Source organism: Clostridia bacterium, assembly GCA_035628995.1.
GTDB lineage: Bacteria > Bacillota > Clostridia > Lutisporales > Lutisporaceae > BRH-c25.
In genome coordinates, this window is record DASPIR010000012.1 from 1 (window position 1) to 57671 (window position 57671).

A 57671-nucleotide genomic window follows, 5' to 3' on the forward strand; every position below is an offset into this window, starting at 1 on the left:
TGCTATATGTGCTTATATATACGAATAACCAAAGATACTTTAACATATAAAGGTAATTGATAAAAAATCCAATGCATAATCATTCAACCCGAAGAAAAATCTTATTTTTTATAGCCGTTTTTCAGCGGTTTCCCTGGCACCTATTATCTCATAATTAACTATATTTCTATTCTTCGTAACAAATAACAGGTGTTCCATCTTCTATATTGTTAAAAATCTTTTTAGCCAAATACATTGGGACATTTACGCATCCATGGGTTCCGTTTCTCTTATAGATATTTCCGCCAAAAGAATATCTCCAGCTAGCATCATGTATTCCTATATTCCCATTAAAAGGCATCCAATAGGTTACTTCAGCTTCATAATTCGGTCCTCTTAGAGTCGATCCTGTTTGTTTATAATTAAGCATATAGACCCCAACCTTAGTAGCGTTTCCTCTGTTGGGATTGCCTGTTACTATGGGGCCTTGCGTTATAAGCATCCCATCTTTATAAAACCATAAATACTGCCTTGTTATATTGATTTCTACATAAGTATTGCCTATATCATTTTCGCCCCTAGATAAAGCCTTTTGAACATATATAGGTTCTTTTTCAAGCACTTCGCCGCGTTTTATATTTTCTAATAGTGCTTGTGTTTCAGCAGCACAATTCATTTTCCACCCGTAAAAACCGCCCTTAACTTCTACCGTTTTATTTGTAGATGTTTTAATTTTTCTTGCTGCACCAGCTGTATCATACTTTTTGCTCAATTCCTGCACATAGTGCTTAACTGCTTTTTCGTCTGTTACTACTTCCAAATCTTCATCAACACTAAGCCATTGATTTATAGTATTTTGATCCAATATTTCTTTTTCACTTCTAAGTATATAAGTGATTTTTGTTGATACATACTTATTTAATAAATTTTTAGTTACAAGAGTTTTATCAGAACTTAATGTGTACTTCGGATTTTCGTAGCAACGGCTTTTATTCAAATCCAATTTTGTTTGTCCTTTTAACACACTCATTTTTATAGCTTCATATAACCTATCTTTATGAATCTTATTCCCATATACCTCTCCAATCGCTTCATAATAGCCATTTGCATACTTAAAGCTTACATTTTGGGGTTCTATAATATCTTTGTTTAAACAATTTAATTCACTTATTCTATTTTCCAAATTCTCTTTATTATAAACAAACAGATCTTTTACATAATATCTTTGTTCCTTTAATAATGAACTTAGCCATTTAAACGAACTTTGCATTTTATCAATTTTATAAATACTGTTTTTTCTATTGTATTGCATTCCTATTTCTTGTCCTATGATTTCTTCTATTTCTCCATTTCTTTCTATTAACTGTAATCTATAATCCTTAACATAACTTATAAATATATCATCTACTCCGTCATGGGCTTTTAGTGGGACATCTACTCCATTTACTACTGTATTAAAAAAGAAATGATTCACAAAGTATAATGAAATAAGTAAATATATCAGTATTATTGAAGCTGTTAAAATTATTGCATTTTCAACAAACCCGCTTTTAAAAAGCTTTTTTGTATTAATATCCTTCATACCGATTTAAGTCCTTTACCCAAAATACAATCTATTTAAACATAATAACTAATTTATACTATGTTTGTGCTTTTGGTTTTAAGACTTAGAAATAAAGGTGCCAGGCGCCGAACTTTAGAACTTTTTTGATTACCCCACCTTGTAAGTTCTTTATTCGACATCTGGTACCTAATCATTTGTGTTATAGTTAATTACAAAAGGCTAAGGAGATGATATGCCTTGACAAAAAAAGCAGCGCTGCTGGTTGTTGATATGCAAAGTATCATCCTGCGCTGTGCTTGAGTATTTCATATAGATGACCGTGCTGATTGTCAAAATGTTTTTTTGTACCTTAAATTTGCATAATTTATAAGTGCCAGGGAAAGCTCCGAAAAACTCCATATCAAAAAAATAAAACTAACGATTCGAAAATACAAGACTCAAAAATTCGTTCTATGGGACTTATTTATATCAGGTAATGATTTACCATTCCCAATAAACGTGATATTTTCAAACATTGCGAGTTTTTCGGAGGTTTCCCTGGCACCTATTTATGAAATAGTAGACCCCTGGCTATAAGCAATTGTAGAGAGTTCCATTCCATTCAAAATGTTAACAGCCCAGAAGCATTGATATATCACGCTTCTGGGCTGTTTTCGCATTTACTTGTGGTACGGTTTTGCGTAACAGCAGTAAATGCCAAACTAGGATGTATCTATTGCATCTTAAGTATATTTACTCAGTGTAGATCGTATTAGTATTTATACTGATACTGTTTGTTGCTGCGTTCCACTCCACACCAAAGTTCATCGCCTTTCCAAAATCGCGAAGCTTGAAGTAATTGTTTCCGCCTATTGTATATGCGGTAAACTGAATTTCCTTACCGTTTAAATATATCTTAGAGCTAGTTTGAACTGCTTCCTTAGCTGCAGCACCTGAACCTGCCTTTAATTCTCCCCCTATCGGGGTATATGACATCCCCGTTGTCAGCTTTATTGCATTGTTTACTCCATCCCAGGCTACAGCAAACTGCTTTTTTGTTCCGTTGACTGCGTAGGCAAGATCCCGAAGTTTAAAATAGTTGCTTCCGTTTATTGTATACGCTTCAAATGATGTTGCTTCACCATTGACCAAAACTTTTGAATTGTTCGGTATAACTGTAGGTTTTGGTTCTGAGATCTTCTGTGGGTATGAAATTATACCCCAAACCTCACCCATACGAACCCATGCTACACCATCACTAAAACTATAAACGCCATCATAGATGTAAGGAATCACAACTTTACCCGTTTTATCTATAAAACCGGTTTTACCGTCTTTAAGTACTGCTGCCAGGCCTTCTTTAAAATCATATCCATAATCATACATGCAAAGAGCTATGACTTTACCCGTTTTATCTATATAACCAGTTTTCCGATCTATTTCTACGCGTGCTATACCTTCTCTAAAACTATTAACAGCATCATAGCTAATAGGAATAACGACTTTGCCTGTTTTGTCGATATAACCCTTCATACCGTCTTTTACTACTTCTATCAAGCCTTCTCCAGAGAGATTTGCACCATCATAAATGAATGGAACCACAACTTTACCCGTTTTATCTAGAAGACCAGTTTTACCGTCTTTTTTCACACGCACTAAGCCTTCGCTAAAACTAAAGACCTCATCATAAATTATAGGTATAACAACTTTGCCTGTTTTATCTATAGAACCATATTTATTGTTGTCTTTAACCATTGCCAAACCTTCAGTAAAGGAACCTGCCTCTTCATAATCAAGTGGTATAACAACTTTACCTGTTTTATTTATATACCCCCACTTACCGCCGCTCCAACCCCTTTTACCTTTTTCAAACACCTTTGCTAAATCTTCACTAAAGAAACTTGCATCATCATAATCAAATGGTATGATTACTCTGCCTGTCTTATCGATGTAACCCCATTTACCGTCTTTTTTAACCTGTGATAACCCTGAGAGAGATAAAACCGGTTTACCATTTGAAGTATATGTTGCTTTATCTACATCATCAAAAATAAAAGGTATAACAACTTGACCTATTTTGTTTATATAACCCCATTTGTTGTCATTTTTAACCCTTGCCAAACCTTCAACAAAATCACAGCCACCATCATAAATGAATGGAATCGCCATTTTGCCTGATTTATCTATATAACCTACATTATAGTCTTTTTTTACTAACGCTAAGCCTTCACTAAAATTTCCTGCTTCATTAAAAACTGTAGGTATGATAACTTTACCTGTTTTGTCGATATAACCCATCTTGCCGTCTTTTTCTATCAGAGCCAAACCCTCACTAAATATCCCTGTTCCCGAAGGCTGATAGTTATCTCCTAACCAAATAACGTTGTTCTCGTCCAAAGCAAATACATTCATATTCATTGCTAAAACTATCATTACCACTGCCATCAATATGGATGTGCTTCTTCTTAATAATTTTTTCATAAGCCTTATCTCTCCTTAATTAAATATTTAATATCAATATAGATCATTTATACAACAATTTATATACAATCATATGGGAAATTATATTAAGCTTTTAACATGAACAATAAGAATTATTTGCTAACTACTTACTTGTATATTTTACCACTATAGGCTTACACTAACAAGCATTTTAAGCTTAAGGGCCAGGCACGTCCCTAACTATGCACTTGAAATCATATTGCTAAATTAAACCTTCGCATTTACTTATGGTACGGTTCACTCTTAATAATCCTAAATCCCCTATACACCTGCTCCAGCAGTATCACTCGCATAAGCTGGTGTGGGAAGGTCATGGGGGAGAAGGAAAGCTTGTAGTCTGCACGCTTCAGTACTTCATCGCTTAGGCCCAGGGAACCACCTATTGCAAAGGCAATATTGCTTCTGCCCTTTATGCCCAGGTCATTGATGAAGTTCGCCAGACCTTCGGAAGACAGCTGTTTGCCCTGTATGGCAAGGGCTATTACGTAGGTGTCTTCCTTTACATATCTTAGTATGCCTTGTCCTTCTTTTTGAATGATAATAAGCTCCTGGGCGGGGCTTAGGTTCTCGGGAGCCTTCTCGTCGGTTACTTCTACTATTTCTAGTTTGCAATATTTTGAAAGCCGTGTTGAGTATTCCTCCACGGCTTCCTTGAAATATCTTTCTTTAAGTTTTCCAACTGTTATAATCGTTATGTTCATTACCTGTATTCCTCCGGCATCTCTGCAAGTTTTATATCTACAGAGTATTCCGTGCTATTCTTTATGTATCTTATTGTGATGGTATCACCGGGGTTTAAGCTGTAAAGTATGCTTTTGAACTTTACAAGGGTGTTCACTTCTTCACCATTGATATGGGTTATAACATCCCCTACCTTGAGTCCTGCCTCAGCTGCAGGAGTGCGCTCATTGACGTTGTATACATATATCCCCTTCTGTATCTCTATGTCTGTGGCGTAATAGCCAAGCATTTCGCTGTCCAGTGGGGTGATTCCCATATATGTAGCTACGAACTTACCATCTCTTATCAGCTTTTGGGTTATCGGCTTCGTAATATTTATCGGTATTGCAAAACCCAAACCCTCTGCCGATGCTTTTATTGTGTTTATCCCTATTATCTGTCCTCTGCCGTTTATCAAGGGTCCGCCGCTGTTTCCGGGGTTGATGGCGGCATCTGTCTGTATCAGGTCCTCCATTACGGAGCCCTCCTCAACCATTATGCTCCTGTTGAGCCCGGATACTATGCCTTGGGTGACAGTTCTTTCAAAACGCATACCCAGAGGATTTCCTATTGCAATAGTGGTCTCGCCTACTATAAGTGCATCAGAGTCTCCAAGCTCTGCAGCCGGCAAATCTGTTGCATCTACCTTGACAACTGCCAAATCTAGCAGAGTGTCCTTCCACAGCACCTTTCCGTCAAGCTCTCTTCCATCCTTAAAAAACACTGTAAGCTCTTCAGGATGTTCACCTACTACATGGGCATTGGTAAGTATGTATCCGTTTGGGTTTATTATAACTCCCGACCCTACACCTTCGTAGGACCGCTTCCCATAGAAAAGATCCCTCTCTACCGTTACAGTACTGATCCTTACTACTGTAGGTGTAACCTTTTGTGCTACTGCTGCCGCTACATTCAAATTCTCAGAAGGTGTTATTACCATCTGCTGACCTACCTGAGCATTGCCGCCCTGCTGTATAGGTGCCAGTCTATTATCCAAATATGAGGGCACTATTGCTGCGACAATAACTCCACCAATTACGGCACCAACAAGTGCAGTAGCAAAACATGAAAGTCCCGATGGTCTTTTATAGCTTCTGTGCGGGTCTTGCTCTTTGACCAAAGGCACATCTATAGTTTCAATAATGTTTTGTGCTGTGCTGTTGCTTTGTTCTGCTTCCCGAACTTCCTGTATTTCCTGATCAGCCTCTTCTTGCTGCTCTTTTGTCTTGTCATCATAATTGTCCAAAAACATCATCCTCCATAGGTAAAATGATTATATACAGATTATTCCCTCTGACATTAGCATATCCACCTAATGGTTACAAATGCATTAATCTTTATTCTGTTCAATATAATAGCACCGGCTAACGGAGCTCCTTGGTGCAAGCTCCAGCTTAATATCCTGGTTAACCTTTACTTTTTTCTCTTCCAGTATACTCTTTACTGTCTCATAGGCAAGCTCAGGAAAATTGTTTTCCTTGCTCAAATGACCTAACAGCACTTCGCGTACTCCAGTCTGCAGCAGCTCATATACTGCATTCCCTGCTGCTTCGTTTGAAAGATGGCCTTCATCGCTTAATATTCTTCTCTTTAAAAAATAAGGATATCTTCCTGCCTTAAGCATTTCTACATCATGGTTGGCTTCCAGCATAACCATATCTGAGCCGCTGATATTCTCTCTTACTGTATCGCTGAAATAACCTAGGTCAGTGGCTATGCTTATCTTTCTGCTGCCTTCATAGAAGCAGTAGCCTACAGGGTCTGCCGCATCATGGGGAATACTGAAGGTTTTAATGTCAATTCCTGCAATCTCCAGCTCTTCTCCTACTGCAATATGTCTGATATTCTCAGGCTTTACTGCTCCTATTAAAGAGGCCATGCTGTCCCATGTATTTATGTTGGCATAAATAGGAATTCCGAGCTTCCTTGATATTATACCGACGCTCTTTATATGGTCTGAATGCTCATGGGTGACCACTACGGCTTTTATCGCGCTGGTGCATACTCCTATGTTTTTTAAATTGTTCAGTATTTCCTTACCGCTTACACCACAGTCCACCAGCACTCCACTGTCATCGTTGCCTACATAAACACAATTGCCGCTGCTCCCGCTCGAAAGCGAGCATAGTCTTATCCCCATTTTTCCTCCAACGCAGATTGCACCTGATGCCAACTAGCGCTCCACTCTCGTGATATCTGCTCCTACGCTTTTTAATTTATCTACGAGGTTCTCATAGCCTCTATCTATATGTCTTAAATTACTTATCTCTGTCTCGCCTTCAGCTGCCAATCCTGCTATGACCATTGCCGCTCCTGCCCTCAGGTCTGTCGCACAAACTGGAGATCCCGAAAGCTTATGTATTCCCTCGATGATGGCAACGCGACCTTCAACCTTGATATTCGCGCCCATCCTTTTTAGCTCATCCACATGCTTGAACCTGCCCTCCCATATACTCTCAGTGATAATTCCCGTACCTTCAGCTATGGAAAGCAATACGCTCATAGGCTGCTGCAAGTCAGTAGGAAAGCCTGGATAGGGTATTGTCTTAATGTTGATGGCCTTTGGCCTTGCTACCGTCCTCACTCTTATGGAGTCTTCGTTCTCATCTATTTCTATGCCCATCTCTCTGAGCTTTGCAGATACCGATTCAAGATGTGTCGGGATTACATTCTTTATAAGGACATCTCCCTGAGTAGCAGCTGCTGCAATCATATATGTGCCAGCTTCCATCATGTCAGGTATAATTGCATGCTCACAGCCGCCCAAATGCTCGACTCCCTTTATCTTTATGACATCGGTGCCTGCTCCCTTTATATTAGCCCCCATTGCATTCAATAGGTTGGCTATATCAACTATGTATGGCTCCTTGGCCGCATTCTCGATTGTAGTAATGCCTGTGGCCTTGCATGCCGCCAGTATTATGTTTATAGTTGCACCTACACTTACCACGTCCATATATATCTGTGCGCCTATAAGCTCCGTTGCTCTGGCTTTTATTATCCCATGCTCAATCTTTATCTTAGCGCCCAAAGCCTCAAAGCCCTTTATGTGCTGGTCTATAGGCCTTATTCCTATGTCGCAGCCTCCCGGAAATGGTACTTCGGCCTTCTTAAACTTGCCAAGAAACGCTCCTATGAAGTAGTAAGATGCTCTCATCTTCTTGGCTATTTCGAAATCTACCTTATAGCCCTTCATACTAGTGCTGTCAATCTCAAGCTCTCCAGGATTACCCACATTCACCTTTGCGCCAACCTGCAGCAAGAGCTCCTTGAGATATTTTACATCATCTATGTCAGGCAGATTCTTTATAAAACATTTCGAATCTGATAATATCGCTGCCGGAATGATTCCTACTGCAGAATTTTTTGCTCCGCTTATGCACAATTCACCGTGAAGCTTTTTATTTCCCTTGATTATCAGTTTTTCTTCCAAAGCATAAACCCCTTTTACTTAGTATTGTAAATAAATAAGTTAAAACCTACTTTAAATCATTGCCTTTATATAGGCTGGCTATAACATTCTAATTATATCATTGTTTTATAAATTTGATAATATAGCAAAAAAAGGCTATTTTCTAGCCTTTTCCACACTTTCTACCTTTTCATTATACGCATTTATATAAATCATATCCTTGTCTGTCGTTATCTTCCATACCGGAAAGGCTGTTCCTTCCACTACTTTGGAAGTATCCACCTGACCACTTGCACCAGTACCGAAATAGTATCCCTGCTGGACCTCCCATACTTCAATGCTCTGAGCCGCAATGTCCGCCTTATACTTCGTCAAGGATAACAAAGCAATTTCCGGTGAAATCACATTTGCTTTCCTGCTCGCCTGCTTTACAGTATCAAACCATGTAATCCTTGCTCTTTGCACACCAGCATCATTTACATAAAATTCCATGACACTATTGTATATAACAGCTCCCTTGAAGGACTGACCATAAACAAACCTTTTATACCCCTCAAGGTCCTCTACCTGCCTGATATCAGCATTATCCTTCAATCCAAGCCTATCTAAAAACTCTTTTATGTGATTGCTGCAAGTCTTCTGGTCAATGGCCGCTGATGGCTTGATGCTGCTGTCTATGAAGACAAGCTCTCTGCTGTCCTTGATACTGATCTCCAAACTATCCCCTGAGAGCTTCACAGTGCTGCCATCTATTGATTCCTTCACCTTTATCTCAGGCAAAAAAATCCTCTTAGCGATATCTTCCTTGTTAAAGAGCTGGTACTTCACAGTTATTGAAGGCATCTCCAACTTTTTGAGCGGAACCTGGCCTTTTACTTTTATATCCCTTTCAGCCAGATAATTGGTGATTTGTTTTACACTTTCATCATCCACATAGCCAATACTGCCAGTGTTTGCCCCAATAATCATATATGCAAGGAAGATGTTAATTGCCAGAAAAACAGTTATCAAGATTGTTTTTGCTTTTGACCAATCCATTCAAAAATCCCTCTCTCATATGTTTTGCACTAAACACTTTAAACTGAATTCAGAATGTGCAAAACATTTTCCTTGATTAAGGCTTCGTCGCCGGAGGGACAAAGCCCATATGTTGCGAAAAGTACATAATCAATAAAACAAAAGCAAATGCTTCTACTGCTTTTGTAAATGATAAATCTTAATCACAACATATATGGGTGTCATAGAATTTATTTATCCAGTATTACCCCTATCTCTGCGTTTATAATATAACGCTGGTTCAATACTGTACCCGTTTCTGTTCTTTTTACTGTAACCTCTGCGACCCATACGGGTATGTAGTTAATATTATCTTTACTATAGTTTTCATAGTAAGCAAGGTACATATCTTTTACTTTAATGATTTTTTCACCACTTTGCACTTCTACTTTTTCGTCAAGGATTATATCCAGCACATCTCTGAATTCCATAACCTGCTTATACTCCAGCTCATCATTAAACTCCCTTACCACCCTTTTATAGCGTCTGACTTCATCGCCGACAATTTCCACTTCTATTGTATCGCTGCTCAAACCTGAATCCAATATTATCGGCAGTCCTTCATAGGTGTACCTGTATCGGATAATATAGCGGTCTCCATTCATGGTCTTTATTATATCAGATATATAGCTGTTTTTCGGAAACTCCATCGGAAACTCCAAATGCTTGCTTACAAAATCCGTACTTATATCAATTGCACTGCTTACATTAATGGGACTGCTTACAGTAGACTGCAAATTATAGTTTACATATTCCAGCATACCATTTGTATATAGCTTTACCACTTGGTCCTCTCTGTCGGTATAGACCAGCGTACCATCAATGTTTTTTATTATGCTTAATGAAGATATTTCATCATTGAAAAAAGCCGCTATACTGTCTGGTATCCCTTCCTTTGCCTCCAGCTCCTTTACACCGGACAAAACCGGCAATCCCTTTTCTCCAATCTTTGTGGGAACTACTGCGTTCTTGCCGTAAAACTTTGACTGGAACCTGTCAAGAAAGAGACATGATACTGTCGGCTGTTTTTCTAGGTTTGAAATTATAAAGTTCAAATTGTTCTGAATCCCGCTTGCACTCAATTCAAAAAGAACATTCTGCGCATTATCCTGCAGATACACCTTGTTTAGGCTCTGGGAGACAATTATCCCATCTATATCCTTCACTCCGATATCAGCAGCGTTGCTGATATTCATTAGCTTATATACTGCCTCTATTTTAAGCGGCATATTAAAAATAAAGCTTACTCCCCTTGTAGCCCTTATTTTGCTCAATTCCTCCTGTGGGAGCTTTTTCACAGCTTCCTTGCTGCTTGTCAGTATGGCTGTTCGAATTATTCTCTTGGTTTCTTTGAATATTCTGTTATATATTTCGTTATTTGCTTCATTGTCATATAGCAGTGTGCTTCTTTTCCCAAAGCTTACTACAAGCTTTGGGGGCTTCAAGAGATCAGACTTGTCATACTCGGCATTAAAATCAGGCTTTATTGATTTATTTCCAGGCATAATAAAAATACCCTCAATGGAAGTGTAAAACCATATTCGGGTAGTCAATATAAAACTCAATATAACTAAAAATAATAAGACTATTGATTTAAATCGTTCACGGTTCAATATAATCACCTATATGATACATTATAGTCGCAGAAAATATTTTATAAGGATTTATTTTACTTTCCGCGATGTATACTAAGGAAACAAAAGTGCGAAATACAATTTCGTATTTTGTATTATAGCCGGTTTCATCACAAACTTGTTCTATTTATTTACGTTTACACTGTTTGTTATGTCTTCTACAAATTTGTTGAGAGTATCTCCGTTGACTTCTTCACTAGCCTGCTTCTCCCAGAATCGCTCTACTTCGAATGCCTTCTCAGTTGTGTTTCCCTCTTTGTCTTTTATAAAAAGCACTATTCTGTTTTTCCCAAGGCTTAAAGTCACTGGTTCTGCAAAAATACCGGATGATCCTACAGTAAATTCTTTAGACTGTTGTAAAATCCAGCTTCCTTTCACTCCAGAGCTCTCCAAGGATTTCTTCTTGGCTAAAATGCTCTTTTCGTCTTCTTTTTTAAACCAGTAAAGGTTCATACTAACTTCTGTATCTTCCTTGGCCATAGCAGAAATAACATACTCGCTTTCAAAGGTTTTTGATTCCTCTTTATCTGAAAGCAGCTCAAATACCGGAGCATTATCCCGTTTGTACTCCGCCTCCGATTGAGCGTACACTGACGCTCCTGCTGCAAATACTGCTGTTACAACGATTGCTGAAATCAGCAACTTCCTAAACATGACAATTCCCCCTGTGGTTTTTAATCAAATAATAATTTAATCATATTAATCCTTATTATTATTATACAAGAAATTTATTACAGTATTATTACAGTCTAATTAAGCTTATTTTACATTACGGGAATATATATGAAATGCTTTAAGCAAAACTCCTGTATATAATAGTACTATGCACAAGGGAAATTTATTATCACTTCTGTACCTTTTCCATATTCGCTCTCTATTCTGATTGAGCCTCTATGTGCTTCTACAATATTCTTAGCTATTGAAAGTCCCAACCCGGTGCCTCCCATTGCTCTTGAACGGGCTTTGTCAACCCTATAGAACCTTTCAAACAGTCTTGGAATATCATCCTTGGGGATACCCATGCCTGTATCTGCTATTTTTATCTCTACATTATCCTCAAGCTTGTCTGCGGTCACTTTAATACTGCCATTTTCAGGAGTATATTTTATCGCGTTGCTTATAATATTTATTATTACTTGCTCAATTCTATCCTTGTCGCCGTTTATCTCACACAGCTCACCAAGAGCTTCAAAAGACAAAACCTGGTTTTTCTGCTTGGCTGACATTTCCAGCTTGACAACACAATCACTGACTATATTCAATACATTCTGCTTTTTCATATTCCATTCCATCTTGTCATAATCAAGTTTGGAAAGCTGCAGCAGGTCTTTTACCAGCCTTGTCATTCTATCCGACTCACTGTTTATGACTTGTAGGAAATTTGCTGTGTACTCCGTGTTTTCCAATGCCCCGTCCAGAAGAGTTTCAGTATAGCTCTTGATTGTTGTAAGAGGAGTTCTCAGCTCGTGGGATACATTCGCCACAAACTCCTTGCGCATCTTATCCAGCTTTTCCTGCTCGGTAACATCCTGGAGTACAAGCATAGCACCTTCAGTTTCGTTGTGCTCGTTCATTATAGGCACTGCACTGATTTTTACTATCAGGTTATTGATGCTCAATATATTAAAATTCTTTTCACTATCATTCAGAAGCTCATTGAAGGTCATACCAAGCTTCAGCTCCTGAGCCAAATCATCAAACTTCCTATTGTACAGAGCTTCCTTTTCGATGTTGAATATACTGTAAGCAGCCGGGTTTGCGTGAATTACTGTTCCTGCTGCATTTACTGCTATAATACCATCAGTCATATTGGTCAAAATTGCATCAACCTTATTCTTCTCTCTGTACATTTCATCAATGGTACTCTTAAGCCTTACTGTGAGATAGTTGAACGTTTCAGTCAACTGACCTACCTCATCTCGGGACTTTACAGCAATTATCTGTCCAAAATCTCCTTTAGCAAGCTTCTCTGCCTTAGAGGTTACTTCCTTTATAGGTCCTGTAAAGGTCTTTGCGAGTAGGTTGCCCAAAAGCGCTGTTATGCAGAGAGCCCAAATAGTCGCATTTGTAAGTATGTTCCTGATGCTCTTCACATTCTCTTCAACACTGGACAAATCCGCACTGATATATATTGCGCCTATGACATCATTATTTGAAGAGATTATTGGCACAGCAATACTCTTGTGATATTTGTTGTTGTCATCCACCCACTCTTGTTCTTTTGCTTCGTCTATAGCTTCCTCCACTATCCATAAGCCAAGAAGGTCATATTCGGTTGTACCCCCGTAATTCGGCTGACTGGCTATGAAGTCTCCGTTTTCATATACATATACGGCCCTTACCTGCTTTCCCTGCCCTACAAACCAATTGGATACAACTTCTTGAATGTTAGGCGCTCCCACTGTCTTGTCCTTTAGGTTGTCAGCCAGATAATAACCCCTGGCTATTATAGTCTCTGTCATGCTGCCAATCTGATCTTTCTTAATAGCCTCGGTTATATAAACGCCTACAATAGCCATTGCAAGCCATACCAGCAGAAAGGATATTATTACAAGCTTCCATTGGATGCTTTTAAACATTTAACTAAATCCTCCTGAAGTAATAGCCTACGCCTCTTTTTGTCTGCACGTACTTCGCATTGCTGGGGTCATCCTCTACTTTCTCTCTTAATCGTCTTACTGTTACGTCAACAGTTCTGACATCCCCGTAGTATTCATAGCCCCAGACCTCTTCCAACAGTGTCTCCCTTGAGAATACCTGTTCAGCATGAAGTGCAAGATACTTTAATAACTCAAATTCTCTTAGGGTAAGCTCTAATATAGTATCCCCCTTGCGCACCTCGTACCTGTTAAGGTCAATTACAAGATTTCCGGATTTTACAACTTGACCGCTGCCTTCCATCCCGGAATTCAAGAAGTTTGCCCTTCTTATATTGGCTTTTACTCTCGCCATAAGCTCTCTGACACTGAAGGGCTTTGTCATATAGTCATCTGCCCCCAGCTCCAGCCCAAGCACCTTGTCTACTTCTTCTTCCTTGGCTGTAAGCATTATTATCGGAGTGCTTACATTCTCTCTAAGCTTCTTGCAAACAGTAAAACCATCCATTATTGGAAGCATAATGTCAAGTACTATCAGGTCAGGCTTGTGCTCGTAAGTCATATCCACAGCCTGCTGCCCGTCCTCAGCTACAAAAACTTTGTAGCCTTCCTTTTCGAGGTTGAATTTTATGATGTCTGCTATTGGTCTTTCATCATCTACCACAAGGATTCTTCTATTGTCCATTAAATACACCACCCCAAAATTATTAATATATCTATAACTCTTGAGTTATACAAAATGCGAAAAGAAATGTGTCATACATATTTTACTACTTATGCATCTATTACGCAACTGATCAGGCTGTGGCAGACATTCGTCAAGTCAAGCAATACCATAGACCCAAAGTCCGCATTCTAAATTAAGGACTCTAGTCCTATTAATATAAGGCCTGCTTCTTATACTAATTTTTGTCGAAATAGGTTAGAATTAGGGTATCTCAACAAAATAGTTTTATATCCCCCCGGATATAGGAAACAGATTAGTTTATTTGTTTTCTTTTTTTTATCCTCTCCATGCCGCCGAATCAATATACTTATCCAATTTGACCCGATATATCTTATTGAAAGCAGCATCTAAAGTGTTTCCTTTTTTCAATTCATCAAGCATGTTTATCATCTTTTCCCTTCCTTGGGTCTCAATAAGCTTCCTGACTATATCATAGGACTGCTTGTAGGATTGGGTTTCATCTAGATTCATAAAGCCGTTCCTGAGCTCATTGCTTGAAAAGTACCTCTCATAATTGAAGTCTTCAGCCCATTCTGTTCCATACACAGCATACTCTTCATAAATGGCAAGTCCTTCTGTAAGCCAAAGCTCTACGTTTCCTCCACTTTTATCGTCAATTACCCTGTGAACATATTCATGAAGTATAGGTCCATTCTCTTCAAACTGCTTTGCGGCAATTTGCATTTGGTTCAAATACCCCTTCGGTGACAAAACATGTATTATACCCATATTATAGAGTCCCATGACAGCTTGTCCCCTTACAGATTCCTGATAATCCCACATGCTTTGCTGGTCACTGTATACAAACACTATGGTTTTACTTTTTGGGTAATCATCATAATGTAATCCTTCCACTTTGTAGCTCTTTTCAAATATCCTCCCGATGTCTCTTACTACATCTTCGTCTTTATCTGTATACTTGATTATAAAATTCTCCGTTTCATATATATTAAACTCCGGTGTCAATTCACTGCTCTTTACCTGGGCAAATACCTTGAGAGCCTTATAACCCTGCATTCTTGCCGCTATAAAACCTCTGTCATTTGTGAAAAAAAATAGTACTGAAACTAATGCTAGTACTATTGCGAGCCTCATTATTCTTTTTTTCATATATCTAATTCCTCTCTAACAAGAATCCTTGGGATTCCCGAAACTAAAGACAACTAGATATATTATACTATGAGTTTATGTAAACTTCATTGGTATATTTTGAAACCGAGGTCGCCTTAATGGCAGCCGCTGCAGCCTCCGCAGCTTCCACTGCTGCAGCCTCCTCCACCTTTTCCCGAGCCGCCAGCGTTGCATTTCCCTTCAAAAAGCTGCTGTACTTCCTTGCTTCCGCATTTTGGGCACCTAATATTTTCCCTGTTTGATTGTTTCACGATTTCATCAAATTTCTCGCCGCACTTATTGCATTTAAAATCTATTAAAGCCATATCAAAACCTCCTTTTTTTACAGAACGACGAGGGCGTCGTTCTGTACTGCGGGCGAACACTGTTCGCCCCTACCCCCGCACCTCGAACCTCGAACCTCGCACCATGCCCATCAGGAATACCTTATAGAAATATTTATATAACATTCACCAATTTTTTTCAATAGCATATTATGAAATAAGGCTTTTGCGCAATACATTTTCTATACTGGGGGATAGCTATGAAATCCATCAAGGAACTAATAAAAAGCACTCCTTTTTCTTCATATTTCAAAAAAGTTGATCCGGCAATAAACAGGTTTATTTCTATTAAGAAAGTTAAAACTATACCTGTAATTATAACCTTTAGAAAAACCCTTGAAAAGCAGACCGAGTCCCGATTAAAAAGAATGGGCTTCAAGGTAAAATATCATCTTCCCTTTTTAAACGCCGTCACAGGCAGGATTAATATCAGCAGCTTCGATTCTATTTGTAGTATTATCGAAATCAAAAAAATTTATTTTGACGGCACCGCACGCCTTATGGGCAGTACTGACCACACAGTGAGCGAAAAGGATAAAAGTGAAGCAGCCTCCTTTCATCTAAGTGGGAAAGGCATAACTGCAGCTTTTATTGATTCGGGCATATATCCTCATCCTGATTTTGTAAGGCCACGAAACAGAATCGTAGAATTTAAGGATTATATAAATGAAATTGATGAGCCCTATGATGATAATGGCCATGGCACCGCATGTATAGGGGCGGCTTTTGGAGCCTCAGCGGACGGCAAATTCAAAACAGCAGCTTACAACTCAAATATTGTCTGCGCAAAAACCTTCAACAGCCTTGGGTATGGTTTTTTTTCCGATATACTGACTGCGATGCAATGGATTTTTAGCATTAAGGAAAAACATAATATAAGAGTTGTTGTGCTTCCCTTCGGAGTCTGCAGTTTCCACAAATCCTTTGACATTTTGAGCCTGGCGGCAGAAGCTCTCTGGAAGAATGGCTTATTTGTCTGCACCTGCACCGGAAACCTTGGTCCAAATGAAGTCAGCATAACCTCTCCCGGAATTTGCGGTTCAAGCTTCACAACCGGAGCTTGTGAAACAACCGGACCTTCTCCCAAAGTTGCCCTTTTCAGCGGCTGCGGCCCGGTAGAGGGTAAGTTTGACAAGCCGGATGCCGTAATGCCCGGATATAAAGTAGCTACACTCAATGCAGATATCAACTATATACCCCGGAACAAATCCCATTCCCAGTCAAACCTTCAAAGCCAGCACTATACCGAGGTAAGCGGGACTTCCGTTGCAGCAAGTATGACTGCAGCTGCTGCTGTGCTCCTATGTCAGAAAAAGCCCAATCTCTCCCCAGAAGATCTGAGAGGTGCTCTAAAAAGATTCTGCACTTCAATAAATGAGCTTAAAACCGCCCAAGGGTTAGGAATGATAGACATGAAAAAGCTTGAGGAGTTCGAATGATTCCTCAAGCTTTTTGAGTTACTTCAAATAATTTAATGGATTGGTCACAGCCCCGTTTTTCCGGATTTCAAAGTGCAGGTGGGGTCCGGTACTGTTGCCGCTGTTTCCTACCGCTCCTATTTTCTCACCCTTATAAACCTTCTGTCCGACCTTTACATTATATTTACTAAGATGTCCATAGTAGGACACATAGTTGGCGCCGTGGTCAATCTTTATCAGCTTGCCGTAGCCTCCCTCATAGCCAACCCAGGTAACTACTCCTCCGTCAGAGGCTTTTACAGCAGAACCGTAGGAAGCTGCTATATCTATCCCAGTATGCCTTCTGCCCCATCTCATTCCATATCTTGACGAAATGCTTCCTCTGGCTGGATATGAGAAAGTTCCCGTACCCTTCTTAGGTGGAGGAATCTTAGTTCCTTTTACAATTACTTGCGTCTTGGGTTCTTTAGTGATTTTCTCACTTATAACTGTTCTACCGGTTTCAATGCCATTTACCTTTGTAACATCAGCGACGACTTGCTTTTCGCCATATACGCCTTTAACCTTAATACTGGTCTCATCCTTATATTGTGAATTACTGAACTCAACCTTTTGCTCAAACTCCGCTTTTTCTATCGAAGTGATGGTTTGGATTGTTTTTACACTAATAAGCGGCTTCGGGACAATAAGGTTTATTACTTGGCCTATTTTAACCTTTTCCGGATTGACTTCAGGATTAGCCTTCTGCAAATCTTCAAGGGACATATTGTACCTTTTGGAAATAGACCAGAAGCTCTCACCCGACTCAATCTTATGGGTCCGCATTTCATTTGTCCCTTTTATGATGAAGTTGACTATCTCATCTTTCTCAGATAGTTTTGATGCCTCTATAAATTCATTCTTCAGTTCTACCTTTTCAGCAAAACTGATTTCCTTCATTTTCGATTTGTCTGCCCCGATCAGGCTCTTGTCCTGCACTTCCTTCAGCATGCCCTCGGCTTGTTCCTTTGTCTTAAAAGCTGCTATTACATTGCCGTCCACATATACGCTGCAGGCCTGTACTTGGAATTTGAGATTTTTGCTCAAAGTCTCAATAAGAGCAGTATCCTTAAGAATCTCTTTACCTGATGCTCTCGCCTTCTCAAAAGTTACCTCGCTGGTGAAGCTTATTTCGGAATTTTCACTCTCCTGATATTTCTGCTTCAAGGCTTGTAATGCGCTTTCAACAACCTTCTGGCTTCTGACCTTGCCGATGGTGTTTCCATTCACTTTAACAGTGTATGCACTTCCTGAAAACACAACAAATATTGAGGTGAATACTAGCAATGCAATTATACTGCAGACTATGCCAAATCTCTTTCTATCTACAATCCGCTTTGTAAATTTATATTTATTTGATGAACCAGCACCAAAACTTACAATCTTCTTACGGCAATTTTTAATTAAATCCTTTGCATTTGCAATTCCACGAGAAAGCTTGTTTCTACATAGCGCTACCGCTTCATGTAACTTGCTTCCCTCCATCCATTCGCCTCCTTTAGTTGAGATTAGAACCTATTCAAATATATAGTACATGAGTACTATTTTACAACAAAAATAATCATAGTTCAAATAATTATGTCTACCTCCAAATTCTGACACATAGTATACAACCTCCCATACTTATTAATATTCAAAATTGTTTTTTTTATACCATTTATTTTGTACAAGCAGTTAACCATAAACGACTTATTTTGATAGATAAATTAGCAGTCTTTCATCCTATTTCCCGAGTTTACATGCTTATATTACATTTTTCCGCAATTTAAATTTTAAAGCCATGTGTTATTTTTTTCATATATTGGCAATATTTAAGTTAGTTTATACCATCTATTAGCTCAAAACCTAAGTAAAACAAAGCTGCTTTGAATTATGTAAAGCTAATGGATTAAAAAGATATACTTTCCACATACTTTTGAAAATGTCATTTGTGGTATAATTATGATATGTTGGTACTATTATTAGACATGCTCAAATACTGCCATGTCCCCTACGGGCAAAGCGTTGCCCTAAGGCATAGTTAAGCGGAGCTTACCTAAAAGGACAAGTCAAGGAAAATGTTTTTAACAAAACATATAGGAGTGCATTAATATGAATATATTCAAAATAAAATCAAATAACGAAGACTTGGGGCAAACCCTTGTGGAAAACCTTTTCATAAGCCATTACATGCCTTCTGCTCCAGCAAACCATGTAAAGGTCTACCTTTTGGGACTCAAATATTCCCAAAGCTATGTAAACAATATGCTTTCCAATGAGACTGTCGCAAAGACCCTTGGGATTTCCTGCGACGAGGTTAATGATGCATGGGGATATTGGACGGAGCAGGGTATCGTAAAGCTGTATCCATATACAAACGCAGGGTCTGATGGAGGCTTTACTGTGGAATACCTCAGTATCAAGGAAATTGTATTAAATATAAAGGAAAAGAAAGAAATCTCCGGCAAGTATAGTCCGGAGCGCATTATAGCCGCCAGGGGCAATCAGAGTGTGAGAGAGATGTTTGACTGCTTCCGCAAGCTGTTTGGAAGGGAACTGTCACCCAATGAGCTTTTCGTCTTTCTTGATTGGATGGACGACTACAACTTTCCTTCTGATGTTATTATGCTTCTGGTGGAGGACTGCATATCCAGGGATAAGAAAGACATGCCATACCTTAAGCAGGTTGCAAAGAACTGGTTCGATGCGGGCATTGACTCTTTGGAAAAGGCTGTCCAGTACAATTCACGACATAAGGAAAAGTGGCAAAAATACAGTAAAGTGCGTAGCTTCTTAAGGCTTGGCCGGCAGCCAACCTCAGCAGAGGAAGAAATGCTGCAGAAGTGGTTCTATACCTTTGAATACAGCGATGATATCATACTTAAAGCATGTGAGCTTACCGCAAAGACCTTGAAGCCTTCGTTTTATTATATCGATAAGATATTGACCGAATGGCGTGAGAAGGGCCTTTCTACTATACAAGAGGTTGAAGCATACCAGGTAAAGACTCCGAAGGAAGACAAGAAGACATCAAAGAATCAGAAACCCTCCTTTAATAATTTTACGAATCGTACTTATGATTCAAAAGCCTTAGAGGAAGCATGGCTAAAAAAAAGCAGGGGTGAATTAAGTGAATAATAGCCAAGATATCTTAAAGCAATATGAATTAATACAGAAAAAAAATAAAGAAGAGACAGAACAGCGCAAACTCACCCTTTACAGTAAGCTGCCACGTCTTAAACAAATTGAAGATGAATTGGTAAGAGTAAGTATAGACATAACGCGCGCCATACTTAATGAATCTCAAATTGCTGAAGCTCTTCTAGAACAGCTTAGAAAAAAGCAATTGGATTTAAAAGTAGAGAAAGCTGAAATACTCTCTGCCAATAAGTATCCTATTGACTATTTGGATCCCATATATCTATGTAAAGCGTGCAAGGATACGGGCTTTATCAGCTTTAATAAATGCAAATGCTATAGGCAGAAAGAAATATACTTGAATTATGAACAATCAAATTTAGTATCTACACTCAATAAAGAGAACTTTGAACAGTTCCGTTGGGACTATTATTCCAACGAGCCTGATGAGAGCGGCAGATCCCCTTTAAAAAACATGCAGGAAATATACAGAATGTGTATCGACTTTGTTGAGGGCTTTGATAAGCATGATACAAACTTGTTTTTTATTGGCAGCCCGGGACTTGGAAAGACATTCCTCTGCAACTCCATAGCCAAGGACCTGCTGGATAAGGGAAAAAGTGTTCTTTATAAGACAGTACCCGATTTAATTGATGCAATGAGAAAATATAAGTTTGACTTTGACAATGAAGAAAACAATATGCCTTATTTACATGAGATATATAATTGCGACCTTCTGATAATGGATGATTTGGGTACTGAGCTTTCCACACAGTTCTCCAATCAAGTTATCTACAATATATTGAATAAGCGAATAATCAGCAGCAAGAAGATGGTTATATCCACAAACTTAAGTGTTCCTGATTTTCAAAGCACATATTCCGAAAGGATAGTGTCAAGAATTATTGGTAATTTTGAAGCATGTAAGTTTATGGGGAAAGACATAAGACTTAAAATGAAAGGTATCTAACAGCAGCAAAACTTGTTATTCCAGCTAAATCAAAATTTGCTTGAATAACAAGTTTTGTTTTTTATTATCCTATGATATAGAAATGAAAATAGCTTATATGTAAGGAGGTTCGACCTTGGAAATTAAAAATGTAAATGATAGCATTGTATTTAACGACAAAACCTTTACAAAACGTGTACTTTTTGCAACAAATGATGTGCTGAGCTTTGTGCTTAATATGAAAAGAGGCCACGTACTGCCTGTACATAAGCATGAAAATACTTCTCTGGTTATGATAGTGCTCTCCGGAGGCGGAGAAATACAAATAAACGATGAAGTTGAAAAGCTGACAAAGGGCTCTGTAGTATATGCAAAAGGCGAGGATGACTTCAGCATCCCATCAGTTACAGAGGATATGACTGTTTATGTAACCATAAGCCCCAACCCAACGAATCAATTGTATTCAAAGGAAATAGGTTAGTGCTTAAATCAAAAAAACAAGAACCGCACTTAACTCTCAAAGTTAGTGCGGTTTTATTATCTAAAAAATAAATGGAGCTGGTGATGGGACTCGAACCCGCGACCTGCTGATTACAAGTCAGCTGCTCTACCAATTGAGCTACACCAGCATTAAAAAAATGGCGACCCAGAACGGGCTCGAACCGTCGACCTCCAGCGTGACAGGCTGGCATTCTAACCAACTGAACTACTGGGCCATGTTTTTTTCTCAATCAGCAATATCTATTATATATAAAACCTGGCTGATTGTCAAATGGGTAATTTTGTAGTTTTACACTTTGTTTCCCTTTGTGCTTTGGGGTTTTGCTGTTTTTCCTCCGTAGCCTCCAAGGTACTCCGCAAATGCTACGTACTACATTAAGGAATTTTGGTCTTTTTTTCTCCGCTGCTTCGCGGGCTTAAGTTGCTCCGCATATGCTACGCATCAAACTAAGGAATGTTAGCCTTTGTTCCTCCACTGCGTTACGGAAAAATTGGTGGGGACAATAGGGCTCGAACCTATGACCCTCTGCTTGTAAGGCAGATGCTCTCCCAGCTGAGCTATGCCCCCGTAAATGTGGTGACCCATAGGGGATTCGAACCCCTGTAGCCGCCGTGAAAGGGCGGTGTCTTAACCGCTTGACCAATGGGCCAATTTTAATGGTGACTCACCGGAGGATCGAACTCCGGACACCATGATTAAAAGTCATGTGCTCTACCAACTGAGCTAGTGAGTCAAGATGTGAGCAATTTCTGCGGCTCACATTTATACATTCTACAATGTTACAGTCATTTTGTCAACACACTTTTTATATTTTCAATAATCTTCCAAGAATCACTCTAAAACTCATCTATTACTATTGTCTGATTCCTTTTTGGTCCCACTGAAAGGAGAGATATCTTCGTTCCACACAGCTCTTCTATTCTTTCCAAATATCTTAAGACGCTTGTTGGCAGCTTGTTGTATTCGGTTATTCCGCTTATATCTCCCCAGCCTGCAAACTCTTCATATATCGGCTCACACTTTTCAAGATCCTCCAGGCTTGCAGGGAAATCTCTGATTATATTGCCATCCAGCTTGTAGCTCACGCACATTTTAATAGTAGGAATATCTGAAAGTGTATCCAATTTTGTAACTGCTATACCTGTCAGTCCGCTTATCCTTGCAGCATACCTGACTATTACGGCATCGAACCAACCGCATCTTCTTGGCCTTCCTGTGACTGTACCGAATTCATTGCCTTTGGCTCTTATATGCTCTCCCATCTCATCAGAAAGCTCTGTGGGGAAAGGACCCTTCCCAACTCTAGTTGTATATGCCTTTACCACACCTACGGCCTTGTTTATGAGAGCCGGACCAACGCCCGCACCTATGCAGACTCCTCCGGCAACCGGATGCGAGGAAGTAACGTAAGGATATGTTCCAAAGTCCAGATCCAGCAGTGTACCCTGTGCACCTTCAAAGAGCACGTTTTTATCTGCCTTAATGGCATTATAGACCAGCACTGAAGTATCTACTACGAAAGGTCTGATCTGTTCCGCATAGTCCAAATATTTAGCGAGCATTTCATCATAGGAATATCCGTCAAAATCAAATATCTTTTTGAGATATGCATTCTTGCTCTCAAGATTGCTCTTCAGCTTTTCTGCGAAAACATCCTTTTTCAACAAATCGCATATCCTGATGCCTATTCGCTCCGTTTTATCCATATAGCAAGGGCCTATTCCTTTTTTTGTGGTCCCTATATCATTTATTCCCCTTTTAAGCTCCGAAAGCTCATCAATCTTTTTATGATAGGGGAATATGACATGTGCTCTATCACTGATTCTAAGATTTGAGGTCTTGATACCCCTTTTCTCCAACCCTTTTATTTCTCCCAGAAATGCTTCAGGGTCCAGAACAACTCCATTGCCTATTATGCACTGCTTATCAGGATACAGTATTCCTGATGGAATAAGCTGCAGCTTGTATACCTCATTACCAACTTCTACTGTATGTCCTGCATTATTTCCGCCTTGGTATCTTACAACCACATCAGCCTTTTCTGCAAGGTAATCAGTAAGTTTTCCTTTTCCTTCGTCCCCCCATTGGGCTCCCACTATTACCAACGATGACATATATAACACCTCTTTTAATTATTTTCTCTTGTTTTATTAATGCTTGCTGTATTCTTCTCCAAGCAGCCTAGCAACATACACGCCACTTGCTGATGCTTGAGACAAGGAATGTGTCACTCCTGAGCTGTCGCCTAAAATATATAGTCCTTTTATCGATGTCTCAAGATTATTATCCACTTCTACCTGAGAATTATAGAACTTCACTTCAACACCATACAATAAAGTGTCTTCATTTGCTGTACCGGGAGCAATCTTATCCAAAGCATAGATCATCTCTATTATATCATCCAACTGTCTTTTAGGAATGACAAGACTCAAATCTCCATATGTAGCATTTAAAGTAGGACTCAAAAAACTTTTCTCCATTCTTCTGTCGCTGGACCTACGTCCCTTTACCAGGTCCCCAAAGCGCTGCACCAGCACTCCACCGCCCAACATATTGCTCAGCCTTGCTATGGACTCCCCATACTCATTGCTGTTCTTAAAAGGTTCTGTGAACCTGTTGGAAACAAGCAGTGCAAAATTTGTATTCTCTGTATGGTACTTAGGGTCTGAGTAACTATGACCGTTTACTGTCACAATTCCATTGGTGTTTTCTGTAACAACCTCTCCATGTGGGTTCATACAGAAGGTCCTAACCAAGTCATTGTATTTCTCTGTTCTATATACAATCTTACTTTCATATACCTGGCTTGTTATATGTTCAAATATTGATGCAGGAAGCTCGACACGCACTCCAATGTCAACCCGGTTGCTTTCTGTCTTTATACCTAGCTTCTCACTTATCTTAGATATCCACTTCGAGCCTGAGCGACCTGTGGCAAGAATCAGCCGATGACTGGAGTACTCTTCCTTATCAGTTGCAACAGAGAACACCTCTCCTCGCTTTTCAATATCCACCACTTCAGTATTGAATATTATGTCTATCTTATCCTTAAGATAATCATATAGATTGTTCAGTATAACCCTGTTCCTGTCTGTACCCAAATGCCGCACCTTGGCATCAAGCAGGTGGAGGTCAAACCGTAATGCTTTTGTTCTTAGTTCATTGTTTTCTGTAGAATAAAGCCTGGCTTCAGCACCGCCCATTTTGCAGTTCACTTCGTCCACATAGTACATCAGATCTAAAGCTTCGTCCCTGCCAACATACTTGTAAAGATCCCCGCCAAAGTTATTGGTTATGTTATATTTTCCATCAGACATGCCTCCGGCTCCGCCAAAACCGTTCATAATACTGCATGTTGGGCAGTGTATGCATGACTTGATTTTTATATTATCTATAGGACATACTCTTTTTATGAGCATATTTCCTTTTTCAAGCATAGCGACCTTTATCTCCGGGTTGTATTGCATCAGCTCATATGCAGCAAATATTCCACTTGCACCAGCTCCGACTATTATTACATCATATTTCATATAGACTGTGGCCTCCTTTACTCAGACAATATGTAAAAAACAGTGTTTTCTATAATATGGAACACATTTTTACCCAAATTTCATCCTAACAGAATATGCATTTTAAGTCAATACAACACAGCTTTATTAAATATTTCACTAACTTTCGCAGTGCAATTATCTTCATTATTATATGGAGTTTGTGCAATAAATATGGAGTATGCAAACACTTTTTTGTGTTTGCTGGGCAGAATATGTAAACTGTTGACATTTTTCTCAATATTATTAAAAAAAGAAACAATCGTAAGAATCATAAGTTTCCGAATATTCTGATTCACACTATCCACATTATCCACAGAGATATGCACATATGTTCGATTGGCTGTACAAACCCACTTGTATCAATATTTATACTACTATGTATATTTATTTGGTTAGCTTTATGTTAATCCTTAAAATGCGTTATGCACAGTATCCACAGGTTATGCACAGGTAAAAGCAATGTGCATGTTATCAAAAAACAAGAAGCCTTCTACAAAATACTACGAAAGCTCCGATATAACTACAAAAATTTTAATATTATGTAAATTAACTGTTGGCTATGTATTTCTCTTTATTCACAAACTTTGTGAACTGTCCAAGCCAAACCAGCTCAACGTTTCCTGTAGGACCGTTTCTCTGCTTGGCTATAATAACCTCGCCTATGTTCTTTTTATCAGAGTCAGGATGGTAGTAGTCATCCCTATAAAGGAACATGACCACATCGGCGTCCTGCTCTATGGCTCCGGACTCTCTAAGATCCGAAAGTATCGGTCTGTGGTCTGCTCTCATTTCCGGAGCACGGGAAAGCTGAGAAAGTGCAACTACCGGTACGTTGATTTCCCTGGCAAGCGCCTTTAGTGATCTAGATATTTCAGATATTTCCTGCTGTCTGTTGTCAGAGCTGCTTTTGCCCTGCATCAGCTGAAGATAGTCTATTACTATAAGCCCTAGGTTATGTTCCAGCTTGAGCCTCCTGCATTTTGCCCTCATTTCAGTTATTGATATAGCCGGAGTGTCATCTATGAAAATTGGAGCTTCCGAAAGTGGTCCCATCGATCTTGCAAGCTTTACCCATTCATCCTCATTAATATCACCTGTCCTCAGGCGATGCGCATCAATAAGAGCTTCTGCACAAAGCAGTCTCTGGGTAAGCTGCTCCTTTGACATTTCAAGGCTGAATATTGCAGTTGTAATTTTCTCCCTCACTGCGGCATGCTGGACAATATTCATCATAAAAGAGGATTTGCCCATGGAAGGTCTTGCAGCAATCAGCACCAGATCTGATTTCTGAAGTCCTGAAAGCATACCGTCCAAATCATTGAATCCGGTTGGCACCCCTGTGAGCTTTCCCTTGTTGAGATACAGCTGTTCTATCATGTCGAAATTTACATTCAATATGTTCTTTACATGGGTAAAGCCCTGAGTTGACCTATTTAACGAAATGTTAAATATGCCCTTTTCCGCGCCATCTATTATTTCTCCGATATCCTCCGAGGCCTGATAGCTCTTGGAAATTATCTCATTTGATGATTTAATAAGCCTTCGGAGCAACGACTTGTCCTCGATAATTTTAGCATAATTTTTGACATTATGAGTAGATGGAACAGCATCCATAAGGTTGGTCAGAAAAGTTATTCCTCCGACTGCATCCAGTGTGTTCCTGGTCTTGAGCTTTTCGGTAAGTGTGATGAGATCTACCGGCTCACCTCTGTCATATATATCCACTATCGCTTCAAATATCTCTTTGTGGGCTTCCCTGTAAAAGTCCTCGCCGCCAATCAGCTCTGTTGCGGTAGATATGGCTTCCTTATCAAGGAGCATGGATCCCAAAACAGACTGTTCGGCCTCTATACTGTTGGGAGGTATTCTTTGTATCATATCGCTCAATATCATCAACTCCTCGGAATTACTATTCCTCAAACATAAATCTGATCATTTCTTGAATATTGCCTGCAGTAATTATATTTATACCATCTATCCCCTTGGCCTCATCCTTGTTCTCCTCAGGGATAATAACATTCTTAAAGCCCGCCCTTTTAGCTCCGTATATCTTTTCCACAATGCCCCCAACTGCCTTGATAGAGCCTCTTATGGATATTTCCCCGGTAATACAAGTGTCCTGCCGTGCCGGACGTTCCAATACCGCCGAATACACAAGACAGGTCATTGCCGCTCCTGCCGAAGGTCCGTCGACTTTCCCGCCGCCTACGCAATTCACATGTATGTCGAATTTATTCATATTCCTGCCGGTTATATTTCTTACAACTGAAAGGGCATTGAAAAGAGAGTCTTTGGTCATGCTTCCTGCTGTTTCATTGAACCTTATACTGCCTGTCTCATCTTCTCTTGTAAAACACACCGCTTCAAACTCAATAACACTGCCAAGAAAACCATTTACGCCAAGACCGTTTATGCGCCCAACTTCTTTTGTACTTCTTGCCTTTTTCTTATTTACAGGTACGAATCTGCCTTTGCTTATTACATCCTGAATGCAATCAGTGGATATCTCGATATTCTTATCTTCCCCGCTGTCACATATCCTGCTGCTGTAGCAGTCTGCCAAAATATTAACTGCCCTTCTGGCTTCATAGGTGTAACTGCTTATAAGCTCCGCTCCCTCATCACTTATACCTGCACCAAGCTTATTTGCCGCATTTTTCACTATCTCACTTATATCAGGGCCGTTGAGTGGATTAAAGAAAACCTCTGTGCAGCGTGACCGTAGAGCCGGGTTTATATCTTCAGGAGATCTGGTAGTTGCTCCTATGAGTACAAAGTCAGCCGGAGCTCCTTCCTCAAACAAAAGCTTTATATAAAGCGGTATATTCTCATTATTAATATCATAATAGGAAGAATCAAACTTAACCTTCTTATCCTCAAGCACCTTGAGCAGCTTGTTCTGGAACATCACGTCCAATTCACCTATCTCGTCTATAAAGAGCACTCCTCCATGGGCTTCTGTGACCAAGCCTGGTTTGGGCTCAGGAACACCCATCTCAGCAAGCTCCTTATTAGCACCTTGAAAAATAGGGTCGTGCACTGATCCTAATAAAGGGTTTATTGACTCTCTTGGATCCCACCTTAGTGTCGTAGCATCAACCTCAACAAATTTGGCATTCTTATCAAAGGGAGTGTATTTCCTGCCCTTGGCAATATCCAGGGCAAGACGTGCGGCAGTGGTTTTTCCGACCCCTGGAGGCCCATACAATATCACATGCTGTGGAAAGGGCGAGGCTATCTTGGATATTAACGCAGTAACAGAGTTTTGCTGCCCTATTATTTCCTCTTGTTTTTTGGGACGCATCACGTCCATTATTGATTTTGAAAGCTTTATTAGCTTCATTCGCTCCAAGTCCGCATATTTTTTGAGGGTAGAAGCATTTTCAATACCTGTATGCTTTTTGATTACCTGAAGCTTCATTTCATTCAGGTATTCTTTTTCCCTTGTCTCCATACGTAACAATACTTCTTTTTTTATACCGTCTTCTATATACCTCTTGGCAGCAACATCTGAAAGCTTGTCCTTAATATCTTCGATTAAAAACTCCAGCCTATCCTCCGCGATTTCTTCGGTTTTCATTTTGCCAGATACTATTTCATGCAATACATAAACCTTTTCTTTGTTATCCATAACGCTGTCTAGTTTTCTAGTTTTTTCACTAGAATAAAGTTTTTTCGTGAAATCAACAAGCACGTCAATTGATACATCTTTGCTGCGAATACTGCTATGATTATGACCCAACTTTAATACCCCTTCCTAAGATATCCTATTCTTCAATTACCTTCACATTTACCTTGGCAGAAACCTCTGGATACACCTTGATTTCAACCTGGTAAGTACCTAACGTCTTGATAGCATCGTGAAGCACCACTTTCTTCTTGTCTACTACTATCTTTTGCTGTGATTTTATTGCATCAGCCACATCCTTGCCTGTAATAGAACCAAATAATTTACCGTTTTCACCGGCTTTTGTCTTGAAGCTGATTTCTATTTTGCTTAGTCTATCGGCAAGTTCCTTAGCGGCTTTCAGTTCCATATCCTTCTTATTCTTTTCAGAGCTTTTCTTATCCTCTATTTCTTTGAGCCTACCTGATGTAGCCTCTACCGCAAGCTTTCTAGGGAATAGAAAGTTCCTCGCATATCCATCGCTGGCATTAACCAATTCTCCCTTTTTACCCAAATCCTTAACATCCTGTAAAAGTACAACCTTCATTTATCTTTCACCTTCCTTAAGATATTCCTCTACCGCATTTTTCAATAAGCTTATGGCCTCTCCCATAGTGAAGCCGGAAAGCTGTGCACCGGCTACAGTAAGATGGCCGCCACCACCAAGCTTTTCCAATACTACCTGCACGTTGATATCCCCCAGGGACCTTCCGCTTATGAAAATATCCTCGTCTATGCAAGATAGCACAAAAGAAGCATTTATGCCTTTGATATTCAGCAGCTCATCAGCAGCCTGCGCAGCGACCAGTGCTGGATTCTTTGCATCCTCAGGTATAGTGGAAATAGCAATATTGCTCTTGAACATCTGTGCAGCCTTGACCACCTCAGCCCTTGTAAGGAAAGTCGCCATGTCATCCTGGAAAAGCTGCCTTGTCAACGTAGTATCCGCCCCGATCTTTCTAAGATAGGATGCGGCTTCGAAGGTCCTTACCCCCGTCTGGAATGAGAAATTCTTGGTATCTATAAATATTCCTGCAAGTAACGCTTCCGCTTCAATTTGCTTTACCTTGGGCTTTTCAAACATATATTGAAGTATCTCTGTAACCAACTCGCTTGTAGAAGATGCATAAGGCTCTATATAGGTGATAACTGCATCCTCGATGAACTCAGTGCCTCTTCTGTGGTGATCTATGATTGCAATTTTCTCAGCCTTGTCTACAAGCAGTTTTTGCTCCGTAAAAGCAGGCCTATGCACATCTACAACCACCAAGAGAGTATTTTTCCCACATTTCTGAAGGGCTTCCTGAGGGCTTATGAATACATCCCGGTATTCCTCATCCTCCTGCAGCTCTGCCCATAGATTTGCAATTCCGGCATTCACTTTACTAAGCACTATGTTTACTTCCTTGTTGAGCCCCTTGCAGCACCTATATATGCCCAAGGCAGCACCCATACAGTCAAGGTCAGGCATTTCGTGGCCCATAATAAGCACATCATCAGACTGCTCCATAAGCTGTCTCAATGCATAAGCTATAACCCTGGCCTTTACCCTTGTCCTCTTTTCAACTGCCTTTGTCTTGCCTCCATAGAACGAAAGCTTTTCATTATCTTTAACAACAGCCTGATCTCCACCCCTGCCTAAGGCGATATCCATGGCACTCCTGCAGAACTTCTGAAGCTCCGCATGTGTCTTGCCGTTTACTCCTACGCCTATACTGAGAGTGACTGGTATCCTGTTGCCGGAATTAATCTCTCTGATATTGTCCAGTATATCAAACCGCTTATCCTCAACAGCAGTCAGCTGCTTGTTGCTGAAGTGAAGCATATATTCTCCGTTTGAGTACTTCTGTATGGATGCATTGTTTTGCGCCGCCCATGCATTTATTCTCCTGTCCACTTCTGCCACCAGAGCGGGTTTTGAGGCTTCCTCAGTCTCTTTAAGCACTTCTTCGATGTTATCCATCTGCAGAACAGCAACCACTGATTTTTCATCATTGTATTTGTTCCTAAGGCTGATAAAATCTGTTTTGTCAACAAGATACATTATTATGATGTTCTTTTCCTCATTGTTCTCATTCAGGTTTATTAGGTTGCAGTATATATCATAGTATCTTTCTTTTATGTTTATATTTTTGAATTCTTCCATCCCGTTCTTAAGTATCCTGCCAATGTCTACTCCGCTTAAATAAGTGGAGAGCTTCTTATCGAGTATGTATTCTCCTTGAAATATATTCGAAAATAGCATATTGTACCAATTTATTATCCCCTGATCATCAATAATAACCAGCGGGAAGGGCAGGTTCAGAATGGCATTTTTTGTTGCAGTATCTACGTTCTCTGATAAGTTCTCTATATATAATCGGAGCTCTTCTTTTTTTCTGTTTGCTGCTTGGAGGTTGTGATAAATAAGATATCCTAAAAGCAGTGCACCTGCCACGGCTAGCAGCACGTTATAATAGCCTACTATAACAACCGCTATGGCAATTATCCAAAGAGATATGCCTACATCAGGCCCCCACAAATTGGAAATTTTACGTAGTTTCATCTCACACCTCCCGGATCTTTAGACTCCAGCTTTCTAAAGTTGAGCACCAAATCTAATATGCCAATAAATCCAATAAACTGCATAAAGGCGAGTGCAATAATAACAACGATTGTAGTTCTTAGGGCTTTGGGAATACCTTGTCTGTCCCCATAAACCTTTGAGTAGTACACAAGTACAGATACCCCGATAGCTGAAAAAATCAACATCAATACTGTTGTAATATTCAAAGCAATTGCAGTAAACCCGGGAACCTTGAAATATGAGGCCACCCCTGCAAGTACTGCCATTCCAAGCAGAATTAATGAATATGGCTCTTTCAGCCTCCATTTTGAGAATTCCTCTATATCTGGTATTATATGCCCTATCCTTTTAAGTATCATCCTTGTAAGCTTATAATCTATTAATGCAAATACCATGCCCGATACAACCAACGCAGAGGGAAAAATCAGCTTCATCATTCCTACAGTTTGGCTGAAATAGTCGCTCTTATACTTCAAATCCTTCTCAGCCATACCAAACTGCCTGTAAAGCTTCAAAGACATTTCCAGCGACTGTTTAAAGGTTGTGTCTAAGCTGGCAAGAAACTTAAATGCATCAATTCCTGATGCTTTTAATGAAAGCAAGAACTCCCCTACCATGGTAAATGACAGTACTACGCCGCACAAAAATACAACTGCGTATGGGTTTACCCTTTTATTTATCATATAACCCATCAGTATTCCCGGAAGACCGAAGCCTACCAGGAGTCCCACCCCCACCAGGGGATGCGTCAATAAGGATACGATGAGTCCTGCTGACATGGCAGATAATATGCTTGCCTTCAGACCGTTCCTATAACCTACTATTATTACCGGTACAGGCCAAAGCATTGCTAATATTCCAAGATACTGCATGTAATAATATAATATCCCTAAAAGTGCAGTAACACCTGCAAAAATAGCGCCTTCCGCCAGTGCCTTTGTTTGTATTCTATTCATCCTGCACCTCTAGCTCTTCTTCTTCAGGTATTCACCAAGATCAGATAGATCCCCGTACCATTTTTCTGTCTCATGATCTTCCAGCATGCCTATTCTTATCTTTTCCAGTATTCTCGAGTCAATCAGAGAATATGATATGCCTAGTCTTTTGCCTAGCAGATATGTAACCAGCACAAGGTTTGCAAGTATATCCTGCATGACATCCTGCCCCACCTTGGTACCCTTTAGAAGGTTCTGATATAATGATGCGACGGCAGTCAACAATTCGCTTTTTAAAAACTCAATTACTCTAATGTTTTTTGTAATGTCAGTATCCTGGTTCAACAAGTAAATCCCCCCAATACCTTTTGTACATTATATTATTATATCTATTATAGTCTTTGTATTTTGAAAATTTAGTCAAATCCTGCTTGTGAGACTTATTTTATATTACCACAATTAGTCAAGAGAGACAACAAATCAAAATACTCTATATCTCTTGGGACGACTAGTCTTATCGACCATATAACCGATGTTCTTCATTTAGCCTAATCCAGTTCTATAATTCGACAAAATTCTTGCAATACCTTCTGAAAAAGCCCTTTTAAATATTGGAATTAGCGGGTTTCAATGGTGCATGTACTAGTATTCCACTCTGACATCCTGAAATAACATCAATAAAAAAAAACCCGGAGGTTTTAGATACCTCCGAGTATTACTAACATTAATCTGTAGTAAATGGTAAGAAAGCTATATTTCTTGCTCTCTTTATAGCTATTGTAAGCTGTCTCTGGTGCTTTGCACAGTTTCCGGAAATTCTTCTTGGAATTATCTTTCCTCTTTCCGAGATAAATCTTCTAAGCTTGTTCACATCTTTGTAATCTATACTTTCAACTTTATCTATGCAAAAGTTACAAACTTTTTTCTTTGGCTTTCTCATCTTTCCGCCTGGTCTTTCGGATCTTTCACCGCCACCACGTCTATTCATCTATTTCCCTCCTATCTGTTAAAATGGAAGATCGTCCTCTTCCTCTGCAGGGTGGAAATCACCGTAATCTCCTGATCCGCCTTCATTTCCCTGCCCTTTAGCATCGGAACCTCTATCTAAGAAATCAACTTCATCTGCTATTACTTCTGTGGCATAATGCCTTTTACCGTCCTGATCATCCCAGCTTCTTGTCTGCAATCTTCCTGAAACAGCAACAAGCCTGCCCTTTTTTATGAACTTTCCGCAGTTCTCTGCGGATTTTCCAAATACAATTATCGGAATAAAGTCTGCTGTGGGTTGACCATCCTTTTTAAAGGTTCTGTCAACTGCGATAGTAAATTTAGCGATTGCTGTTTGATTATCTGCTGTATACCTGACTTCAGGGTCCTTTGTTAACCTACCTACAAGAGCGACTCTGTTCAACATAATCACACCGCCTAAATTATTTCTTCTTAATTACTCTTCTATTCTTATTATCATGTGTCTTAGAATGTCTTCTGTAATACCGAATACTCTATCGAGTTCCTTCGGAATAACCTGCGCTGCTTTGTATTTCATATATACATAAAAGCCTTCTCCGATATCGTCTATTAGATAAGCAAGCTTTCTTTTGCCCCAATCATCTATAGTTTCGATTTCGCCGTTTGATTCAATAATTGCCTTGAACTTTTCCTGAAGAGCTTTTACACCTTCTTCATCAACGGTCGGTTTAACTATGTATATAGTTTCGTACCTATTCATAAAATTCACCTCCTCCCCACGGACTGACGGCCCTATCTAAATATGATAGAGCGAGGATATTAACGCAATTATAGATTATAGCACGTTATTAAACTTTTTTCAACTATCTTGTATATTATTTTCTTCAGGAGCTGCGCTTTTTATAACTTTTTTTACAGACTTTTCAAACTTGGGTCTGGGAAGCATAACTATTCTACTGCAGCCTAGACATTTTATTTTAAAGTCCGCTCCCACTCTTATAACCTCCCACTGACTACTGCCGCATGGGTGCTGTTTTTTTGTTTCTACAATATCTCCTAGATTGAACTCCTTGGGGTAGTACATGTGCATCCCTCGCTTTAAACTTCTTTTTTATCGATTATGAACTTTTTAGGATAAGGTATTTCTATATTTTCTTCTTTAAATGCATCCAATATCAGCTTTCTCAAACTTCTTTCCATTTCCCAATGCAAAAGCGGCTTGGTCTCGACAATAGTTCTTATTACTACTTCCGTCTCGTTCAATTTTACTATTCCTAAGACTTCTGGCTGCTTTAGTATACCTTCCGGCCTGGATTTGTAATATCCTTCCGACAGATCCTTCAAAACATCGATGGCTTTTTGGACATCTGCAGTATAGGATACACCTATATCTATTATTGCAAGTGAGTTGCCTCTTGAATGATTGGTTACTGTCTTTACCTCGCCATTTGGAATTATATGCAGATCTCCGTTAAAAGCTCTTATCTTTGTTATCCGGAGTCCAATATCTTCGACAGTTCCCGTCATGCTTCCTATAGTTACATAATCACCTACTCCATATTGATCCTCAAACAATATAAAAAAGCCTGTAAAAACATCCTTGACCAGGCTCTGAGCTCCAAAGCCGACAGCAAGGCCTCCAAGTCCCGCTGTTGCAAGGAGAGGTGCGGTCGGTATGTCAAACACGTTCAATACCGATATTGCCATTATTATATAAACTGTATACTTTACAATACTCTTTAGTATCCCGGCAAGAGTCGTGGATTTCTTTTCATCCACTTTAAACTTAGGATACAGCTTGAAGAAGTTTATGATAATCCTATTGAATACGGAAATGGATATTCTGCCTATTATTATTACAATAACGGCCTTAATTACCATCATGGTGTAATAACTCAGCATCATACTGTCTATATCCATAAAAGCTTTTATTTCATTTATAATACTCTCCATAAAACACTCCAACCTATCCTATATTTATTACTTTTCCTGCAGAATTCATCTTCTCAATAATAGAGTACATATTTCCTATTATACCCACCTTAAGCTTATCCTTAAGCTGATAGAAGTCCAAGCAGGTTCCGCAGCTTACTATTTCCACCCCTGAGTCTTCAAGTTTTTTGATATTCTCGAGCACCAGAGAACCATCAGAGGTCAGCTTTACGCCGCTGTTCAGGAACATCACAGCCTTAGGCAGCGGAGTGGTCTCAGTCAATGCGTAGGTGTAGCTCTTCATAAGCACTTTTCCGAGCTCCTCATCTCCTTGGCCTAGTTTATCCGAGGTAATGACTATTACTATACTTTCTTCATTTCCTGCCGGCTTTTGAGTTCCAGCTGCTTTTCTTATTTTGATGTAATGGCAGCCCTTTTCCTCTGACACTTCATATTCATAATTCAAGTTCGCAGCCAAGCGTGAAACATTCTCTTTTGCAGTAATGTTGTCTACTATAGCCACTACTTCTCCTTCTGCTATTTCTTCGAGAGCCTTCTTGGTCAATATCACCGGCTGTGGGCACACAAGCCCTCTAGCATCAATTTCCTTCATTTTATCCTCCCTTATAATTTGCAAAATTGTTTTTCCACACTTATATTGCATTTTTTATTAAATTATATAATTAAAATTATAACATTATTTACTTTTTTTTAAAACAAAACACTCTTAAAGAGAGTATATATTTATAGGATGTGGAGTTAAAATTCTAAATCAAATATATTAAATAATTATTATATATATATCAATTTATGTACATAATTTATTAATAATATTAATACACGTATTGACATTGTTAATATTTGCACTATAATAAATTTATAATGAAAGTGTTAAAGAGGTGAAAATATGAAACGAGAAGTTATAGGCCAATGCCCTATATGCAATGGAGCCGTTGAAATAACTGAGGTGTCTTGCAATTCATGCAAGAGCACTATAAAGGGGCATTTCAAGCCCTGCAAGTTCTGCACTTTATCTCCGGAGAACAAGGATTTTGCAGAGATATTTATTAAGAACAGGGGAAACATCAAGGAAATTGAACGTGAGTTGGGTGTATCCTACCCAACCGTAAAGGGCAAGCTGGATTCACTCATTGCTTCCTTGGGCTATAAAAACCAGAGCAGTGATCCTGTTGACAAAAAAGATGTGCTGGAACGGCTTTACAAAGGTGAAATTACCTCTGAAGAAGCTGTCCGTCTATTAAATGGGTAGTCCCATCAGGACTAAATCAATGTATGCTTTAATAAATCAAAGCTAGGAGGAAAAAGTAATGGAAGAGAAAATGCTAATACTAAAAATGCTCCAGGAGGGTAAGATAACAACCGATGAAGCGGTGAAGCTTTTGGAGGCTCTTGAGAAAAGCAGCGCAAGCGCAGCACCATCCGGTTCAAGGATAAATGAAATCAAAGATGAACTTGCTGCTAAGTTAAACGAGATGAAAATTGATGAGAAGCTGAATAAGTTTGGTGAGAAGGCTACAAAGTTCGCTGAAACCTTAGGCGAAAAGGCAGGCAAGCTCGCAGGACAATTTGGCGAAAATATGAGCTCAGAGAAGATCAACAGTAATACCGAAAAATTCACAGAAGAGTTCGCAAAAAGAATGGAAAGCCTCGGACAGGATATTGCCGAATCCACATCAAAATTAGCAGACACCTTTGCAAGCCAATTGGGCGGATTGTTTGAAACCGGCTATGAAAAGTTCAAATATAGCAGCAGTTATAACTATCCTGTGACGGAAGGAGCCAGTCTCTACCTCAGAACAAATAATTTTTCAATAAAGGTTAACCCCACCGAGGCCAAGGAAATTGTAGTGAATTTATATGCCAACTCCAGTCTGCCTCAATTGGTAATTGATGAATATTTCAAAGCCATAGTTGATGGAAGCAGCTACAGACTTTCATCAGATTTCCCTGGTAGAACCTGGGGTAAGATAGAGGTTCAACTGCCAAAGGGAATGGAAATATTAAGCTTTTCCACAGACAACGCAAAATCCGAGATAAACGATATGCAAGCCAAACTCATAAATTGCAGTACTTCAAATGGTAGAGTGGTCATAGCAAGGTGCAGTGCAGATGAGATAGAAATACTTACTGATAATGAAAGAGTGCTTTTAGATGAGACTTCAGCAAGGACAGTAAATATAAGGACTTCAAACTCTAAAATTGCCATAGGGAATTGCCGCTTGGACAATGTAGATGCAAAGACGACCAATGGCTCAATTATGGTATCGACCTCTCGAAAGGGAGACTCTTTAAGCGCTAATTATATTCTCAGCACCTCCAACGGTAAAATTGATGTGGGGCTGGGTTCGTCAGAAGGCTTTGAGCACATGGTGGATGCACATACAACAATGGGCAGTATAACTGTTAACCTCGCAAATCTCACTTATTCAATGGATAAGAAGAGCATAGGCATGGAAAGTACTGCACAGGTAAAAAGCGAAGGCTTCGACACAGCCTCAAACAAGATTACGATTAAAGCCAATACCTCCAATGCACCGATAAATATCGAAAAAAGCTAATAAGAACTATTAAAACAGATTTAAAAAGGTAGAGCGTATTAAATACGTTCTACCTTTTTTTCTATTAACTATCCAACAATGGTATGCACTTATGGTAGCAGCCCTGTAATAGCCAAGGTGTACTTATACAAAGCTTGTTAATGGTACTTAGGAACGTAGCCTTAGAAACAGTCGTATGTGAGGCAAGGATGCCGAGCAAGCCTTCAAGGTCAAGGATGACCATTTGAAGGCGTTAGACTTTTCTTAGGCGAAGTGAGTTAGTACCATCAAGATTCGTATAGCTATACCGTGCTATACATGACTGCTCTATTGTTGCTAAACCCTTTTTTTCAACCTGTTTATCAATATCAGCAACCCTATCGCAATCAGCGCTAAAGGCCAGATATAATCCCACTTCAATAACACCATGTTCCATGTGATTACTTCAAAGTTAAAAGCATAAGACAATATTCCAATAAGCAGCAATATTGACGCGGGGATCAGCGGCCAACTGGACCTGCCCATGTAAGCTATGAAATATATCGCATAAAATGAGAAACCCAGCAGCAGGAATATAGATGAGCCAACAAGCCTGTCACTGAAGGTTCTAAGTAATATAAAGTATATCCCCAGGGCAGGGAGTATCATTCCCGGAAAGATAAAGCCCTGAATGTGTTTTCCGTAGTACATGAATATGAATATTATACCCAGTATTATAAGCACTGCTTCAAAAGTCACATCTATACGAAAGAATCTTATGTCACCCAAGATAGACATCAAGCCTATGACTGTAAATATGCCTCCAAAAATAATAAAGGGGTGTTCTCTCTTAGTATAATATGCATAAAGCAACCCTAAACCCAGAAAAAGTGTAAACATACTTCCGGTGCCGATGTGGAAATTTCTCAAATATATGGATATGCCAAGGAGTATTAGTACCACCCCTATGGTAGTGTTTCTTTTACTCATCTATGCGACAACTCCTTACTTCTTTAATAAATCCAGGGCAGCAGACCATATCCATCCAAGTATAAAATTATAAGTATAGAAGTACTTGGCAAAGGTTGATCCTTCTATTCCGTTTGCAATTGCTGAAAGAGGTTTGATTGCTGTAGCAGGTGTTATTATAGTAAAAATAAGCATGATGATAAGGACATTCCTTGCAACGCCAACGACTGCCCCTCCAATGCTATTTACTTCCCTTAGACCAGGTATTTCAACGACTCCAATCAAAAAACCCTCTGCGAAACCAAGTATTAATCTTACAACCAGAAAGATCATCAATACTGATATTGCATTTATTATTAGTACTGTGGCAAAAGAGTTCAAATCACTGGTAAAGTTTTTACTGATAGAAAAAACAGCGCTTTCTCCCACTGGTGCCAATATCATGCTTTTTGCAATGGCCTTTTCAGAAAGGAAGCTTGTTATTTTTTCTTCTATCGGAGTGTTTTCAACAAGAAATATTGTTACTGCCTTATAATAGGTTTTAGCTACCATAATCGATGCCAGTAGGCATATAATGCTGGATATGGACATCACAAGCCCTTTCCTCAAACCAGAAATGACTCCCAAGACAAGAATTGCAATTATTCCATAATCAACCCAATTCATAAGTGCCTCCTAATTAACTATTGATTGTACTCCAGCTGCTGGAGAGTTCTGTTCGATACTATATATAACTTATCGTCCGAAGTCATATATACTCTGTTTATATCTGTATTGGACTTAAATCGTGCTATAAGCTCACCTTTTACCGTGAGCACCATTAGTTCATCGTTATAGTATACTATCAGACTGCTTTTCATCGGATATAATCCAAGGGGAGCGGCATTTATCTCTACACGGCTTAACTCCCGCATATTTGCATCGTAGCAAATGGAATAATGCTTTCCTTTATCCTGCAGAGCTATGGTGACGATATAATCACCCATAGCTACATTGCTGATTTTTCCTTTTATTTTGGTTTCCTCTTGCAGACTTCCATCATTTTTAAATATGTATACTGCGTTCTCTCCCATGGCAAGCAGCTTATTGTTTTTGCTGTATTTGAGATTTGAGATTATCTTGTTGTCGAAATTCTGGGCCCAAAGTATATCTCCTTTGAAGTTATAGGTTATTATTTTAGTTTTTATTGCTTCTGCCGATGTGTCCAATACAGATATCGAAAAAGCGCTGCTCCCTACTGAGAAGGAAAGTACATGAGCATTTTCCACTGAAATGTTTCCAGCTTTACTGCCACTTTGTGTAAATACTTCTGCAATACTCCCTGTCATACCCTTGTACTCCACTAAGAAACTGCCATTGTCCTCGGTGAATATATCAATGACCTCATAGGGGGCTTTATAGGTCCACAATAGCTTTCCCTGAAGCGAGTAATAATTGATGTTATTCAGAGAATCTATAATGATTATGCTTTCTCCTGCCTCAGCCAGCTTCATTATTTTACCCGGGAGCCTCTGGCTCCACGTAACGTTTCCCTTTATATTCTTCACTCTCAAATTCGACCCTTGAGCCTCTACAAGCAAGTCCTTAACACAATATATAAGACTGCTGTTATTCGATACTGCCGCTACCGCCCCTGCAACTGACAGCTTTTCCTTCCCTTCCATTATGAAGGAGGATGTTTGTGCTGTTCTGCTGTTCACATACAAGAGAATTACAAGCACCAATATTGCTGCTAGCAGAAGAAATAGAGCAGTCTTTTTTTTTGCCCTTAAATTGCCCAAATTAAGCACCTCTCATAATATATACGAATGACTTCATAAATAATATTCACGAATAATTTAATATAAATCGTCCAAAGAAGATTAGATTGTTAAGTGCAGACATATTGGACAACTTATTTTTGTTGATTTGTTCTAGTAATATACTCTTGTGACTATCATAGATTATAAAACAATTATACAATAAATACTTGCTTGTCACACCTCATTTATTTTAAAACCGCTGAATTTACGTAATGTGTTTGGGTAATACTTTATATAAATATATTCATATAAAGGAGTTAGGAATGTTGAAGGTTAAATTTGAGCGAACGATTGATGTTAATAAACCCTATTCCTTTTCTTATTTTTGTAATTACTTTGAGGAATGCATGAACAAATTCTATGATGAGAGCTACAGCGATATTATAATTGTATGCATAGGAACTGACAGAGCAACCGGTGACTGCCTTGGACCTTTGATTGGCTATAAAGTAAAGGACATGAAATATTACAATGTACATGTATATGGAACCTTAGATGAGCCGGTACATGCAAAGAACCTTTGTGAATATATAGAGATTTTTAATAAATTTGATAATCCGTTCATTATAGCCATAGATGCATGCCTCGGCAGATTAGAAAGGATTGGTTTTGTAAATATTAAGGAAGGTCCATTATCTCCGGGATCAGGAGTGAATAAGAACCTACCCGCTATTGGACATGTAAATATCACAGGTATCGTAAATGTCGGGGGCTTCATGGAAATTATGATATTGCAAAATACACGTCTGAGTGTAGTAATGAATATGGCAAACCTCGTTGCCAACGGCCTTAAATATAATATGTGGAAAATGAATAAAAAGGTTACTATGCCTGATGTGTCGGTGGTAAATCAGCAAATTGCTTCCACGCTGAACGAGAATATATATGTCAACAATGATTACGCAAGCTCAACTGAAAAATAAAAGCGGCACACGCCGCTTTTATTTATTCTACCGCTTCATATATATCACAGAACTCCTTATGCCGATTCTTGAATATCTCCAATATCTGCGGATCGAAATGTTGTGGCATCACCCTTCCATCTCCTTTTGTAATTATATCAAAGGCAGTTGAGTGTCCATATGCAGGCTTGTATACCCTTTCAGTTCTGAGAGCGTCATATATGTCTGCCATCGCCACAATTCTGCCCGAAAGGGGAATTTCTTCTCCTGCCTTCCCGAATGGGTACCCTGAACCATCATACTTCTCATGATGACTTATAGCTATTTCAGATGCCATTGCAAGCTGTGGTGAATCACCTATTATCTTGGCGCCATAAATCGTATGGCTTTTCATTATATCAAACTCATCTATTGTAAGCTTGCCTGGCTTTATCAGTATGTTCTTTGGCACTGAGAGCTTGCCTACATCATGCATCTGTGCAGAGAATGCAATTGTATCCTTGAACTTCTTATCGAGCCTCAGACTCTCTGCTATCAGCTTGGAGTACGCATTCACCCTCTTTATATGCATTCCTGTGTCGTCGTCATTTACCTCCGAAGCTCTCGACAAGGCATTTACTGTATATATAAATGCAGAGTTTACTTTATTCATCTGACTGTATATGTTCTGAATGAGATTGTAGTTTATGCAGAGCTCCTTTATGATTCCTGCATCAAACTGTGAAACACTACTTTCATAGTTGACCCCTAGTATCGCTGTATCTGTTGTGATATAGCCGGCGAAGTTAGATATTTTTCCAAGTCTGCGCCTCAATTCTTCATCAAAAATACTTTCACTGCTATCCAAATCAGAGTGTTCCTGCTTGTCGCAGTTCATATAGAAGGCGTTTTCTAACTCACTAATTGAACCAAACAACTTATTTACATCCATAAGTGCTATAGCATCCTTATCCTTAACCATCACACCATCGCCGCACGAATATACCTCCACCGAAGTCGCATCTACTTGCCGGCTTGCAATTAATATGTTTCCAGGCATATTTATCAATTGCCCGTTATCAGTAAAAACACATTTTAAGAGCATATCTATAGACTCAAAATAAAGAAACTCATTGCCTATGAATTTCTTTAATAAGCTGTCTGTCTTGCTGTTTATCAGATCATTAATGCTGTAGCACTGCTTTATGCCAGTGTATTTACTCTTAAAGTCTGTAAAGATCTTTAATATATTAGGAAGGTTTGTCCCTATTTCTGACTTGTGCATGTAATATTCCATGGCTGCATCTACATAAGGCAGGGTCATCCTCTCTTTTGAATGCAGAGCCAGTACTGGAATATAATTGTCTGAATCTGACATGTATATTGATTTATATATGGTATAGTCATACTCGTCCAGGTCCACAATTATTGCTACAGGATTAAACTTATATATGTACATCATTAATTTTGTTTGATTAAATTTCTGTCGTGTTATTTCATACCTATTCAACAGTCTGCTGATTTTTAAATGAAGCTCCGAGTCATTTGTAAGTAGAAGTATATTTCCGGCGTAATGCATAAAGTGTCCTCCTCCAAATATTGCAACATATATGCTATTTATTTATAATTATTAATTATGATTCATATATATGAAATTTTACCAAATTTACATAATAAGAACCATACTATTATATGAAATGTTCTTTTTATTATGTAATATGTCACATTATGATGAAATTTGTTAATTTACATAAGCATACACACTCCGGTTGGAATGTGTATCTTATTAATAAGTTAAAAGAGCTAAGCGTGAGAAATGGTATTTTTCCCTCTATTCTTTGATTTATATAAGCCCTTGTCTGCTGCAGATATCAGGTCTTTTACCGTTTGTCCGTCATGGGGATAAGTCGATATGCCAATGGATACAGTGAACTTAGGATTGCTTGTCTCATTTACCTTCTTCTTGAAACGTTCGGCAACAAATTTGGCTTCGTTTTCTGCTAAGGATGGAAGTACTATTACGAACTCGTCTCCACCATACCTTCCCAGAAAATCAACCTCCCTAATATTGCTCGAGGCAATATTAGCAAGGGTCTTTAGGCACAAATCCCCTGTTACATGCCCCAGGGAATCATTTATAGTTTTAAAATTGTCTATATCAAACATAAGTATTGAAAAGACTTCTTCTTTTTTGCTGTTAATAATCTTCTCTATTATATTAAGTATGGTGATTTTATTAAAGGATTTGGTAAGCAGGTCTGTCTTGGACATCTCCAGCAGCCTTTCGTTTGACCGTTCTATTTCAAACACCCTTTTCTTTACCTCTTTGTTGAGAGAACGCTCCATTGTATCTATAAGCTTCTCTGACTCATCAATTCTTTTTATATAAGCATTATAGGTTGTTTTATAAAAGTAGAGAAAAAAGGCAGTGTAAGCGCTCATCTTGACAATAAGTGCTGCTTCCCTGACATATGCCTGTCCTTCAAAAAAACCTAACAGTATTCCTGCAAGCCATATGGACAATGGTATCATCAATTTTTGCTCAATGTTTCTTTTTTTAATGTATATTATTGCTGTACTGATGCATGCGGCTATTAATATATTCCGTACAATAACTGAAAAGGAAAAGTATATGAATTGCTCTGACTGAATTGAATATGCAGCAAGCAGTAAAGGAAAAATAACAATCATATATGTTTTTATATAATGGTTCTTTGTATTGTATGGATGAAGTAAAAGCAGGAGAATGCCTGCAGATAAACAAAACTCAGAAAGCGATAGTGCAAGACTTGCGGTCGTATCGGCAGAAAAAAGAAAAGTGAAACTGCATAAACCAAAAGGAATAAAGAAAACGAATCCCAAAAGCTTGAAGCGAGATACTGATTTATTCATGCTCATGGTATATACTACGTTGAGAAAAGAAGAGCACATTATTATTAGAAATAATATTTTGTCATATATATCAGTGTAATACATGGCGTGCCCCCTCCATTCATCATATTTCTAGCTATATAATATATCGAATAAACGAACTAAAAAGTTAAATATTATATTTCCTTTACATTTCGAGCCTTATAGTCGTTGAATTAATTATCTTTTTTTAATATTATTATACCATAATATAGTAATATTGTTTGAGAAATTTGTCAGTATTTGTGCTATGATAGTACCTCGTTATTATTCTTAAGTCTTTCTCCCGATGCAGAGACGATAGGATCAGCTAATTATAAATAGAAGAGTTTAAGCCCCTGCTTATATCAGAGGACTATAAACTCTTCTATCTAATATACGGATGATATCTTCTATTGATTTGTTTGTTACATTTACCAACAAAGCCCCATATGATATGTTTCCACTTATCGAAGCAGAAACTGCAGATGGAACATTATTTACCTCATAGTATGGATGTGTATCTACTTCTTTGTAGAGGACTGCGTCAGCGACCCTATTCTCTCCTATATAGAATACTTCATTACCCCTACTTTCAAGTTCCTCTTTGATGTTATCCAAATCTCTCTGTATAGCAATTACCATAAAAAAACACCTCCATATATTAGTATCCTATGAAGGTGTCATTTTTATTCTATATTTGAGTACCTTTCAAGCTCCTATTAAGTACCAATTCCTCTTCAACAGAAAGCGGATACTTAGATGTTCCTTTAGATATAGGCTTTGCATAGTTAACGGACTCATTCCTACCATATATACCCGTTATTATTATGCCGTCATTGAAATTATCAAGCATTGCAATAGAATAACTCAAATCACTTCCCGTATCACTAAACGCATTATATCTTACTATATTACACTTCTGAATGCCCTTATCCATTTGGTTCTTTAGATTTACAAGCTCCTCGTTCATTATGTTAACCCGTTCTACTGCTGCCTCAATGTCAGTAATATGATCCAGCAGCATGTTTTCGAAGTTTTTCCCAGAGGAACCTCTTGTAAACTTCTTATACTTTCCGGCCAACGAGGCAAATTTAAAAGATAATACTATGTTCCATATTAGTACGATTAAAATTAGAGTTATAATAGCAATAATAATTATATTACTGTACTCTCTTAATAAAGTTTCTAGTGTGCTCATTCTCTACTCCCCTATAATTCCTTTGTAATTTTATGAATAGCTGCTACTGATGCTTCAATCTGTTCTTTTGTGTTGAAATAGCCAAAGCTGAACCTAACAGTGCCCTGGCGCAATGTTCCCAACGTCTTGTGAGCGATGGGAGCACAGTGCAATCCCGATCTGGTTGCTATGTCAAAGGTCTGGTCCAGAATATAGCTTATTTCAGAGGACCCTATATCTGCAATGTTTATAGATACCACTGCCACCTGTTTTTCTATGTCTTTAGTTCCATATATCTTAACACTTTTTAGTTTTTCTAGCTCATATAAAAAATAGCGTGTTAGCTCTTGTTCATGTCTTCTTATATTGGCAATTCCCTTACTCTTTATAAAGCTTATACCTGCACACAGTCCAGCGATACCCGGGGTGTTGTGCGTGCCACTCTCATAGCGGTCCGGAAGAATGTCGGGCTGATACAGCGACTCGGATTTGCTGCCTGTGCCGCCTTCCTTCAAAGGATTCAATTCAAGCCCTTTTCTTATATATAACCCGCCTGTACCCTGCGGTCCCATTAAGCTTTTGTGACCAGTAAAAGCAAGCATGCTAATATTCATTTTATCCACATCAATTTCGCATACTCCTGCTGTCTGTGATGCATCAACAAGATATTCCAGGTTGTAACCCTTTGCTAAGCTCCCGATTTCTTTTATTGGAATAATTGTACCCACTATGTTAGAGGCGTGGGTGACAGCTATGAGCACTGTTTCCTTCCTTATTTCCTTTTCTATCTCACGGATATCTATTTCACCGTCCTTATTGCACTGAACAATAGTTGTTTCTATGCCTGATTGTTCAAGTGCCTTTAGAGGCCGCAGGACGGAATTGTGCTCCATACTGGTTGTTATTATATGGTTTCCTTTTTTCAGAAACCCTTTAAAAGCTAGATTCAATGCCTCTGTAGCATTATGAGTGAGTATAATCCTTTCGGGAGAATCGGAGTTAAATAACTCAGCTAATAACTCCCTTGCTTCAAGGATCACCCTTCCGGATTGGAGTGCCATCTTGTGCCCGCCCCTGCCAGGATTAGCGCAAAATCCCCTTAAGCAATCATCTACAGCTTTGTATACTGATTCTGGTTTTGGATATGTTGTTGCTGCATTATCGAAATATATCATGAATACTCCTTTGTTTCACGTGAAACATTTTATTACTGATACACAATATATAAATGATGCGTCTTAAGCAACGGGGAACGGGTACCACGGTTTTCCTTCGGAAAAACACTGAAATCCACTAAACACACGGTGGGAAAAATATTCTGAAACATAAGTAATAATCGATAAAGAGTAAGTATCAAAACTCTCTAATGTCGCTATATATTATATAAAATTAACCGTGCAATTCCGTAGGAATCCGTGGAACATCCGTGTGTTCAGTGGTATCCGTTCCTCCGTTCCCCTGTGTCACATTATTCTACATATATGTCATATTATCAATCTCGATTTATAGTATAATATCTTCTACCTTCTCTATTTTTGCGATTCCTCCGACAAATATACTTCCTGTATCCTTATCTGCTTTTGCATATATATTGCTGGGACTGCCCATGAAGTAACCCTGCTCAATTCTATAAGTCTTACTATAGTTAAAATTATTACTATTTCTTATAATGTAATATAACAATGATGCATTTGATGTTCCAGTGGCACTTTCCTCATCAATTCCTACTGCAGGTGCAAAATTTCTGCAACAAAAATCAGAATCGTGCCCAATTGTTTCACGTGAAACAACATGCATCCCTACAAGCTCATATTGCTTACAAATCTCAATCATTTCTTCCTTAAGAATATTCATATTCTTCAAAGTTTCAATTCCATCTACTTCTAATATAATATCCTTTAGGCCGGTTGATATTACGTCTACCAATGCATTTTTCCCTGCGATTATATTTGTTTTGTATAAATCAGTAGCTTTCATAATCGTCTCTATAGTTAATTGCATTATTACTTCTGGTCTTTCCATTTCTATTAGTATTTTATCGACTTCAAGCAACACTTTAAGCTCTCCAGCTTTGGTAAGGTGATACGCTGTTTTTTCCTTTAAATATCCAAGCTGCTTCAAAACTTGAAAAGATGCAAGTGCAGCATGCCCACATATATCAACTTCTTCAGTGGGAGTAAAATACCTGATGCTAAACTTGTTCTCTTCACTATTTTTAAAATCTATAAATGCAGTCTCGGAAAAATTATTTTTCTTTGCTATCTCAAGCATCTGCTGACAAGATAACCCCAAATTGTCAAAAACAACAGCTGCCTTATTGCCTCCACCGCCTTCTGATATAAACGAGCTAAGAATATATTGCTGCAATTTACGACCCCCTCTATAACGCATTTATATAGCTTATACGTAATTTTTTTCTCTAATAGTATTAACACTTTACCCTATAAAAAATAATCATTTATAGACAATTTAAAAAGGCCCTTATTTTTCCAATAAATCTACTATTCTATCAAGTTCTTCATTGCTGTAATATTCAATTTCTATTCTACCCCTATTTCTTTTATGCTGTATTGTTACTTTCGTACCAAGCGATGCTTTAAGCTTTTCTTCAAGCTGATTAATTTCCAATTGATACTTATCTGGTGGTGTATCGGTTTTTTCTTTGTGCTTTGTTTCCTGTGCCAGCTTTTCTATTTGTCTTACATTCAATTGCTGACTAATAATCTTCTCAGCCATTTCAAGTTGTTTCTTTTCTCCCTCTATTGCCAGTAAAGCTCTTGCATGGCCTTGAGATATTTTTCCCTCCGCAATCATGCTCTTTATATTCTGCGGCAACTGCAGAAGCCTAAGTGAATTGGCAATAGCCGGTCTGCTTTTGCCAATCTGCTTCGCAATTTCATCCTGTGTCATACTATATTCTTCAATAAGACTCTTATATGCCAATGCTTCTTCTATTGAGTTCAAATCTTCTCTTTGCAGATTTTCTATAAGAGCCAGCTCCATAACCTCAAGATTACTGCAGTCCTTTACTATCGCTGGTATAGTCTTTTTCTCTGCTAATCTGGAAGCTCTCCATCTTCTTTCCCCAGCTATTATCTGATAGCCGCTCCCTACCTGCCTTACTATTATTGGTTGAACAACGCCGTGTTCTTTTATTGATTCTGAAAGATCTGTAAGAGCCTGGTCGTCAAAAGCTTTTCTTGGCTGATTTTCATTGGGCTCAACATCAGTTATCTTTAATTCAATTATTGCATTCTGTATTTTTTCTTCATTTTCAGGTATTAATGCACCAAGTCCTTTTCCTAGTCCCCTTTTGTTGATCATTTATATCACATCCTCACATAAATCTATAAACTCATCTGCCAGATCCAAATATGCTTCTGCACCCTTTGATTTTAGATCGTATTCGATAATTGACATTCCAAAGCTTGGTGCTTCAGCAAGTCTGACATTTCTAGGAATCATCGTGGTGTATACCTTTCCTCTGAAGTACTTTTTCACTTCATCTACCACTTGAATAGAAAGATTTGTCCTTCCATCGAACATACTCAATACAACTCCCTCAATATCCAAGTCAGGGTTAAGCCCTTTCTTTACCAGCTTTATAGTATTCATCAGTTGGCTGACACCTTCCAGGGCATAGTATTCGCATTGTATGGGTATCAATACACTGTCTACTGCAGATAAAGCGTTTATCGATAGCAAACCCAGAGATGGCGGGCAGTCAATGAATATGTAATCAAACTCAGATTTTATGCTGTCCAAGCATTCCCGAAGCTTCAGCTCCCTTTTATTCATTTGTGTCAATTCAATCTCTGCACCTGCCAGTTGAACACTTGAAGGTATTATAAACAAGTTCTCTCTGCTTGTAGCCACAATACACTCTTTAGGGTTATCTCCATTTATCAGTACGTCATAGATAGTTTTCTCCAGAGTAGTTTTGTCAATCCCAACTCCACTGGTTGTATTGCCCTGGGGGTCTATGTCAAGCATAAGGACCTTCTTGCCTTTGCTTGCCAAACATGCCGACAAATTAACGACAGTCGTAGTTTTTCCTACGCCACCCTTCTGGTTAAAGACAGCTATTGATTTAGACATCGCGTACACCTCACAAGTTATTTGTTTCGCACTAACTCCTTTAATAATGTACCCTGCAATAGCATCTGCTTATAGCTGCAGGGCCCACCATCAAGAAGTGGATTATTAACATTTTGATTGTATATAAAGCAGTGATATTAAAAAGCACTGGTTTAATAGTGCGAAACGTTTTCATTAATGCTATAAATCGCAACTATTCTAAGGATTCTTTTAATGCGATTTATATCTTACATTTAGATTTATTTCCTCATTTTTCGTCAAGTTATATATTCTAATAATATAATAAACTATTAATATATTAAAGGCATTTCGAATAAATATATTGTGAACTATATGTTTCGCACTAAATCCTTTGCAAAACAGTTCAATAGTGCGAAACATTTTCCTTGATGTTATAAATCGCTTCTATTCAAAGTGAGCTTCTTGTGCGATTTATATAGTCTTTTGCGTAAAACTTCCATATCTATACTATAACAGATTGAAAATATAAATTAAAGAACGTGCCTTTTCATTAGGCTGTATACAATAGAAATAAGGAGGACTAAAATGTTAAAAACTGTAATGTACACTTTTTTCCTGGTCTTTATCGCCGAGCTTGGTGACAAGACACAGCTCGCTACCATGCTGCTATCAGCAAAGTCAAACTCCTTAATAACTGTATTCATTGGTTCAAGCCTTGCATTGATATGTTCATCATTCATTGGGGTCTTTGCTGGAGCTTATATAACCAGGTATATACCTCCACATTATATTCAAAACTCAGCAGGTGTTCTATTCATAGCAATGGGGATACTCATATTGTCCGGAAAGTTATAATGGGGAACTCATTAAAAAAGGAACGCATTCAATTCAATGCGTTCCCTACATTATATGTTTTTGGGTATTCTCATTGTAACTTCTATAAACTCTCCTTTATCAACCTGACCGTATTCAACCATGCAGCCTGCTTTGAGGATTTCTTTATAAGCATTCTTCAAAGTATTTACGTATATAGTATATTGCATTTTCCCTTTTATTCGGCTCTTCTTTGGTTCCTCCGATGCAGCAGCTGCTTCATTCAGCATCTTTTCTACCAATTCCTCGGATTTCTTAACATTAAGAGACTTCTTTAGTATGCTCTGAAGGACCTTTTCCTGAAGAATATCATCCGGAAGCTTTAGAAGTGCCCTTGCATGTCTTTCGGTCAGATCGTTTTGAAGAATTGTTTTTTTGATATTGCTGTTAAGCTTTAATAACCTAAGCTTATTAGCTACTGTAGATTGCTTCTTCCCTACTTTTTTAGCAAGCTCCTCCTGGGTCATTCCGTGATCATTTATTAAGTTATGGTAACCTTCTGCTTCCTCCATAAAATTCAAATCTTCTCTTTGAAGGTTTTCTATCAGCGCAATAACTGCAGAATCCTGCTCAACTACCTCTATAACTAATGCCGGTACAAAGCTCATACCAGCAAGCTTTGATGCCCTAAGTCTTCTCTCGCCGGAAACCAACTCATAACCACCTTCACCGATTTTCCTTACGTTTAAAGGCTGCAGCACTCCATATTCCTTAATAGATGCAGCTAACTCCTCAAGGGACGATCCGCTGAATTCCTTTCTTGGCTGATACGGGTTAGGCGCTATTATATCGATTGGTATATTGATTATTGCCTTATTGTCATTCAAGTTTCTCATTCCTCTCTTAACCGCATAGGTTCTATTAACTTATTCGCCATAGCCTCCAGACTTCCTCCATGCGAAAGGCTGATTTTACTCGTATTCAGCTAATTATTTTCCTACAAATTTCTAGCTTTTCACTTATTTTATCGGACTTGCTGCTGGTTTTCCCGGCTTCCTGGGGTATTTTGTCGGTGTAGCTGTAACTTTCTCGATTACTATTATGTTATGTTTAATATCACTGAAGGGCAGCTGGTACTCCCTTACTTCCCTTACCTTGCCGCCCAGTATTTTAATGGCCGAATCTGCTTCCTTCATTTCATCCTTGATATCCGGACCCTTTTGGCAGAGGAAGAAACCTCCAACCTTAGCTAAAGGTAAGCAGTATTCACATAAAACATTCATAGCTGCAACAGCCCTGGACAGCACAATGTCATAAGCCTCCCGATGATCCTTGCTGCTGCCCGCTTCTTCCGCCCTGGAATGTACAATATTAATATTCCTAAGGTTAAGCTTTTTTGCCACATCATTCAAATAGATGATCCTCTTGTTCAGTGAATCCAAAAGTGTCATTTTTAAATCATCTTTGAGAATCTTCAGTGGAACACCTGGAAATCCAGCGCCTGTACCAACATCAATTACTGCCATGCCATTTTTAATATAACCGGTTGATAAACAGGTAACCGAATCAAGAAAATGCTTTATAACGACTTCTCTCTCTTCTGTTATAGCTGTGAGGTTCACCTTTTCATTCCATTCCAGCATTATCTTCATAAAAGTCAAAAGCCTTTCAACTGTTTCATGTGAAACATCCACTCCAAGCTCCTTCATTCCATTAATCAGTACTTCCTTGTTTTCCAGCTTGCTCACCCTTTCTTTCCCTTCTCTTCTGCTCTATATATATCATCAGCACTGACACATCTGCCGGCGAAACCCCGGAAATCCTTGAGGCCTGGCCCAAATTTGCAGGATTGATATTATTCAACTTCTGCCTTGCCTCAAGTGATAGTCCTTTAATGATCGTAAAATCAATATCTTGAGGCACTTTCTTATTCTCAAGCTTCTTGAACTGTTCAGCTTGCTGAAGCTGTCTCTTAATATATCCTTCATACTTTATTACTATCTCTATTTCCTCAGCAGTCTCTCTATCTAATTCAGGCATAGCCTCGTCAATTCCCTTTAAGGAGTTATAAGTAATCTCCGGTCTCTTCAAAAGCTCATAAAGACTTATGCCACCTTTTATTTCTGCACTCTCCATCTTTGTCAGATACTCTCTTACCTTATCATTCATTGAAATGTTCTTCTTCTTCATTCTATTTAACTCTAAATCAATTTTTTTCTTCTTCTCAATAAATCTATTATATCTATCCTCGGACACCAATCCTATATCGTACCCCTTCTGCGTAAGTCTCAAGTCTGCATTATCCTGCCGTAAAATAAGCCTGTATTCAGCTCTGGAGGTCATTAGTCTGTATGGCTCATTGGTTCCTTTTGTCACAAGGTCGTCAATAAGGACTCCTATATAAGCTTCCGATCTGTCCAGAATAAGCGGTTCTTCAACTTTAAGCTTAAGGGCTGCATTTATTCCTGCTATTATCCCTTGGGCAGCAGCTTCCTCATACCCTGAAGTGCCGTTTATCTGACCTGCAAAGAACAAGCCCGATATTTTCTTGTGCTCCAGATTCAATTGAAGCTGTGTTGGATCTATGCAATCATATTCAATGGCATAGGCCGTTCTCATCATATGGCAGTCTTCCAGGCCTTCCACACTGTGCAGAACATCAAGCTGCACGTCCTCCGGCAAGCTTGAGGACATTCCCTGAACATACATCTCTCTGGTATTCAGTCCCTCCGGCTCAATAAATATCTGATGCTCATCTTTATCTGGAAAGGTTATTATTTTAGTCTCTATAGAAGGACAATATCTCGGACCGACACCTACTATATCTCCGGTATAAAGAGGTGATCTTTCAATATTCTTTCGTATAATATCATGGGTTCCTTTATTCGTATATGTAAGATAGCATGGCAGCTGATCTATATCCATTTCACCAGTCATGAAAGAAAAGGTGTTAATATCATAATCTCCAGGCTGCTCTGCCATCTTGCTGAAATTCACCGTCTTACCATCTATTCTGGCAGGAGTTCCTGTTTTGAATCTCATCAGCTTTACTCCCAACGCTTCAAGGCAGTCTGAAAGCTTAGCAGCAGGAAATAGCCCATTAGGTCCTCCGTCATAGCTTACCTCTCCTATAACTACTTTTCCTTTCAGATAAACGCCCGCAGCCAGAATTACACATTTGCATTTAAAAATTGCTCCAAGACTAGTCACAACTCCTGTTACACTACCATTTTCAACATCAATTCTGACTATTTCGGCTTGCTTAATTTGCAGGTTTTCTTGGTTTTCCATAACACTTTTCATTCTATCCTGATACATCTTCTTATCCACTTGTGCCCTTAACGCCCTTACGGCAGGACCCTTCTTAGTGTTCAGCATTCTAATCTGCAGCATTGTCTTGTCAGTATTTACTCCCATTTCTCCGCCTAGGGCGTCCAGTTCCCTCACAAGATTTCCCTTTGCCGGACCACCTATAGAGGGATTGCATGCCATCATTGCAATACTGTCAAGATTCATTGCCGTGGCAAGAGTCTTCATTCCCATTCTTGCGGATGCCAGAGCAGCTTCACTTCCTGCATGTCCTGCCCCAATTACTACAATATCATATTCGCCTGCTAAATATTCCACAGTCTCACCCCTATTTACCTATACAGAATTTACTAAAAATCTCTTTCATAATATCTTCCTCGACAGTGTCTCCTGTTATTGCTCCAAGGCAGCTCCAAGCCTCCCTTATGTCCACAGATATCAAATCAATCGGTATTTCATCCTCAATAGAGGAAAGCGCCCTATCCATATTCTCCAAAGCTCTATCCAGAAGACTCTTATGTCTTATACTGGTAACCATGCTATTCTTGTTTGTGCTCAGTTTGCCTTGGAATACAAGCCCTTTTATTCGCTCTTCAAGAATGTCTATCCCAAACTGGTCTTTCACAGACATTTTAATAACATTATCCTGTCCGAACAATTCTGTTAAATATTTTATGTCTATAGCCAATCCCAAATCAATCTTATTCAATACAGCTATTACTTTTTTAGTTTTTAATAATTCAATTATCTGATTATCCTCTTGGAGCAGCTGATGGGAAGCATCCAGTACAAATATCACGAGATCCGAACTGCTAATTGCCTCCTTCGTCCTCTCTACCCCTATTCTTTCAACGATATCCTCTGTCTCTCTGATACCCGCAGTATCAATAAGCCTTAATAGTACTCCGCCTATGTTTAGATATTCCTCTATTATATCTCTTGTTGTCCCCGGAACCTCAGTCACTATGGCCCGATTTTCCTTTAAAAGAACATTAAGAAGTGATGACTTGCCAACATTTGGACGTCCTGCTATTGTTGTTCTCAATCCGTCTCTCACAATTTTGCCTTCATCAAAGGTTTCAACCAAGGCTGAAGCAGAAGCCCTTGCTTCCATAAGAAGATCCTTTATATTGCTAATCGTCATTTCTTCAACATCATGCTCCGGAAAATCTATTGAAGCTTCTATATGCGCCAGCATTGAAAGAAGCTTATCCATTATGCTCCTTACAGCTCTGGAGAGTTCTCCCTCCAGTTGGTTCAGCGCTGCGTTAAGCCCTGTCTCTGTCTTTGAGGTTATCACATCAATTACAGCTTCTGCCTGTGCCAAATCTATTCTTCCATTTAAAAATGCCCTCTTAGTGAATTCACCCGGCTCTGCAATATCTGCACCGTTTCTCAATACCTCTTGCATAATCCTTCTGACAGGTACAATACCGCCATGGCAGTGCAGCTCTACAACATTCTCAGTAGTATATGAATATGGCTTTCGCATAATAATTGCAAGTACTTCGTCCAAAATCATTCCGTTCTTGTCAACCGCATGACCATATGTCACTGTTCTTGAAGAGATTTTATCTATATCAATATTCTTTTTGGGTTTGAATACCTCTTTTAATATTTCAATGGATCTTTCCCCGCTTATTCTAACTATGCCTATACCGGCTTCTCCCGGTGCTGTAGCTATAGCAGCTATTGTCTTCTCAATCATAATAATATTCTCCTTCGAGACGGCATTTTTATCTTTATTATTGTATATGATGGCTTATTTATGTACTTTCTTATGCTATTATATATTACTGCGTGCAATAATGGAAATAAAATCTATCCGGAATCAAGCTTAAACACATAGCAAAAAATCATAAGACCCAGTACTTATGTACCGGGTCTTTATATATTACTTAAGTGATATTATGACCTTTCTATATGGTTCTTCCCCTTCACTAAAGGTTGTAATATCCTCAAATTCCTGAAGAGTTGAATGTATTATTCTTCTTTCGTATGGGTTCATAGGCTCAAGTTCAACATTCTTACCAGTCTTTTGAACTCTCTCTGCCAATCTCTTGGCAAGTCTTTGAAGCGTTTCTTCCCTCTTCTTTCTGTAGTCCTCAGTATCAAGAATTACCTTGACAAAGCTGTCTCTTTCCTTATCCTTATTAACCACCAGACTAACAAGATATTGAAGAGAGTCAAGGGTCTGCCCTCGTCTTCCTATAATGACACCCATTTTGGGTCCAGCCAGATTTATATAAAAGCCTTCATTCGTATCTCGAATTCTAATCTCTGCCTTTATATCCATTGACTCTAATACGTCCCTTAAAAACTTTTTTGCCTTTTCCTTCTCGAGCGTTAAATCTGTTATTCTTGGCTCTTTATTCTCTGCTCTCTTTTCTGTTTTCTTCTCACGAGCTTTATTCGGAGCCTTTTCTTCCTTAATTGATACTTTTACTTTTGCAAGCTTAGAACCAATACCAAATATCCCTTTAGTCGGCTTTTCCAGTACCTCAATCTCCACGTTTTCCTTGTCAGCCTTTAATTCTTCTAAAGCTAATTTAACAGCTTCATCTATTGTCTTTGCTGACTTTTCTATCATCACCATTTTTATTCTACCTCCTTTTTTTCTTTTGAAGGCTTCATCATAAAATACTGCTGAACTATAGTAAAGACATTACCTGCTATCCAGTACAATGCAAGTCCTGCAGGTACACTAAGGGTTATCCATCCAAACATTATAGGCATCATATTTGTCATCATTTTCTGTGTCGGATCTACTTTGCCTTTATTTGGAGTTATCATTCTCATCTGATAATATGTAGTTGCTGCTGATAATATTGCTAAAATCGGCAGTCCGAAGCCTGCAACCCTAATCACCGTTGACGCCATTTCTGATTTGCTAAGATCAGTAATCCACCAGAAGTTTTTTGCAATTCCTGCATATATATTAGCGTCTAAAAAAACATATTTGACCGGATCCTGTATAACATAGTACAAAGAGAAAAGAATAGGCATTTGTATAAGAGCCGGTAAACATCCCGAAGCCGGATTGTAATTATGCTCTTTATAAAGCTCCAGAAGCTTCTGATTCATCTTTTCTTTATCATTTTTGTACTTCTCTTGTATTTCCTTCATCATAGGGCTTATTACATTCATTCGTTTAGTAGACTCGGTCTGCTTGATGTTGATCGGGAGCAGCAGTACCTTAGTCAATATTGTAAAAATGATTATTGAGTATCCATAATCTCCTACAAAATCAAATATGATTCTCAACAAACTACCTAGCGGGCCAGCAATAAAATCTAACAAGTTTTTTCCCCCTTATATTCTGTTTATATTAAAACCTAAGGTTTTTCTTTCTTTTCCGGTACAGGATCATATCCGCCGGGGTTAAAAGGATTACATCTTAGGATACGTCCTGCAGACAGATATACGCCAAATATTACTCCATGGGTATTAATTGCTTCAATAGCATAATTCGAGCATGTGGGTATGAACCTGCACTTGCCCGTAGCCAATGGCGAAATAAATATCTGATATGCTCTTATAATAATAATGAAAAACTTCTTCATTTATTCCTCGCTTTTTTTAAGCTTGGCTTTCCTCATTATTGACATAATATTATTCTCAATTAATTTATAATCGGCTGCTGCGCTTCCAACTCTCGCAGTAAAGACAATGTCAAAACCCAGTTTATTGTTGTCGGAATATTTTCGGTATACTTCCTTCATGAGTCTTTTTACTCTATTTCTTACAACACTATTTCCTACTTTCTTACTTACCGAGAAACCTACCCTGTTTGAGGCAGAATTATTCAAAATTATATACATGACAACATATTTTTCAACGTAATATCTTCCTTCACTATATACCTTTTTAAATTGGTAATTCTTCTTTAGCTTATACAACGTTGTCATATCCTGCCTCCATTTTAAAGACTACAGAAAAAGGCCACAGTTGCGGCCTTATACT

Annotated in this window: 56 protein-coding genes and 5 tRNA genes (1 of these 61 running past the window's edge); 8 read left to right on the forward strand and 53 right to left on the reverse strand. The window is 38.8% G+C overall.

Annotated elements, in window-relative coordinates:
* Positions 1-166: 166 nt before the first annotated feature.
* From VEB00_04200 to VEB00_04260, 13 genes are all read right to left on the reverse strand, one after another.
* Positions 167-1561 carry a peptidoglycan binding domain-containing protein gene (locus VEB00_04200; protein ID HYF82217.1) on the reverse strand — a complete coding sequence of 465 codons (1395 nt, stop codon included), beginning with the start codon at positions 1559-1561 and terminating at the stop codon, positions 167-169.
* Positions 1562-2275: 714 nt separating this feature from the next.
* Complete coding sequence (locus tag VEB00_04205) at positions 2276-4003, reverse strand: WG repeat-containing protein (GenBank protein HYF82218.1); 1728 nt, start codon at positions 4001-4003, stop codon at positions 2276-2278.
* Between the two features lie 242 nt (positions 4004-4245).
* A complete protein-coding gene (gene rlmH, locus VEB00_04210) occupies positions 4246-4725 on the reverse strand; it encodes a 23S rRNA (pseudouridine(1915)-N(3))-methyltransferase RlmH (protein ID HYF82219.1) in 480 nt (159 codons plus the stop codon).
* On the reverse strand, positions 4725-5990 hold the full coding sequence (locus VEB00_04215) for a trypsin-like peptidase domain-containing protein (GenBank protein HYF82220.1): 1266 nt from the start codon (positions 5988-5990) through the stop codon (positions 4725-4727). The genes rlmH and VEB00_04215 overlap by 1 nt, the downstream gene beginning before the upstream one ends.
* Before the next feature lie 84 nt (positions 5991-6074).
* Positions 6075-6884 (reverse strand): MBL fold metallo-hydrolase, encoded by an 810-nt coding sequence (locus VEB00_04220; protein HYF82221.1) that lies wholly within the window; start codon positions 6882-6884, stop codon positions 6075-6077.
* 33 nt (positions 6885-6917) lie between these two features.
* The gene (locus VEB00_04225; GenBank protein ID HYF82222.1) at positions 6918-8177 is read right to left on the reverse strand and encodes a UDP-N-acetylglucosamine 1-carboxyvinyltransferase; all 1260 of its coding nucleotides are present in this window, start codon (positions 8175-8177) and stop codon (positions 6918-6920) included.
* A 135-nt stretch (positions 8178-8312) separates the two neighbouring features.
* On the reverse strand, positions 8313-9194 hold the full coding sequence (gene yycI / locus VEB00_04230; GenBank protein HYF82223.1) for a two-component system regulatory protein YycI: 882 nt from the start codon (positions 9192-9194) through the stop codon (positions 8313-8315).
* Between the two features lie 209 nt (positions 9195-9403).
* On the reverse strand, positions 9404-10834 hold the full coding sequence (yycH, locus tag VEB00_04235) for a two-component system activity regulator YycH (GenBank protein HYF82224.1): 1431 nt from the start codon (positions 10832-10834) through the stop codon (positions 9404-9406).
* Positions 10835-10969: 135 nt separating this feature from the next.
* Positions 10970-11500 (reverse strand): hypothetical protein, encoded by a 531-nt coding sequence (locus tag VEB00_04240; GenBank protein ID HYF82225.1) that lies wholly within the window; start codon positions 11498-11500, stop codon positions 10970-10972.
* 167 nt (positions 11501-11667) lie between these two features.
* A complete protein-coding gene (locus VEB00_04245; GenBank protein ID HYF82226.1) occupies positions 11668-13425 on the reverse strand; it encodes an ATP-binding protein in 1758 nt (585 codons plus the stop codon).
* A gap of 4 nt (positions 13426-13429) precedes the next feature.
* Entirely contained in the window at positions 13430-14128 is a 699-nt protein-coding gene (locus VEB00_04250) for a response regulator (protein ID HYF82227.1), read from the reverse strand.
* A 318-nt stretch (positions 14129-14446) separates the two neighbouring features.
* Positions 14447-15280 carry a hypothetical protein gene (locus VEB00_04255; GenBank protein ID HYF82228.1) on the reverse strand — a complete coding sequence of 278 codons (834 nt, stop codon included), beginning with the start codon at positions 15278-15280 and terminating at the stop codon, positions 14447-14449.
* A gap of 116 nt (positions 15281-15396) precedes the next feature.
* Complete coding sequence (locus tag VEB00_04260; GenBank protein HYF82229.1) at positions 15397-15606, reverse strand: zinc ribbon domain-containing protein; 210 nt, start codon at positions 15604-15606, stop codon at positions 15397-15399.
* 218 nt (positions 15607-15824) lie between these two features.
* Here VEB00_04260 and VEB00_04265 point away from each other — a divergent pair, with 218 nt between their 5' ends.
* Positions 15825-17063, forward strand: coding sequence for a S8 family serine peptidase (locus VEB00_04265; protein ID HYF82230.1), 1239 nt, complete (start codon positions 15825-15827; stop codon positions 17061-17063).
* 18 nt (positions 17064-17081) lie between these two features.
* Here the strand turns inward: VEB00_04265 and VEB00_04270 are convergent, their stop codons facing one another.
* On the reverse strand, positions 17082-18566 hold the full coding sequence (locus VEB00_04270) for a M23 family metallopeptidase (GenBank protein HYF82231.1): 1485 nt from the start codon (positions 18564-18566) through the stop codon (positions 17082-17084).
* Positions 18567-19172: 606 nt separating this feature from the next.
* On the opposite strand from VEB00_04270, the gene VEB00_04275 reads away from it, so the two are divergent.
* From VEB00_04275 to VEB00_04285, 3 genes are all read left to right on the forward strand, one after another.
* Positions 19173-20198: a DnaD domain protein gene (locus VEB00_04275; GenBank protein ID HYF82232.1), complete on the forward strand. Its 1026-nt coding sequence runs from the start codon at positions 19173-19175 to the stop codon at positions 20196-20198.
* Positions 20191-21168, forward strand: coding sequence for an ATP-binding protein (locus tag VEB00_04280; GenBank protein ID HYF82233.1), 978 nt, complete (start codon positions 20191-20193; stop codon positions 21166-21168). Before VEB00_04275 ends, VEB00_04280 begins: the two co-directional genes overlap by 8 nt.
* Positions 21169-21283: 115 nt before the next feature.
* On the forward strand, positions 21284-21628 hold the full coding sequence (locus VEB00_04285; GenBank protein ID HYF82234.1) for a cupin domain-containing protein: 345 nt from the start codon (positions 21284-21286) through the stop codon (positions 21626-21628).
* A gap of 72 nt (positions 21629-21700) precedes the next feature.
* Here VEB00_04285 and VEB00_04290 read toward each other — a convergent pair.
* The 19 genes from VEB00_04290 to yedF all read right to left on the reverse strand — a co-directional run bounded on the left by VEB00_04290 (position 21701) and on the right by yedF (position 35882).
* Positions 21701-21776: transfer RNA gene (locus VEB00_04290), tRNA-Thr, on the reverse strand.
* Positions 21777-21786: 10 nt separating this feature from the next.
* Positions 21787-21863, reverse strand: a tRNA-Asp gene (locus VEB00_04295).
* Between the two features lie 277 nt (positions 21864-22140).
* Positions 22141-22216: transfer RNA gene (locus tag VEB00_04300), tRNA-Val, on the reverse strand.
* Positions 22217-22223: 7 nt separating this feature from the next.
* A tRNA-Glu gene (locus VEB00_04305) sits at positions 22224-22298 on the reverse strand.
* Between the two features lie 8 nt (positions 22299-22306).
* Positions 22307-22382: transfer RNA gene (locus VEB00_04310), tRNA-Lys, on the reverse strand.
* 103 nt (positions 22383-22485) lie between these two features.
* Positions 22486-23763, reverse strand: a complete 1278-nt coding sequence (locus VEB00_04315) for an adenylosuccinate synthase (protein ID HYF82235.1) — start codon at positions 23761-23763, stop codon at positions 22486-22488.
* Positions 23764-23799: 36 nt separating this feature from the next.
* Entirely contained in the window at positions 23800-25179 is a 1380-nt protein-coding gene (locus VEB00_04320) for an NAD(P)/FAD-dependent oxidoreductase (protein HYF82236.1), read from the reverse strand.
* Positions 25180-25746: 567 nt separating this feature from the next.
* Complete coding sequence (gene dnaB / locus VEB00_04325; GenBank protein ID HYF82237.1) at positions 25747-27078, reverse strand: replicative DNA helicase; 1332 nt, start codon at positions 27076-27078, stop codon at positions 25747-25749.
* A gap of 31 nt (positions 27079-27109) precedes the next feature.
* Positions 27110-28942 (reverse strand): Lon family ATP-dependent protease, encoded by a 1833-nt coding sequence (gene lonC, locus VEB00_04330; protein HYF82238.1) that lies wholly within the window; start codon positions 28940-28942, stop codon positions 27110-27112.
* A gap of 25 nt (positions 28943-28967) precedes the next feature.
* Positions 28968-29414 carry a 50S ribosomal protein L9 gene (gene rplI / locus VEB00_04335; GenBank protein HYF82239.1) on the reverse strand — a complete coding sequence of 149 codons (447 nt, stop codon included), beginning with the start codon at positions 29412-29414 and terminating at the stop codon, positions 28968-28970.
* Positions 29415-31412, reverse strand: coding sequence for a DHH family phosphoesterase (locus VEB00_04340; protein HYF82240.1), 1998 nt, complete (start codon positions 31410-31412; stop codon positions 29415-29417).
* Positions 31409-32389: a DUF2232 domain-containing protein gene (locus VEB00_04345; protein ID HYF82241.1), complete on the reverse strand. Its 981-nt coding sequence runs from the start codon at positions 32387-32389 to the stop codon at positions 31409-31411. Before VEB00_04345 ends, VEB00_04340 begins: the two co-directional genes overlap by 4 nt.
* Before the next feature lie 9 nt (positions 32390-32398).
* Positions 32399-32716, reverse strand: coding sequence for a MazG-like family protein (locus VEB00_04350; protein ID HYF82242.1), 318 nt, complete (start codon positions 32714-32716; stop codon positions 32399-32401).
* Between the two features lie 376 nt (positions 32717-33092).
* Positions 33093-33356: a 30S ribosomal protein S18 gene (rpsR, locus tag VEB00_04355; protein ID HYF82243.1), complete on the reverse strand. Its 264-nt coding sequence runs from the start codon at positions 33354-33356 to the stop codon at positions 33093-33095.
* Between the two features lie 18 nt (positions 33357-33374).
* Complete coding sequence (locus tag VEB00_04360) at positions 33375-33782, reverse strand: single-stranded DNA-binding protein (GenBank protein HYF82244.1); 408 nt, start codon at positions 33780-33782, stop codon at positions 33375-33377.
* Between the two features lie 30 nt (positions 33783-33812).
* The gene (gene rpsF / locus VEB00_04365; GenBank protein ID HYF82245.1) at positions 33813-34097 is read right to left on the reverse strand and encodes a 30S ribosomal protein S6; all 285 of its coding nucleotides are present in this window, start codon (positions 34095-34097) and stop codon (positions 33813-33815) included.
* 99 nt (positions 34098-34196) lie between these two features.
* The gene (locus tag VEB00_04370; GenBank protein ID HYF82246.1) at positions 34197-34421 is read right to left on the reverse strand and encodes a DUF951 domain-containing protein; all 225 of its coding nucleotides are present in this window, start codon (positions 34419-34421) and stop codon (positions 34197-34199) included.
* A 14-nt stretch (positions 34422-34435) separates the two neighbouring features.
* Complete coding sequence (locus VEB00_04375; protein HYF82247.1) at positions 34436-35290, reverse strand: mechanosensitive ion channel family protein; 855 nt, start codon at positions 35288-35290, stop codon at positions 34436-34438.
* 13 nt (positions 35291-35303) lie between these two features.
* Positions 35304-35882 (reverse strand): sulfurtransferase-like selenium metabolism protein YedF, encoded by a 579-nt coding sequence (gene yedF, locus VEB00_04380; protein HYF82248.1) that lies wholly within the window; start codon positions 35880-35882, stop codon positions 35304-35306.
* A 294-nt stretch (positions 35883-36176) separates the two neighbouring features.
* On the opposite strand from yedF, the gene VEB00_04385 reads away from it, so the two are divergent.
* Both VEB00_04385 and VEB00_04390 read left to right on the forward strand, forming a co-directional pair.
* On the forward strand, positions 36177-36539 hold the full coding sequence (locus VEB00_04385; GenBank protein ID HYF82249.1) for a DUF2089 domain-containing protein: 363 nt from the start codon (positions 36177-36179) through the stop codon (positions 36537-36539).
* A 58-nt stretch (positions 36540-36597) separates the two neighbouring features.
* Positions 36598-37848 carry a DUF4097 family beta strand repeat-containing protein gene (locus tag VEB00_04390; protein HYF82250.1) on the forward strand — a complete coding sequence of 417 codons (1251 nt, stop codon included), beginning with the start codon at positions 36598-36600 and terminating at the stop codon, positions 37846-37848.
* Between the two features lie 315 nt (positions 37849-38163).
* Here the strand turns inward: VEB00_04390 and VEB00_04395 are convergent, their stop codons facing one another.
* From VEB00_04395 to VEB00_04405, 3 genes are read right to left on the reverse strand one after another with little or no spacing between them, the layout of a single operon-like run.
* Positions 38164-38796 (reverse strand): hypothetical protein, encoded by a 633-nt coding sequence (locus tag VEB00_04395; GenBank protein ID HYF82251.1) that lies wholly within the window; start codon positions 38794-38796, stop codon positions 38164-38166.
* A gap of 15 nt (positions 38797-38811) precedes the next feature.
* Positions 38812-39441 carry a CvpA family protein gene (locus VEB00_04400; protein ID HYF82252.1) on the reverse strand — a complete coding sequence of 210 codons (630 nt, stop codon included), beginning with the start codon at positions 39439-39441 and terminating at the stop codon, positions 38812-38814.
* A gap of 17 nt (positions 39442-39458) precedes the next feature.
* Positions 39459-40556, reverse strand: a complete 1098-nt coding sequence (locus VEB00_04405; GenBank protein ID HYF82253.1) for a DUF5711 family protein — start codon at positions 40554-40556, stop codon at positions 39459-39461.
* A gap of 284 nt (positions 40557-40840) precedes the next feature.
* Between VEB00_04405 and yyaC the strand changes: the two genes are divergently transcribed.
* Complete coding sequence (gene yyaC / locus VEB00_04410; GenBank protein ID HYF82254.1) at positions 40841-41500, forward strand: spore protease YyaC; 660 nt, start codon at positions 40841-40843, stop codon at positions 41498-41500.
* A gap of 22 nt (positions 41501-41522) precedes the next feature.
* Here yyaC and VEB00_04415 read toward each other — a convergent pair whose 3' ends face one another.
* The 8 genes from VEB00_04415 to VEB00_04450 form a co-directional block, all read right to left on the reverse strand.
* Positions 41523-43037 carry an HD domain-containing phosphohydrolase gene (locus VEB00_04415; protein HYF82255.1) on the reverse strand — a complete coding sequence of 505 codons (1515 nt, stop codon included), beginning with the start codon at positions 43035-43037 and terminating at the stop codon, positions 41523-41525.
* 224 nt (positions 43038-43261) lie between these two features.
* Positions 43262-44434, reverse strand: coding sequence for a GGDEF domain-containing protein (locus VEB00_04420; protein ID HYF82256.1), 1173 nt, complete (start codon positions 44432-44434; stop codon positions 43262-43264).
* 276 nt (positions 44435-44710) lie between these two features.
* Positions 44711-44992, reverse strand: a complete 282-nt coding sequence (locus VEB00_04425) for a YkuS family protein (protein ID HYF82257.1) — start codon at positions 44990-44992, stop codon at positions 44711-44713.
* A gap of 49 nt (positions 44993-45041) precedes the next feature.
* Positions 45042-45548 carry a DUF4446 family protein gene (locus VEB00_04430; GenBank protein HYF82258.1) on the reverse strand — a complete coding sequence of 169 codons (507 nt, stop codon included), beginning with the start codon at positions 45546-45548 and terminating at the stop codon, positions 45042-45044.
* An 11-nt stretch (positions 45549-45559) separates the two neighbouring features.
* Positions 45560-46702, reverse strand: a complete 1143-nt coding sequence (locus VEB00_04435) for an aminotransferase class V-fold PLP-dependent enzyme (GenBank protein ID HYF82259.1) — start codon at positions 46700-46702, stop codon at positions 45560-45562.
* A gap of 328 nt (positions 46703-47030) precedes the next feature.
* Complete coding sequence (locus VEB00_04440) at positions 47031-47894, reverse strand: PhzF family phenazine biosynthesis protein (GenBank protein ID HYF82260.1); 864 nt, start codon at positions 47892-47894, stop codon at positions 47031-47033.
* A gap of 114 nt (positions 47895-48008) precedes the next feature.
* Positions 48009-48851 carry a ParB/RepB/Spo0J family partition protein gene (locus VEB00_04445; GenBank protein ID HYF82261.1) on the reverse strand — a complete coding sequence of 281 codons (843 nt, stop codon included), beginning with the start codon at positions 48849-48851 and terminating at the stop codon, positions 48009-48011.
* The gene (locus VEB00_04450; GenBank protein HYF82262.1) at positions 48852-49625 is read right to left on the reverse strand and encodes an AAA family ATPase; all 774 of its coding nucleotides are present in this window, start codon (positions 49623-49625) and stop codon (positions 48852-48854) included.
* 546 nt (positions 49626-50171) lie between these two features.
* Between VEB00_04450 and VEB00_04455 the strand changes: the two genes are divergently transcribed.
* Positions 50172-50441, forward strand: a complete 270-nt coding sequence (locus VEB00_04455; protein HYF82263.1) for a TMEM165/GDT1 family protein — start codon at positions 50172-50174, stop codon at positions 50439-50441.
* Between the two features lie 50 nt (positions 50442-50491).
* On the opposite strand, the gene noc is transcribed toward VEB00_04455, so the two are convergent.
* The 9 genes from noc to rpmH form a co-directional block, all read right to left on the reverse strand.
* Complete coding sequence (gene noc / locus VEB00_04460; GenBank protein ID HYF82264.1) at positions 50492-51295, reverse strand: nucleoid occlusion protein; 804 nt, start codon at positions 51293-51295, stop codon at positions 50492-50494.
* A gap of 123 nt (positions 51296-51418) precedes the next feature.
* Positions 51419-52147, reverse strand: coding sequence for a 16S rRNA (guanine(527)-N(7))-methyltransferase RsmG (rsmG, locus tag VEB00_04465; GenBank protein HYF82265.1), 729 nt, complete (start codon positions 52145-52147; stop codon positions 51419-51421).
* A complete protein-coding gene (gene mnmG / locus VEB00_04470) occupies positions 52113-54026 on the reverse strand; it encodes a tRNA uridine-5-carboxymethylaminomethyl(34) synthesis enzyme MnmG (protein ID HYF82266.1) in 1914 nt (637 codons plus the stop codon). The genes rsmG and mnmG overlap by 35 nt, the downstream gene beginning before the upstream one ends.
* Positions 54027-54036: 10 nt before the next feature.
* Entirely contained in the window at positions 54037-55416 is a 1380-nt protein-coding gene (gene mnmE / locus VEB00_04475) for a tRNA uridine-5-carboxymethylaminomethyl(34) synthesis GTPase MnmE (GenBank protein ID HYF82267.1), read from the reverse strand.
* Positions 55417-55602: 186 nt separating this feature from the next.
* On the reverse strand, positions 55603-56304 hold the full coding sequence (gene jag, locus VEB00_04480; GenBank protein ID HYF82268.1) for an RNA-binding cell elongation regulator Jag/EloR: 702 nt from the start codon (positions 56302-56304) through the stop codon (positions 55603-55605).
* Positions 56305-56306: 2 nt separating this feature from the next.
* The gene (locus tag VEB00_04485) at positions 56307-57008 is read right to left on the reverse strand and encodes a YidC/Oxa1 family membrane protein insertase (protein HYF82269.1); all 702 of its coding nucleotides are present in this window, start codon (positions 57006-57008) and stop codon (positions 56307-56309) included.
* Positions 57009-57043: 35 nt separating this feature from the next.
* Entirely contained in the window at positions 57044-57271 is a 228-nt protein-coding gene (gene yidD, locus VEB00_04490; protein ID HYF82270.1) for a membrane protein insertion efficiency factor YidD, read from the reverse strand.
* Positions 57272-57616, reverse strand: coding sequence for a ribonuclease P protein component (rnpA, locus tag VEB00_04495; GenBank protein HYF82271.1), 345 nt, complete (start codon positions 57614-57616; stop codon positions 57272-57274).
* Positions 57617-57664: 48 nt separating this feature from the next.
* Positions 57665-57671, reverse strand: the 3' portion of a protein-coding gene (gene rpmH / locus VEB00_04500) for a 50S ribosomal protein L34 (GenBank protein HYF82272.1). The gene runs 128 nt beyond the window's last position; 7 of the gene's 135 nt are visible here — the last part of the coding sequence; its start codon lies beyond the right edge, outside the window; its stop codon occupies positions 57665-57667.

What these genes read in the sequence shown, in the direction of transcription:
- VEB00_04370 (HYF82246.1), bottom strand. Translation starts at nt 34,421, where the DNA reads ATGTACTACCCCAAGGAGTTCAATCTAGGAGATATTGTAGAAACAAAA.
- VEB00_04205 (HYF82218.1), bottom strand. Translation starts at nt 4,003, where the DNA reads ATGAAAAAATTATTAAGAAGAAGCACATCCATATTGATGGCAGTGGTA.
- VEB00_04445 (HYF82261.1), bottom strand. Translation starts at nt 48,851, where the DNA reads ATGATCAACAAAAGGGGACTAGGAAAAGGACTTGGTGCATTAATACCT.
- VEB00_04455 (HYF82263.1), top strand. Translation starts at nt 50,172, where the DNA reads ATGTTAAAAACTGTAATGTACACTTTTTTCCTGGTCTTTATCGCCGAG.
- VEB00_04360 (HYF82244.1), bottom strand. Translation starts at nt 33,782, where the DNA reads ATGTTGAACAGAGTCGCTCTTGTAGGTAGGTTAACAAAGGACCCTGAA.
- VEB00_04395 (HYF82251.1), bottom strand. Translation starts at nt 38,796, where the DNA reads ATGAGTAAAAGAAACACTACCATAGGGGTGGTACTAATACTCCTTGGC.
- VEB00_04275 (HYF82232.1), top strand. Translation starts at nt 19,173, where the DNA reads ATGAATATATTCAAAATAAAATCAAATAACGAAGACTTGGGGCAAACC.
- yidD (HYF82270.1), bottom strand. Translation starts at nt 57,271, where the DNA reads ATGAAGAAGTTTTTCATTATTATTATAAGAGCATATCAGATATTTATT.
- VEB00_04425 (HYF82257.1), bottom strand. Translation starts at nt 44,992, where the DNA reads ATGGTAATTGCTATACAGAGAGATTTGGATAACATCAAAGAGGAACTT.
- VEB00_04390 (HYF82250.1), top strand. Translation starts at nt 36,598, where the DNA reads ATGGAAGAGAAAATGCTAATACTAAAAATGCTCCAGGAGGGTAAGATA.
- VEB00_04320 (HYF82236.1), bottom strand. Translation starts at nt 25,179, where the DNA reads ATGAAATATGATGTAATAATAGTCGGAGCTGGTGCAAGTGGAATATTT.
- jag (HYF82268.1), bottom strand. Translation starts at nt 56,304, where the DNA reads ATGGTGATGATAGAAAAGTCAGCAAAGACAATAGATGAAGCTGTTAAA.
- noc (HYF82264.1), bottom strand. Translation starts at nt 51,295, where the DNA reads ATGAGAAACTTGAATGACAATAAGGCAATAATCAATATACCAATCGAT.
- VEB00_04315 (HYF82235.1), bottom strand. Translation starts at nt 23,763, where the DNA reads ATGTCATCGTTGGTAATAGTGGGAGCCCAATGGGGGGACGAAGGAAAA.
- VEB00_04400 (HYF82252.1), bottom strand. Translation starts at nt 39,441, where the DNA reads ATGAATTGGGTTGATTATGGAATAATTGCAATTCTTGTCTTGGGAGTC.
- VEB00_04250 (HYF82227.1), bottom strand. Translation starts at nt 14,128, where the DNA reads ATGGACAATAGAAGAATCCTTGTGGTAGATGATGAAAGACCAATAGCA.
- VEB00_04200 (HYF82217.1), bottom strand. Translation starts at nt 1,561, where the DNA reads ATGAAGGATATTAATACAAAAAAGCTTTTTAAAAGCGGGTTTGTTGAA.
- VEB00_04270 (HYF82231.1), bottom strand. Translation starts at nt 18,566, where the DNA reads ATGGAGGGAAGCAAGTTACATGAAGCGGTAGCGCTATGTAGAAACAAG.
- VEB00_04245 (HYF82226.1), bottom strand. Translation starts at nt 13,425, where the DNA reads ATGTTTAAAAGCATCCAATGGAAGCTTGTAATAATATCCTTTCTGCTG.
- VEB00_04345 (HYF82241.1), bottom strand. Translation starts at nt 32,389, where the DNA reads ATGAATAGAATACAAACAAAGGCACTGGCGGAAGGCGCTATTTTTGCA.
- VEB00_04340 (HYF82240.1), bottom strand. Translation starts at nt 31,412, where the DNA reads ATGAAACTACGTAAAATTTCCAATTTGTGGGGGCCTGATGTAGGCATA.
- VEB00_04450 (HYF82262.1), bottom strand. Translation starts at nt 49,625, where the DNA reads ATGTCTAAATCAATAGCTGTCTTTAACCAGAAGGGTGGCGTAGGAAAA.
- VEB00_04260 (HYF82229.1), bottom strand. Translation starts at nt 15,606, where the DNA reads ATGGCTTTAATAGATTTTAAATGCAATAAGTGCGGCGAGAAATTTGAT.
- yedF (HYF82248.1), bottom strand. Translation starts at nt 35,882, where the DNA reads ATGAAGGAAATTGATGCTAGAGGGCTTGTGTGCCCACAGCCGGTGATA.
- rnpA (HYF82271.1), bottom strand. Translation starts at nt 57,616, where the DNA reads ATGACAACGTTGTATAAGCTAAAGAAGAATTACCAATTTAAAAAGGTA.
- VEB00_04375 (HYF82247.1), bottom strand. Translation starts at nt 35,290, where the DNA reads ATGGAGAGTATTATAAATGAAATAAAAGCTTTTATGGATATAGACAGT.
- rlmH (HYF82219.1), bottom strand. Translation starts at nt 4,725, where the DNA reads ATGAACATAACGATTATAACAGTTGGAAAACTTAAAGAAAGATATTTC.
- mnmE (HYF82267.1), bottom strand. Translation starts at nt 55,416, where the DNA reads ATGATTGAGAAGACAATAGCTGCTATAGCTACAGCACCGGGAGAAGCC.
- VEB00_04435 (HYF82259.1), bottom strand. Translation starts at nt 46,702, where the DNA reads ATGATATATTTCGATAATGCAGCAACAACATATCCAAAACCAGAATCA.
- VEB00_04220 (HYF82221.1), bottom strand. Translation starts at nt 6,884, where the DNA reads ATGGGGATAAGACTATGCTCGCTTTCGAGCGGGAGCAGCGGCAATTGT.
- rpsF (HYF82245.1), bottom strand. Translation starts at nt 34,097, where the DNA reads ATGAATAGGTACGAAACTATATACATAGTTAAACCGACCGTTGATGAA.
- VEB00_04430 (HYF82258.1), bottom strand. Translation starts at nt 45,548, where the DNA reads ATGAGCACACTAGAAACTTTATTAAGAGAGTACAGTAATATAATTATT.
- VEB00_04420 (HYF82256.1), bottom strand. Translation starts at nt 44,434, where the DNA reads ATGTATTACACTGATATATATGACAAAATATTATTTCTAATAATAATG.
- yyaC (HYF82254.1), top strand. Translation starts at nt 40,841, where the DNA reads ATGTTGAAGGTTAAATTTGAGCGAACGATTGATGTTAATAAACCCTAT.
- VEB00_04255 (HYF82228.1), bottom strand. Translation starts at nt 15,280, where the DNA reads ATGAAAAAAAGAATAATGAGGCTCGCAATAGTACTAGCATTAGTTTCA.
- VEB00_04385 (HYF82249.1), top strand. Translation starts at nt 36,177, where the DNA reads ATGAAACGAGAAGTTATAGGCCAATGCCCTATATGCAATGGAGCCGTT.
- yycI (HYF82223.1), bottom strand. Translation starts at nt 9,194, where the DNA reads ATGGATTGGTCAAAAGCAAAAACAATCTTGATAACTGTTTTTCTGGCA.
- rplI (HYF82239.1), bottom strand. Translation starts at nt 29,414, where the DNA reads ATGAAGGTTGTACTTTTACAGGATGTTAAGGATTTGGGTAAAAAGGGA.
- VEB00_04240 (HYF82225.1), bottom strand. Translation starts at nt 11,500, where the DNA reads ATGTTTAGGAAGTTGCTGATTTCAGCAATCGTTGTAACAGCAGTATTT.
- dnaB (HYF82237.1), bottom strand. Translation starts at nt 27,078, where the DNA reads ATGATACAAAGAATACCTCCCAACAGTATAGAGGCCGAACAGTCTGTT.
- VEB00_04265 (HYF82230.1), top strand. Translation starts at nt 15,825, where the DNA reads ATGAAATCCATCAAGGAACTAATAAAAAGCACTCCTTTTTCTTCATAT.
- VEB00_04415 (HYF82255.1), bottom strand. Translation starts at nt 43,037, where the DNA reads ATGCATTACGCCGGAAATATACTTCTACTTACAAATGACTCGGAGCTT.
- rpsR (HYF82243.1), bottom strand. Translation starts at nt 33,356, where the DNA reads ATGAATAGACGTGGTGGCGGTGAAAGATCCGAAAGACCAGGCGGAAAG.